The sequence below is a fragment of the Pseudorhodoferax sp. Leaf265 genome (genome assembly GCF_001422365.1).
Classification (GTDB): domain Bacteria; phylum Pseudomonadota; class Gammaproteobacteria; order Burkholderiales; family Burkholderiaceae_C; genus Pseudorhodoferax.
The window spans coordinates 53,255-107,514 of sequence record NZ_LMMT01000014.1 but is presented as its reverse complement, the minus strand read 5'-3'; the positions used below and the strand labels follow the sequence as shown (position 1 = coordinate 107,514).

Here is a 54,260-nt window from a genome sequence, read left to right as displayed (position 1 = left end):
CCTGGTAGGTCGGCTGCGTCTGCGGCAGCACCACGGCCAGGCTGCGCGCCACCACCACGGCACGGCGCGCCAGTTGGTCGCGCTGCTGCACCAGCGCACGCGCCAGTTGCGCCAGCCGCACGGCCACGGCGTCCGGCACCGGCGTGGGCTGGTCGGCCGCGGCATGGGCCAGCTGCACCAGGGCCTGCCGGAACGCCAACGCGCCGGCCTCATAGGCAGGCGCATCGCCTTGCAGCAACAAATGGGTCAGGGAATCGAGCTGCGCCTCGGCCTCGGCGAGCTGGTGGAGAAAGATGTCAGCCACCATGGCGGTGGCTCCGGTTCAGGCCGCGGCCGGGCCTCAGTGGTTGCCGGTGCCGCGCTTGGGCTGCAGCATTTCCTGCGCGTTGGCGAGCATCTTGTCGGCAATGGCTTCGGGGTTGATCTGGTAGCTGCCGTCCGCAATCGCTGCCTTGATCTCGTCGACCTTGGCCTGGTCGACGTCGCCGGCATCCGCGCGGCGCGTGGCTTCCAGCGTCTTGCCCAATGTGGAGACGCTCACCGAAGCGCCCGGCGTGGCCGCGGGCGTGCGGACAGCGGCCGCCTTCGCCTGGGCGGCGGCTTCCGTTTCTGGCCCGGGCCGCTTGGCCGGGGGGATTCCCGGGTTCGGGTCGGGCGTCTGTCCGATCTTCATTGCACTCTCCATCGCCCCTGTGAAAAGGGCATCGTGCTGATGCTATCGGCAGTTCCAGGAGCGACTTGAGGGCCGGCATGCGAATTCCTTGGCAAAACGGGGTCACATGGACAGTTCGACTGTGCGCGCATCCAGTACCGTGCCGGTCAGGATGCGGCCGTTGTCCATGCGCACACGAGCCGCCTGCCCGACCACGCCGACCGTCAGCGCCTGTCCGTCCGAACTGATCGAGAAGCCCGAGCCCTGGGCCACCACGCGCACCTGGGCGCCGGCCTGGAAGGCCAGCGGCGCGCGCACCATGGACTGGCGGATGGCCTGGCCGGGCATGTAGCTGCGCGTGGCGATCTGGCCGACCCACAGCGCCGGATCGGCCAGCACGGGCGAGCGGTCTTCGGCCCAATCGACCTCGCCCTGCTCGGCATCGTCGGCCGTCAGCACCGCGCCCTGGGCCACCGGCCCGCGCAGCATCCAGGCCGGCCCGAAGGCCTTGACCGTGATCGGCAGGAACACGCTCCAGCGCGTGGCGCCATCGACGCAGCGCAGGCCCAGCCGCGTGCGGCCCCACAGCCGGGTGTGGGGCGGCAGATACGGTTCGACCTGGGCGCAGGCCGCCAGCTTGAGCCGGCTGTCCAGCGCGCCCACGCTGACTTCCATGCGCAGCGGGCCCTTGGCGTCGGCCGGCAGCTGGGCCAGCGCCTGGTCCACCCATTGCTGGCTGATCTGTTCGTATTGCGCCCAGGCAGGGGCACACAGCGCTGCCAGCAGCGGCAGCCCGGCCTGGCACAGCCTTCGAGCAAAGCCCATGGGGATACCTCCTGCAAGCATGAATGGGACAACCGCAACTGTAGGCAGCCCACCGCCGCGCGAAGCCGCGAACTGCCCGCCAAACACGGCCCTCATCCCGGTTTCGCACGGCCGGCGGACTTCCACAATTCCCGGCACCCCCTGCTCCGCCCGCACCCCTGGCGGAGCCAACCATTGCACGAGGTGATGCCCATGTTGGACAAATTGACCGGCACGCTGGATTTCCAGGCCCGCGCCCTGCTGCTGCGCTCGGAACGCCAGCGCACCATCGCCAGCAACATCGCCAACGTGGACACCCCCGGCTTCGTGGCACGCGACTACAAGTTCGGCGACGCGCTCAAGGGCGTGATGCAGGGCGACAAGGGCTACGTGGTCTCCACCGGCCAGGCCCGCACCGCGGCCGGCCACCTGCCGTTCTCTCGCATCGGCGAGCTGTCGCACCAGAACGACCCCGAACTCGGCTACAGCGTGCAGGCCCAGCCCAACCTGGACCAGAACACGGTCGACCTGGACCGCGAGCGCGCCAACTTCGTCGACAACACCGTGCGCTACGAGGCCGCGCTGCGCTTCATCAACGGCCAGGCCAAGACCATGCTCACGGCCATCCAGGGGCAATAAGGAGCTTCGCCATGTCGATGTTCTCGATCTTCGGCGTCTCGGGCAGCGGCATCAGCGCCCAGTCGCAGCGGCTCAACGTGGTGGCCTCCAACCTGGCCAACGTCGACGCCGTGGCCGGCCCCGACGCGCAGCCCTACAAGGCGCGCCAGGTGGTGTTCCAGACCACGCTGATGGGCGCCGACAGCGCCGCCGGCGTGGCCGTGCGCCAGGTGACCGAAAGCGATGCGCCGGCGCGCAAGGTGCTGGACCCGAACCATCCGCTGGCCGACGCGGAGGGCTACGTCACGCACTCCAACGTCAACGCGGTCGAGGAGATGGTCAACATGATCTCGGCCTCGCGCTCCTATCAGAACAACGTGGAAGTCATGAACACGGCCAAGACGCTGCTGCTCAAGACACTGCAGATGGGCCAGTGAGCCCGCCCCACCTGAAAGACACACACCATGGCCATCAGCACCGACGTCCTGAACTCGCTCAACGGCACGAGCAGCACCGGCACCGGCACCACCAGCGGCACGAACAAGAACGACTCGAGCGCCCAGGCGGTGCAGGACCGTTTCCTGAAGCTGCTGGTTGCGCAGCTCAACAACCAGGACCCGATGAATCCGCTGGACAACGCGCAGATGACATCCCAGATCGCGCAGCTCAACACCGTCACAGGCATCGAGAACCTGAACTCCACTGTCAACAACGTGCTGTCGCAGATGGCCTCCATGCAGGCCCTGCAGGGTGCGGCCATGGTCGGCCACGACGTGCTGACCGAGGGCTCGGCGCTGCAGGTGACGGACAAGGTGGGCCGCGGCGGCTTCGACCTGGCCACCAATGCCGACAGCGTGAAGGTGCAGGTGCGCACCGCCGGCGGCACGCTGGTGGACACCATCGACATGGGCGGCCTGGCCGCCGGCCGCCACGCCTTCGAATGGGACGCCACCAAGTACAGCGGCAGCGAGGCCTTGACCTTCACCGTGATGCCCACGGCCAGCAAGACCGCCGTCACCGCCACCGCGCTGCAACGCAGCCGCGTCGAAGGCGTGAGCAACGACAACAACGTGCTGACGCTGCAACTGGCCGGCGGCAAGACGCTGCCCTACAGCAGCGTCAAGGCCATCCTCTGACCCCCCAACGCTTCAGGAGTCTTCCATGGGTTTCCAACAAGGCCTCTCCGGTCTGAGCGCTTCCAGCAAGAACCTGGACGTGATCGGCCACAACATCGCCAACGCCAACACCACCGGCATGAAGGCCTCGCGCGCCGAGTTCGCCGAGCTGTACGCCAACGCCATGGGCTCGGCCGGCGGCATCAACCAGGGCATCGGGGTCGAAGTGGCCACCGTGTCGCAGCAGTTCACGCAGGGCAACCTGTCGGTGACCGGCCGCTCGCTGGACGTGGCCATCAACGGCAACGGCTTCTTCCAGATCGACCAGCCCAACGGCTCGCGCGCCTACACCCGCGACGGTTCGTTCAAGCTGACCAAGGACGGCCAGATCGTCACCAACGACGGCGGCAGCCTGCTGGGCATCACCGCCACGCCGGACGGCGTGATCCCCACCGGCGGCGTGGTCGGCCCGCTGATCCTGCCGGCCGGCGGCGAGATCAAGGCCGACCGCAGCACGCAGCTGGACCTGCGCTTCAACCTGGACGCCTCGGCCACCGTGCCGACCGGCACCGCACCGGCCGCACTGGTCCCGCCGATCGAGACCTACGGCACCTCGGCCGTGGGCTACAACTCGCTGGGCACGGCCGTGCCCATCGGCATCTACTTCACCAAGACCGGCAACAACACCTGGGACGTGTGGACCTCGGTGGACGGCGGCGCCATGACCAACAGCGGCACCATGACCTTCGGCAACGACGGCGAGCTGACCTCCTCGCCCACGCTGACGGCGCTGAACCTGGCCGAGTCCGATGGCACCACCTTCCCGGTCACCTTCAACCTGGAGCGCGCCACGCAGTACGGTTCCTCGCGCTTCTCGGTGACCAAGGCGCTGACCGACGGCCAGGCCTCGGGCAAGCTCACCGCCATCAACATCGACGACAGCGGCGTGGTGCTGGGCGTGTACTCGAACGGCAAGACGCTGGCGGCCGGCCAGATCCAGCTGGCCACCTTCACCAACGAGCAGGGCCTGTCGCCCATCGGCGGCAACCTGTGGATGGCCACGCCGGCCTCGGGCCTGGAGCCCACGGCCACGGGCGTGCCGGGCACCGGCAACATCGGCGTGGTGCGCGCCGGCACGCTGGAGGACTCCAACGTCGACCTGACCAAGGAGCTCGTGAACATGATGACGGCGCAGCGCACCTACCAGGCCAACGCGCAGACCATCAAGACGCAGGACCAGGTGCTCAACACCATCCTCAACATCCGCTGAGGCTGAGCCATGGACCACATCATCTACACCGCGATGACCGGCGCCACCGCCGCTGCGGGCCGGCAGGCGGTGTTGTCCAACAACCTCGCCAACGTCTCGACCAACGGCTTCCGGGCCGAGCTGTCGACCTTCCGCTCGGTGCCGCTGAACGGCCCGGGCTCCAGCAGCCGGGTGTTCGCGCTGGAGACCACGCGCGGCCACGACAGCACGCCGGGACCGGTGCAGCGCACCGGCCGCAACCTCGATGCGATGGCCCGCGACAACGCCTGGTTCGCCGTGCAGGGGCTGGACGGCACCGAGGCCTACACGCGCGGCGGCGCCTTCGAGGTCACGGCCGCCGGCACGCTGGTGACGCCCACCGGCCTGCCGGTGCTCAGCGACGGTGGCGCGCCGATCGACGTGCCGCCCAACGCCGAGGTCACGCTGGGCTCGGACGGCAGCATCAGCGCCAAGGTGGGCAACCTGCCGCCGACCAACCTGGGCCGCCTGAAGCTGGCCACGCCCACGCCCGACGACCCGCTCAAGCGCGGCGACGACGGCCTGTTCCGCACCGGCACAGGCGACCCGCTGCCCAACGACGCCAACGCGCGCATGGCCACGGGCGCGCTGGAGGGTTCCAACGTGAACGCGGTGGAAACCATGGTCGGGATGATCCAGGTCGCCCGCCAGTTCGAAACGCAGATGCGCCTGCTGCAGCTCGCCGAGGCCGGCGACAAGAGCGCCAGCCAACTCCTGGGCGTCCAGGGCTAACAAGGAACCGCCATGATCAATTCGCTCTGGATCTCCAAGACCGGCATGGAAGCCCAGCAGACCCAGCTGGACGTCATCTCGCACAACCTGGCCAACGTCTCGACCACCGGTTTCAAGCGTTCCAACGCGGTGTTCGAAGACCTGATCTACCAGAACCTGCGCCAGGTCGGCGCCAACAACACCGAGGCCGAGCAGCTGCCCACCGGCCTGCAGCTGGGCCTGGGCGTGCGCACCGTGGCCACCAGCCGGCAGTTCTCCCAAGGCTCGCTGCAGCTGACCGACAACCACTTCGACGTGGCCATCAACGGCAACGGTTTCTTCAACATCCAGCTGCCCGACGGCACCGTGGGCTACACGCGCGACGGCAGCTTCGAGGTCGACTCGCAGGGCCGGCTGGTCACCTCCAACGGCCTGCCGGTGGCCAACGGCATCACCATCCCGCCGAACACGCTGTCGGTGAGCATCAGCGAGACCGGCACCGTGACCGTGATGCTGCCGGGCAACACCGCGCCGCAGACCGTGGGCACCATCGCCATGTCCACCTTCATCAACCCGCCGGGCCTGGAGCCGCGCGGCCAGAACATCTTCACCGAGACGGCCGCCTCGGGCCAGCCGCAGGGCGGCACGCCGGGCACCAACGGCCTGGGCATCATGCGCCAGGGCTACCTGGAGACCTCCAACGTCAACGTGGTGCAGGAACTGGTGACCATGATCCAGACGCAGCGCGCCTACGAGATGAACTCCAAGGCCGTGCAGACCTCCGACCAGATGCTGCAGAAGCTCGCACAGCTGTAGGAGCAGGCATGGCCAGAACCCTTTCCCTGCGCCCCTGGCTGCTGGCCCTGGCGGCGCTCGCGCTGGTGGGCTGCGAGACGCTGCAGCAGACGCCCAAGGTCGAGTTTCCCGACCCCGCGACCCAGCGCCCCGTGGCCATCGCGCCGCAACCCGCGCACGTGGCGACGGGCGGCCTGTACTCGCAGGTGCGCTACCGGCCCCTGTTCGAGGACCGGCGCCCGCGCATGGTCGGCGACACGCTCACCGTGCAGATCGTGGAGAACCTGAACGCCAGCCAGACCAGCACCGCCTCGGTCGACAAGTCCGGCAGCGTGAGCAGCGGCATCAGCGCCTTCCCCTTCCTGTCGGCCAACCGCCTGGGCAAGCTCAACGTCGGCGCGGAGTCCGAGAACACCTTCGCCGGCAGCGGCGGCACCAGCGCGGCCAACACCTTCAGCGGCACCATCACCACCACCGTGGTCGACGTGTTGCCCAACGGCCACTTGGCCGTGCTGGGCGAGAAGCAGATCGGCGTGAACCAGAACGTGGACGTGCTGCGCTTTTCGGGCACGGTGGACCCGCGCGCCGTGCTGCCCGGCAGCATCGTGCCCTCCACCGCCGTGGCCAACGTGCGCGTGGAGTCGCGCGGGCGCGGCCAGCAGCAAGATGCGATGGCAATTGGCTGGCTGGCGCGGTTCTTTTTGAGCGTTCTGCCGTTCTGAGGCTTCGCACAATCGCGGCAGCCCTCCTTGTCCCGAGCACTGCCATGACCTTCCTGCCACGCCTCCTGCTTTCGCTGCTCGCCGCCCTGGCGCTGCTGGCCACGCCGGCCCAGGCCATGCGGATCAAGGAGGTGGCCGCGGTGCAGGGCGTGCGCAGCAACCAGTTGACGGGCTACGGCCTGGTGGTGGGCCTGGACGGCACCGGCGACCAGACCACGCAGATGCCCTACACCACGCAGAGCCTGTCCAACTACCTGCAGCAGCAAGGCATCGTGCTGCCGGCCAACCAGGCCTCGCAGCTGCAGCTCAAGAACGTGGCGGCGGTGCTGGTCACGGCCGAGCTGCCGCCGTTCGCGCAGCCGGGCCAATCGATCGACGTCACGGTCTCCTCCATGGGCAACGCCAAGTCGCTCAAGGGCGGCACGCTGATCGTCACGCCGCTGCGCGGCGCCGACGGCGAGGTCTATGCACTGGCCCAGGGCAGTCTGGTGGTGGCCGGCGCCGGCGCCGCCGCAGGGGGCAGCAAGGTGCAGATCAACCACCTGTCGGCCGGCCGCATCCCGGCCGGCGGCCAGGTCGAGCGCAGCGTGCCCACGCCGCTGCAGGACGGCGACCACATCACGCTGGGCCTGGACGCCTCGGACTTCCAGACCGCGCGCCGCGTGGCCAGCGTCATCAACGACAAGCTGGGCCAGGGCCTGGCGCAGGCATTGGACGGCCGCACGGTGCAGGTGCGCGCGCCCACCACGCCGCATGCCCGCGTGAACTTCATCGCCGAACTGGAGGAGCTGCGCTTCGACATGGCCGTGCCATCGGCCAAGGTGGTCATCAACTCGCGCACCGGCTCCATCGTGCTGAACCAGGCCGTGACGCTGGGACCCTGCGCCATCGCGCACGGCAACCTGTCGGTCAGCATCGCCACCACGCCCGTGGTCAGCCAGCCGGCACCGTTCTCGCAGGGCCAGACGGTGGTGACGCAGCAATCGGACATCGCCGTCAAGCAGGAACCCGGCAAGCTGGTGCAGCTGCAGGGCGCGCCGCAGTTGGGCGACGTGGTGCGCGCGCTGAACGCGCTGGGTGCCACGCCGCAGGATCTGCTGGCCATCCTGCAGGCCATCAAGGCTGCCGGTGCCCTGAACGCCGAGCTGGAGGTGATCTGACATGTCCCTGTCGCCGCTGGCCACCAACAACAACGCCCTCGCGGCCGATGCGCGCTCGCTGGACGCGCTGAAGGCGCAAGCCAACAAGGACGGCGCCGGTGCCATCAAGGAGGCCGCCAAGCAGCTCGAATCGCTGTTCATGCGCGAGCTGATCAAGAGCATGCGCGACGCGACCGTCAAGTCCGGCCTGCTCGACAGCGCGCAGAGCGAGATCAGCTCCGACCTGCTGGACCAGCAGCTGTCGGTCTCCATGTCCGGCCTGCCGGGCGGGCTGTCGGCCGCCATCGAGCGCCAGCTCTCGCGCCACACCGTGGCCATGGACAACACGCGCGTGCTGCCGCCGTCCGACGACGCCGGCAAGGTCTCGCGCGCCACACCGGCCAGCGCCGGCAGCGCCAAGCACGGCTTCGTGCAGCGGCACCAGGACGCGGCCGAGCGGATCGAGCAGCAAAGCGGCATCCCGGCCAGCTACATGATCGGCCAGGCCGCGCACGAGACCGGCTGGGGCAAGCGCGAGATCAAGCACAGCGACGGCAGCAGCTCGTTCAACCTGTTCGGCATCAAGGCCGGCCCGGGCTGGACCGGCAAGGTGGCCGAGGTGACGACCACCGAATACGTCAACGGCGAGGCGCGCAAGGTCAAGGCCAAGTTCCGCGCCTACGACTCCTACGAGGACTCCTTCCGCGACTACGCGAACATGATCACCAACAGCCCGCGCTACGAGAAGGTGCTGACCAAGACGGCCTCGCCGCTGGCCTTCGCCACCGAGCTCAAGCGCGCCGGCTACGCCACCGACCCCGACTACGCGGGCAAGCTCAGCCGCGTGATCAACAGCACGCTGCAGGTGCAGCGCGCGCTGAGCGCATGAAGGCCGGCCATGGCCCCCACGCGCATCGCTTCGCGTATCGCTGCCCCCCGCGGGGGCGTTCAATGCCTTCGGGCGGCAGGGCGGCATTGACATGAGCAACATCCTCAACGTCGGGGTCCGCGCGCTGCAGGCCAACCAGGCCGCGCTGTCGACCATCGGCCACAACATCGCCAACAACGCCACCGTGGGCTACTCGCGCCAGGTGGTCAACCTGGCCACGGTGGAGGGCCAGTACACCGGTGGCGGCTACATCGGCAAGGGCGTGGAGGTCGCGTCGATCCAGCGCGTCTACGACGCCTACCTGACGCGCCAGGCGGCGCTGTCCAAGTCCGTCTCGGCCCAGGACGTGTCGCGCGCCGAGAAGCTGCTGCAGCTGGAGGATCTGTTCGGCACCGGCAAGACCGGTCTGGGGGCCTCGGTCAGCGAGATGATGAACGCGTTCTCGGACGTGGCCAGCGCTCCGACCGACCTGACGGCCCGCACCGTGGTGCTGACGCGCGCGTCGGAAACCGCCTCGCGCTTCAACGACGCCGCCACGCAGCTGGCCAACCTGCAGCGCGGACTGACCGAGGAGCTGGAGAACAGCGTGTCCACGTTGAACACGTTGATCACCGGCATCGCCGAGGTGAACCGCCAGATCCAGTCCGTCGTCGGCCTGGACCAGCCGCCCAACGACCTGCTGGACCGGCGCGACCAGCTCATCAGCGAGATGAACAAGTACGTCCAGACAACGACGCTGGAGAACAACGACGGCACCATCAGCGTGTTCGTGGCGCAGAGCCAGCCCGTGGTGCTGGGCACGCGCGCGATGGAGCTCAAGGTGGCCAACGATCCGCTGGACCCCACGCGCAGCGAACTGCGCCTGGTCAACGGCAGCACCGAGGTGAAGCTGCAGGACAGCATGCTGGGCGGCGGCTCGCTGTCGGGCCTGATGCGCTTTCAGAACGAGGACCTGACGGAAGCGCAGAACCTGCTGGGCCGCATGGCGGTGTCCATCACCACGGTCATCAACGCCCAGCACAAGCTCGGGCTGGACCTGGACGGCGAGCCCGGCGGCGATCTGTTCACGCCGATTGCCATGTCCGATGGCACCGCCTTCGCCAACAACGCGGGCAGCGCCGGCATCGGCCTCAGCGTGGCCGACCCGAGCCAGCTGCGCGCCTCGGACTACCGCGTGACGTTCACCTCGCCGACCACCTACACGGTGACGCGGCTGTCCGACGGCGTCTCGCCCGCGGTGGACCCCGGCCCGCCGCCCACCGTGGACGGCCTGGCGCTGGACATCACGGGCGCGGCCGCCACCGGCGACAGCTTCCTGCTGCGGCCCTATGCCCAGTCGGCCGGCAACATGCACACGCTGTTCGCCTCGCCGCGCGACCTGGCCGTGGCCAGCCCGGTGCAGGCCAACATGGGCACCACCAACACCGGCGGTCTGGCGGTGGGCAAGCTGGCGGCGGGATCGGTGCCGGCTCCGGCCGACGTGACCATCACCTTCACGAGCGGCACCCAGTACACGCGCTCGGACGTTCCGGGCACCTTCACCTACAGCCCAGGCACGCCCATCAGCTACGACGGCGCCAACCCCTCGGCCTGGACGCTGACGCTGACCGGCGCACCGCAGCCCGGCGATACGCTGACCGTGGGCGCCATCAACCCGGCCTACGCACCGCTGGACGCCGGCAACGCCAAGGCGCTGATGGACCTGCGCGACATGAAGCTGTTCGACGGCGCGCCGCTGACCGACGGCTATGCCGCGCTGATCGCCAACGTCGGCGTGCGCGCCCAGAGCGCGCAGTACGCGGCCGACGTGTCCAAGTCCATCGCCGACGGGCTGGAGGCCCAGCGCACCGGCGTCTCCGGCGTGAACCTGGACGAGGAGGCGGCCAAGCTGATCCAGTTCCAGCAGGCCTACCAGGCATCTGCGAAGATGCTGCAGGTCGCGCAGAGCATCTTCGACAGCCTGATCCAGACCGTGACGCGCTGAAACCATGGCCAACACCTTCACCCGCCTGGGCACCGCCAACACCTTCGACGCCGCACGCCAGACGCTGCAGACGCGCCAGTCCACGCTGGCCGACCTGCAGGCCAAGCTGACCGAAGGCAAGCGCGTGGTGCGCCCGAGCGACGACCCGACCTCGGCCGCGCAGGCCGAACGCGCGCAGACGCGCATCGCGCGCATCACGGTGGAGCAGCGCGCGCTGGAGACGCAGAAGAGCGCCATCCAGCTCGGCGAATCCACGTTGGGCGATGCCACTGCGCTGCTGCAGCAGTTTCGCGACCTGCTGGTGCAGTCCGGCGGCGGCGTCAACAGCCCGACGGAGCGCGAGACCATCGCCAAGCAGCTGGTGGGCCTGCGCGACGAACTGGTCACGCTGGCCAACCGCAAGGACGCCAATGGCCTGCCACTGTTCCACGGCCTGGGCAGCACCGCTGCGCCGTTCGAGGTCGGTGCCGACGGCACCGTGCCCGATCCCGACTACAGCTTCAACGGCCTGGCCGGCCAGGCCGGCGCCGGCGACGTGGCCATCCCGGGCACGCTGGACGGCCGCGCCACCTGGATGGACGTGCCCGAAAGCAACGGCGTGTTCAAGGTCAGCCTGGGCGCAGGCAACACCGGGCAGATGTACACCGATGTCGGCCTCGTCAAGGACGCTGCGCTGATGGGCAGCGAGGGCACGGACTTCTCGCTGAGCTTCCATGTCGACGCGGTGACCGGCGCGATGAGCTACGACGTCACCAACAACACCACCGGCGTCACCACGACGGGCCTGCCGTACAAGGAGAACCAGACCATCACGCTGGGCGGCATCTCCATGGTGGTCAAGGGCGTGCCGGCCGACGGCGACCAGCTGCAGGTCGATGCCACGGTGCCGAGCGAGCGGCCCAGCATCTTCGGTGTGCTGGACCGCGCCATCGCCGGCATGTACGAGCCTGGCAGCTCGACCAAGGGCGCGACCAGCGCCAACGCCAACTTCAACCACGAGCTGGCGATCTCGCTGGCCCAGGTGGACACCAGCCTGGAGCGCATCGGCGCCATTCGCGGCCGCGCGGGCGACCTGCTCAACCGCGCCGACCGCATCCACGACACGCAGGAAGACCGCAATGTGCAGGCCGAAGGCGACCGCTCGCGCGCCGAGGACATGGATATGATCCAGGGCCTGTCGGACTTCCAGAACCAGCAGACGAGCTACCAGGTTGCGTTGCAGACCTACGCCTCGATCCAGAAGCTCTCGCTGTTCGACTTCATCCGCTGATCGTTGGATCGGCAGCGAGGAGACATGACGCAATCCGTCGTCGGCAGCATTACCCTGGGCTACCGCCCGCTCTGGAACCAGGCCCGCGAGCTCGAGGCCGTGCAGTTGTTCGTCGAAGCTGCCCAGGGCGGCGCGATCGACGCCGTGCACCTGGTCGCCGCGCTGCAGGAACTCTCGTCCATGGCCACGCCGCAGCTGCTGCTGTCCATGCACAACAAGCGCCTGCTGTCCGACATGCTGGCGCACGCGCCGGCCGGCGACTACTGGGTCGAGGTGCGCAACGAGTGGCTGGCCGAGCCCGACATCTACGAGCGCACCAAGGCCGCCCATGCGCGTGGCGTCAAGCTGGTCTGGCGCGGCGCGATGGAGGACTGGCCGACGTGCCCGCTGCAGCCCTGCTTCTTCCTGCGCATGCTGCGCCTGGCGCCAGTGACGGCGGCCACGGCGCTGCAAGCCGATGCGGCCGGCAAACCCGGCAACAGCGTGCTCGCACCCGGCCAGATCTACGAGGACGTGCAGAGCCGCGCACTGGCCAACCTGTGCCTGGACCGGGCCGGTGCGCTGGCCATCGCGGGCTGGCCGTACGAGGACGTGCTGCATGCGCACCGCCACCAGCCCGTGGCGCCGGACGGCGAGGTGATCCGCCGCGCCGGCAAGGCGGTGGACCAGGACCAGTCGATGGAGCAGATCGAGGCCGTGGTGCGCGAGGAACCGGTGCTGGCCTACCGTTTCCTCTCCTTCACCAACTCGGCCGCCATGGCCGGGCGCGGCGGCATCGACTCCGTGCGCCATGGGCTCATGATGCTGGGCTACGGCGCACTGGGCCGCTGGCTGGCCGAGCAGGGCGCGCACGCCGCCACCGACATCGACCTGCGCCCGGTGAAGGCCCAGATGGTGCTGCGTGCGCGGCTGACCGAACACCTGCTGAACGCCGGTGCCGAAGACAGCCTGCGCCGCGAGGTCTACCTGTGCGGCCTGTTCGCCGAGCTCGACCTGCTGCTGCACGAACCGCTGGGCCAGGTGCTGAACCGGCTGCCGCTGTCCGAACGCATCTATGCCGCGGCCGTCAAGCGCACAGGCCCCTATGCCCCGGCGCTGCAGGCCGCGCGCGCCATGGAGGGCGACGACACGCCGGCGCTGCGCGCGGTCTGCCGCGCGCACGGCATCGGCGTGGAAGAGGCCAACCGGCAGTTGCTGCGGGCCCTGGTGGGCGCGCGGCGCTAGACGCCTCGGTAGGCCAGTTCGCGGGCCCGGGTGCGGCTCGCGCCTTCGAGCCGGTTGCCCTGCAGCTCCACCTGCCGCTCGCCAGGCGCCACGCGCAGGTAGATGCCGCCGGCGGGCCGGTCGTCGATGAGCAGGTTGTCGTGCAGCACGAGCCGGTTCTCGGGCCAGGGGTAGCCCTCGGCGCCGTAGGACACCATGGCCGAATTGGTGGTGGCCGGCCCCTGGCGCAGCCGGTTGTGGGTGACGTTGGCCAGGCCGCCGTTCGGCAATTCCAGCTCGTAGCTGGACTGGCCGGCATCGCTGTCGGTCAACTGGTTGCGGTGGATCTCGCTGCGCGCGGCACGGCTCTTGAGCAGGTGGCCGCCGCGGGCGTCGTGGAAGGCGCTGTCGGTCACCGTGAGTGCGGCGATGCGGCCCACATACAGGTTGTGGCTTTGCCCGTCGCCGGACCCATTGCCCTGGAACAGGCTGCGTTCGACGACCAGCTCGGCCGCACGGTCGCTTGCCGTCAGGATGCCGTTCTCGTTGTCCCTGAACCGGCAGTCCACCACGGCGAGCCGACCCTTCTCGAAGCGGATGCCGGCGCCATTGCGCGCCGCCGCGCGGGCGCCTTCGAAGTCGAAGCCCTCGACGCGGATGTCGCCGCCACGCACCACCCAGATGCCCTTGCCCTCGGCGCTGGCGCCATCGGCCAGCAGCCGCACCCGGCCCCCGACCGCGCGCAGCAGGAGCTGGCGCTGGGCCCAGATGGCGACATCGGCGCGGTACTCGCCGGCCTGCACCTCCACGGTATCGCCATCGCGCGCCACCCGCGCGGCCTCGGCGATGGTGGCGAACCGCCGGCCCGGGCCGACCTCGTGCACCACGCCCGGCCCGGCCGCCCGCGCGCCGACCGCCGCACCGCACGCCAGCGCCGCGCAGAACCGGCGCCGCGCCAGGCCCTTCATGCCAGGGCCCCGCGCGCATCGACGCGCAGCAATTCCTCCACCCGGCCCTGCAGCAGCCCGCCGCGCACGCCCACGAGCATGTCGTGCAGGTTCACGGTCGGGTCGCAATGGCCCGGGACGAGCCAGACCGTCTGCCCCAGCTCCGGCAGGGGCTGGCCTTCGTCGGCATGCAGCAGTCCGTGCTCGTCGCCGCCGTTGCCATAGCGCCAGACCAGCCCGCCCTCGGGCCGGTGCACCACCGGCAGGCCCGAATCGATGGCATGGCTCTTGTGCCCGGCATCGCACACCGCGTGCCGCGGGCCGCGGCTCATGACCTGTGACTTCACGAACAGCGCATGCTCGAACACCGGCTGGTCCGCCTCGGCGTCGTTGCCGGCGTAGTCCGCGTCCATGAACAGAAACGAGCCGGATTGCAGCTCGCCGTAGATGCCGCTCGCGGCCTCGTGCAGCATGCTGCCCGTGCCGGCACCCGTCACCAGCGGCACGGCCAGCCCGACCTGGGCGAAGGCATCGAGCGTGTCGCGCACGAGCAGCAGCACCGCGGCGATGGCGGCCCGACGGTCGTCGGCGCTGCGCAGGTGCTGGGCCTTGCCGTGGTAGGCCTGCAGGCCGGCGAAGCGCAGCGCCGGCACGGCCGCGATGCGCTTGCCCAGTTGCGCCGCAGCGGGGCCGGGCGGCTGGCCGCAGCGGCCCTGGCCCACATCGATCTCGACGAACACGTCGATCGCAGACTGCGCACCGGCCAGCGCGGCGGCGAGCCGGTCCACGCCCTCGTCGCTGTCCACGGCGATCGCCAGCCGGCCGCCGCGCTGCTGCAGCGTGCGCGCCAGCTGCGCCACGCGCGCGAGCTTGGCCGGCGCGAGCACCTCGTTGCTGATGTACAGGTCCTGCACACCGGCGGCGGCCAGCGCCTCGGCTTCGGCCGTCTTCTGCACGCAGGCCCCCGCGGCCCCGGCCGCCACCAGGCGCTGCGCCAGCGCGGCGCACTTGTGCATCTTGGCGTGCGGCCGCCAGCGCACGCCATGCACGCGCGCAAACGCGGCCATGCGCGCGATGTTGCGCTCCATGGCGTCCAGGTCCAGCACCAGTGCAGGCGTGTCGATGGCGTCCACTGCGTCGCCGATCCATGCGATCGGGGTCATGCGCTGATCTCGTCCAGCGCAGCGCCGTCGTCCAGGTGCGCGGTGTCGGCCCAGCCGACCAGCGTCAGGGCTTCGGGTGTCCACAGCAGGCGGTTGATGGCGGCATTGCCCAGCGCCCAGGTGCGCGGCGCCTGCAGTTCCTGGCCGGTGGCGGCGCGGTACAGCACGTCCATCACACCGCCGTGGCCGACCAGCACGATCTGGCCGCCCGCATGGCGCGCCGCCAGCCGGTTCAGCGTGCCGACGATGCGTTCGCGAAAGCGCAGCAGCGACTCGCCGCCCGCAGGTTCGAAAGCCGGGTCGCGCTTGCGCCAGAGCAGGGCCTGGTCCGGCCAGTCGGCTTCGATCTCGGCGAAGGTCCGGCCTTCGAACGTGCCGAACGCGCGCTCGCGCAGGCCCACGTCGGCCATCACCGGCAGGCCGACCCGGTCGGCCACAGCCTGCGCGGTCTGGTGCGCGCGGCCCAGGTCGCTGGCATAGATGGCCGACAGTTCCTCGCCGGCCAATGCCGCACCAACGCGGCGCGCCTGCCAGCGCCCGGTGTCGTTGAGCGGAATGTCCAGATGGCCCTGGATGCGGGTGTCCACGTTCCAGGCGGTTTCGCCGTGGCGGATGGCAATGATGCGGGTGGCGTCCATGCGGAATTCTAGGAGCCCGCCCGTGCGGCCTTCAACCGGCCGGGGCAGCGGCCAGCGCAGGCAGCAGCAACTGCAGCAGCGCGGCCGTTTCCTGCTGCATGGTGGCGATGGCCTTGCGGTCGCCGGCCAGGTGGCGCAGCAGGGCCTGCTGGAACACACCGTCCAGCGCGGCATAGGCCAGCGCCGGGCTGGGCAGCGGCCCTTGCGTGCCGGCGAGTGCAGCCAGCCGCGCCACCACGTTCCAAACCATCTTCTCCAGGCTCTTGTCGATCTTGGCCACATCGGCACGGAATGCCGCTTCGAACATGGCCTGCGCACGCAGGTCATACCACAGGCGGTGCAGCATGGCCTCGTCGCGCAGCGTGTCGCCCAGCGTGGCGAGGAACGCCTGTTGCAGCGCAGCGGCGTTCTGCGCGTCTTTGACGATGGCGTCGTAGCGCGTGACGCAGCGCGCCTTGTACTGGCGCACGCTGCACAGGATCAGGTCGGTCTTGTCCTGGAAGTAGTAGTGCAGCACGCCATGCGAGAAGGCAGAGTTCTGGGCGATCTCGCGCAGGCTGGTGCGCGCGTAGCCGAGCGCGGCCAGCGTCTGCAATGTGGCCTCGCCGAGCTCGGCGCGGCGCAGCTCGAACTTCTCCAGCGGAACCTTGGATGTGCGCATGGCGCGGAAAGATAGCACAGCGCTGCGGGTGAAAACCCCATGTTCTTGACACTTGTCCAGTTTTATTCTGACAACTGTCAAGACAACAGAAGGAGACATGCAATGACGAGCGACATCCTGCAGGGCCGCCGCGCCCTGGTCACCGGAGGCGCCCAGGGCCTGGGCGCTGGCATGGCGCAGGCCCTGGCCCGCGCCGGCGCGGCCGTGATGGTGGGCGACCTGCGCGAGGCGCAAGGCCGCGACATGGCGGGCAGCCTGCGCGCGGCCGGTGGCCAGGCCAGCTTCGTGCGCATGGACGTGACGCAGGAGGCCGACTGGGCACGCGCCACCGAAGCCACCATCGCCGAACTGGGCGGCTTCGACATCCTCGTCAACAACGCCGGCATCGAGATCACGGCGCTGGTCAGCGAGGTCGAGGCCGACAGCCTGCGTCGCATGTTCGACGTCAACGTGGTCGGCACGCTGCTGGGCATGAAGCACGCGTTCCGCGCCATGCGGCCCGGCGGCGCGGCAGGCAAAGGTGGCGCCATCGTCAACATCTCCTCCGTCGCCGCAACCATCGCGTTTCCGGCGATCGCAGGCTACTCGGCGACCAAGTCGGCCGTGGACCGCGCCACGCGCGTAGCGGCCATGGAGTCGGGCAAGCTCGGCTACGGCGTGCGCGTGAACTGCGTCTACCCAGGCCTGGTGCCGACCGAGATGGGCCTGCAGCTGGCCGCCGACGTGGTCGCCGCAGGCCTGTTCGCCTCGCCCGAGGAAGCCGTGGGCAGCATCGTCGGCCAGACACCGCTGGGCCGCCTGGGCGAGGTGGCCCACATGGCCGATGCCGTGGTGTTCCTGTGCTCGGACGCGGCCCGTTTCATCACCGGTGCCGGCCTGCCCGTCGACGGCGGCATGGGCATGTGAGCCCCTGGAGAGCAGAACATGAGCAACAAGAAACCCGTCGTTGTCTACGGTGCCTCCGGCTACACCGGCCGCCTGGTCTGCGAGTACCTGCGCGAGTACGGCATCCCCTTCATCGCCGCCGGCCGCAGCCAGGAGAAGCTCGAAGAGGCCATGCGCGCCCACGTGCCCGGCATCGAGACCGCCGACCACGAGGTGGTGCAGGTCGAGCACAGCACCGACGCTCTGACCGCGCTGTTCAAGGGTGCCTCGGTGGTGCTGAACACCGTCGGCCCATTCGCCAAGTTCGGCCACGAAGTCGTGCAGGCCTGCCTGGCCGCCGGCTGCCACTACACCGACACCACCGGCGAGCAGGACTGGCTCATCACCCTCGACCAGGAATACGGCGCGCGCTTCGCCAAGGCCGGCCTGCTGCTCTCGCCGGGCCTGGCGCAGATGTACACCACGGGCGAGATCGCGGCCCAGCTGTGCCTGGAGACGCCAGGCCTGGACACGCTGGACATCGCCGTGTTCTGGGGCGGCAGCCCGACCATCGCGTCCACGCAGACCATCCTGGTCAACGCGGCCACGAGCAAGGCCTTCCACCTGCAGGGCAAGCAGTACGTGGAGTGGCAGCCCGATGCCGGCCTGTACCAGTTGGCGATCCCGGGCCAGCACGAGATGGCGCTGGCCCTGCCCTGGGGCGGCACCTCGCACCCCGTGTGGTTCAAGCGCGACCCGCGCGTGGCCAACGTCAAGGTGCTGGGCGGCGTGTTCAACAAGCCGCTGATGCTGGGCGTGCCCAAGATCGTCGAGGCCGCGCTCAAGGCCACCGAGGGCATGAACGAAGCGGACCGCTACGCGGCCTTGTCGCAGACCGCCGCCAGCGTCATGAACACCATGCCGCCGCGCGAGAACCCGCGCATCAACAAGTCGGTCGACTCGGTGCACGCCTCCGGCCCGCTGGGCCGCGCGCACTGCGTGATCTACGGCAACTGCAACTACAAGCAAACCGGACTGCTACAGGCCTTCGCGGCCAACTGGCTGCTGCAGCAGCCGCCGCTGCGCGCGGGCTTTGCTTCGGGCTGCCAGGCCTTCGGCCACCACGCGCTGCTGGGCGCGCTGCGGCACTTCGGCCTGGTGCAGGCACCGGTGCTCACGGTCCACGTCTGAGCCATGCGGCTGATCGACTACCTCGACAAGGGCGCACAGCTGGGCGCCGACGCACCCTGCTTCACCATGGGCGAGCGGGACCTGTCCTACGCCCAGGTGCAGGCGCTGAGCCACCGCGTGGGCCACGGCCTGGTGCGCGCCGGCGTGGCGCCCGGCGAGAAGGTGGCCGTGCTGTCGTCGAACGATGCCACGGCCTTCGGCTGCGTGTTCGGCATCTCGCGCGCGGCGGCCGTCTGGTGCCCCGTCAACCCGCGCAACGAGATCGCCGAGACCCGCTTCGTGCTGCAGGCCTTCGACTGCGTGGCCCTGCTGTTCCACAGTGCCTACGCAGCCATGGTGCAGGCCATGCGCGCGGAGCTGCCCGGGCTCAAGGCGCTGGTCTGCATCGACCGGCGGCTGGACTTCGCGCCGGCACTGGCCGACTGGCTGGACGGCGTGCCGGACGGGCCGCTGCAGGTGACGCCGGTGGACGACCTGGTGATGCTGCCCGGCACCGGCGGCACCACGGGCCAACCCAAAGGGGTGATGCTCTCGGGCCGCAACCTGGAGGCCATGACGGCGCTCACGCTGATGGGCTACCCCTTCGAGGGCCGGCCGACCTACCTGGCGCTGGCACCGCTCACGCACGCGGCCGGTGTGCTGTGCCTGCCCATGCTGGCGTTGGGCGGGCGCATCGTGATCATGGGCAAGCCGGACCTGGACGACTTCCTGGCGCTGATCGAGCGCCACGGCGTGACCCACACCTTCCTGCCGCCCACGCTGATCTACATGCTGCTGCTGCACCCGCGGCTGGCCCAGGCGCGGCTGGATTCGCTGCAGTGCTTCTGGTATGGCGCCGCGCCCATGGCCACGGCCCGGCTGGAAGAGGCGTTGCGGCGCATCGGCCCCGTGATGGCCCAGCTGTTCGGCCAGACCGAGGCGCCGATGATGGTCTCGATGATGGCGCCGCGCGAACACTTCCACGCCGACGGCTCCATCGCCACCGAGCGCCTGGCTTCGGCCGGCCGGCCAGGGCCGCTGGTGCAGGTGGCCATCATGGACGAGGCCGGCCAGTTGCTCTCCACGGGCGAGACCGGCGAGATCGTGGTGCGCGGCTCGCTGGTCATGCTGGGCTACTACAAGAACCCCGAGGCCACGCTGGACGCCGGCCGCCACGGCTGGCACCACACGGGCGACATCGGCCGGCTCTCCGAAGACGGGTACCTCTACATCGTCGACCGCGCCAAGGACATGATCATCAGCGGCGGCTTCAACGTCTACTCGGCCGAGGTCGAGCAGGCGCTGCTGCAGCACCCGGCCATCCAGGACAGCGCCGTCGTCGGCCTGCCCGACGACAAATGGGGCGAGCGCGTGGTCGCCGTGCTGCAGCTGGCGCCCGGCCAGACGCTGGCACCCGAGGAGGCCCAGGCCTTCGTCAAGGCCCGGCTGGGCAGCGTGAAAGCGCCCAAGCAGGTCGAGGTCTGGCCGGAACTGCCGCGCTCCAAGGTCGGCAAGGTGCTCAAGAAAGAAGTCCGGGCAACGCTGCTGGCGCACCGGGCCGGTTAGCGCGGCGGGCTATGCTGCCCGCATGGACAGCATCCCCCTCATCGACATCGGCCCGCTGACGCACCGCGACGCTGCCGTGCGCCTGGCCGCCGCCCAGGCCATCGGCCTCGCCTGCCGCGAGACGGGCTTCTTCGCCGTCACGGGCCATGGCGTACCCGCCGCCTGTACCACGGGAGTGTTCGCCGCAGCGCACGCCGTCTTCGCGCTGCCGGCGCAGGACAAGCGCGCCCTGGCCATCGCCCGCCATGGCCACAACCGTGGCTATGTGGGCCTGGGTGTGGAAGCGCTGGACGAGGCCACCGCGCCCGACCTCAAGGAGGCCTACAACCTGGTCTGGACCGACGAGGCCACGCGCCCGCCCAACATCTGGCCGCCCATCGACGGCTGGCGGGCGCAGGCGCAGGCCTACTTCGATGCCGCACTGGCGGTGGGCCGGCGGCTGCATCGCGCGTTCGCGCTGGACCTGGGCCTGGCCGAGGACTTCTTCGACGACAAGCTGGACCGCCCGCAGGCCACGCTGCGCCTGCTGCACTACCCGGCCCACTTTGCAGCCGACGCGCCGGCCGGCCGGGCCGGGGCCGGCGCCCACACCGACTACGGCAACGTGACGCTGCTGGCCACCGATGGCGTGGCCGGGCTGCAGGTGCAACGGCGTGGCGGTGGCTGGACCGACGTGCCGGCGTTGCCGGGCGCCTTCGTCTGCAACATCGGCGATTGCCTGATGCGCTGGTCCAACGACGTCTATGTGTCCACCCCGCACCGCGTGCTGCCGCCGGCGCGCGCGCGTTACTCGGTGGCCTTCTTCCTGGACCCGAACCCGGACGCGCTGGTCAGCGCGATCCCCGGCTGTGTGCCGGCCGGCGAGGCGCCGCGCCACGCACCCGTGACGGCCGGCGAATACCTGCGCCAGCGCCTGGCCGCCACCTACGGCTGAATCACTTCTTGACTGGGATCTCGATGTTGACCTGCCGCACGCCGGCCGGCGGCTGCGGGAAGCTGCTCAGCGCGGCGTCGAACATGGGCGCGAGCAGGTCCGGGTCGTTCGGCCAGCGCGATTCGTGCACGGCCCGCGTTTCGTAGACCACCTGCTGGTTGGACAGGTCGCGGATCACCACGCTGACCTGGCGCTGGACATAGCTGCGGTCCCACATGTCGTTGCGGTAGCTCCAGTACGGCCCCCAGCCATAGAAGCCGGCGCCACCGGCCCAGCGCCGGCCGTAGTACGGACCCCAGGGTCCGAAACGGCTGTAGACCCAGGGATCGACCAGCTGGGTGGTGCTCACCACGTCGCTGCCGATCAGCACGCTGTAGCGCGCCGCGGCGTCGTTGCGCACCCAGCCGGCCTTGGCCAGCGCGGGCTCAGCCGCGGCCTCCAGCTGGGCCTGCGCGCCCGAGGCCGACTGCTGCGAGGGCAGGCGCTCGAAGCGGTAGGTGGCCGGCTGGGGCACCGTGCGCAGTTCGGAAAAGGTCTGCACCTGGTTGTCGACCACGTAGCTTGTGGCGCAGCCGGACAGCAGCACCGTGGCCGCCACGGCCACCGCCAGGGTCATTCGCGTCTGGATTCGCACAGGGACTCGCATGTCAATGCCTCCTCGACGCACCGTCCCCGCTCAGAGCCGGACGACCTGCAGCAGCGGTGCGACGGGCGGCGCGATGTCTTCCGCGTCGAACGCCTTGTCGCCGGAGGGGTCGGGCACGCCCGTGGTCTTCAGACCCTTGAAGTCGTAGCGGGTTCCGTCCATCAGGTGCGAGGGCACGACGTTCTGTAACGCCGTGAACATGTTCTCCACCCGGCCCGGGTACTTCTTTTCCCACTCCTGCAGCATGGCGGCCACCTGCTTGCGCTGGGCGTTCTCCTGGCTGCCGCACAGCGTGCACGGGATGATGGGGAATTGCCGGTGCGCGGCCCAGCGCACGAGGTCGCGCTCGGGCACGTAGGCCAGCGGACGGATCACGATGTGGCGGCCGTCGTCGCTGACCAGCTTGGCCGGCATGCCCTTCAACTTGGCGCCGAAGAACATGTTGAGGAACAGCGTCTGCAGGATGTCGTCGCGGTGGTGGCCCAGCGCGATCTTGGTCGCGCCCAGTTCGTCGGCCACGCGGTACAGGATGCCGCGGCGCAGCCGGCTGCACAGGCCGCAGGTGGTCTTGCCCTCGGGGATCACGCGCTTGACGATGCTGTAGGTGTCCTGCTCCTCGATGTGGAAGGGCACGCCCTGGCTCTTCAGGTACTCGGGCAGCACGTGCTCGGGGAAGCCGGGTTGCTTCTGGTCGAGGTTCACGGCCACGATGTCGAACGAGATCGGGGCCCGCGCGCGCAGCTTGAGCAGGATGTCCAGCATGGCGTAGCTGTCCTTGCCGCCGGACATGCAGACCATGACCTTGTCGCCCTCCTCGACCATGTTGTAGTCGACGATGGCCTGGCCCATCAGGCGGCACAGGCGCTTCTCCAGCTTGTGGGTTTCGCGCTCGATCTTGGGCTGCGCGGCGGGCGCGGCTTCGGTGGCGGGTTCTTCGGCGGTCCAGACGGCGTTCATAGGGCTTCCTGCGGGCAAGGGCGGGATTTTCCGTCAAGCCGGCCCTGGCCCGCCGCGCAGGGCCTTTTCGCTCACCACTGCCCGGCTTCGACCCGGATCGCCACTTCGCAGTCGTCGAAGATCTCCAGCTTGGCGATCTTCACGCGCACGCCCAGCACGCCGGGCAGCAGCATGAGGCGCTGGGCCAGCTTGCCGATCAGGCTTTCCAGCAGGTTCACATGCTCGGCCGTGCACTCGTCGATGACGATCTGGCGCACCTTGCGGTAGTCCAGCACATGGGTGATGTCGTCGTCGCGCGGGCGCAGCGGCTGGGTGCCCAGGTTGAGCTCGGCGTCCACCAGGATGGGCTGGGGCGCGGTCTTCTCGGAGTCGAGGATGCCCAGGTTGGCGTCGAAGCGCAGCCCGCTCAGGTGCAGGGTCTGGGTGCCGGCGGCGTTGATCGTCATGTTGGTGTTCCCATCATCGAGAAGTCGCGGTCGAACTTCATGAGGTGCTGGCCGCCATCGACGAGCAGCGTGGTACCGGTCAGAGACTGGTTCTCGAGCGCGAAGCGCACGGCGCCGGCCACATCCTCGGGCGTGGACGAGCGGCCCAGCGGCGACAGTCGGTGCGCGGCGGCGAAAGCCTCGTCGCTGAGCAGGTGGCTGGTCAGCGTGAGCCCGGGCGCCACGCCGACCACGCGCAGCAGCGGCGCCAGCGCCTGGGCCAGCAAGGTGTTGGCGGCCTCCAGCGCGGCCTTGGACAGCGTGTAGCTCAGGAAATCGGGGTTGGGGTTCCAGAGCTTCTGGTCCAGCAGGTTGACCACCGCACCGCTGCGCGGGCCGGCGCCGCGCGCCGTCAGCAGCCGGTGCAGCACCTGGGCCAGCACGATGGGTGCGCCGGTGTTGCTGCGCCAGTGCCGCTCCATGGCGGCGTAGCCGAAGTCCTCAGCGCCGTCGTGCTCGAACAGCGAGGCGTTGTTGACCACGGCCGTGACAGGCCCCAGCGCGGCCTCCACCGCGGGCAGCAGCGCGCGCGTGGCGGCCTCGTCGGCCAGGTCGCAGGCGAAGGCGGCATGGCGGGCAGGGCCCGCGGCGGCGCAGTCCGCCACGGTCTGCAGCGCCTCGGCCTCGGACGCGCGGTAGTGCACCGCCACCTGCCAGCCGGCAGCGGCCAGGTCGAGCGCGATGGCACGGCCCAGCCGCCGGCCGGCACCGGTGACCAGCACGGTGCGTCCGGCGGCGACGGGGGTCTGGGTCATTGGGGGAGAATCCACGGGTGCACGACAACGAGACCGCGCATCCTAATGGAAGCCCCTCCGCGCGGGAGGGAAGCCCCGCATTGCGGGCCCACATCGCCCAAGCCATCGACCAGGCGGGTGGCTGGCTGCCCTTCGACCGCTTCATGGCGCTGGCGCTCTATGCGCCCGGCTTGGGCTACTACGCCAATGCCGGCCGCAAGTTCGGCGCCATGCCCGAGGGCGGCAGCGACTTTGTGACCGCGCCTGAACTCTCGCCGCTGTTCGGCCAGGCCCTGGCCCAGCAGGTGGCCGACATGCTGGAGCGCACCGGCACCGACGAGGTGTGGGAATTCGGCGCCGGCACCGGCGCGCTGGCCGCGCAGCTACTGGAACACCTGGGCCCGCGCGTGCGCCGCTACACCATCGTCGACCTCTCGGCCGAGCTGCGCGCGCGCCAGCAGGCGCGCCTGGCCGCGCATGCCGACCAGCTGCACTGGGCCGACGCGCTGCCCGCGCAGATCGACGGCGTGCTGGTCGGCAACGAGGTGCTGGACGCCATGCCGGTGCAGCTGCTGCACCGGGTGGCCGGCCAGTGGCACGAGCGCGGCGTGGTGCTGCAAGGCGCCGCGCTGGCCTGGCAGGACCGCCCCACGGCCCTGCGCCCGCCCGTCGAGATCCCCGGCCCGCACGACTACCTGACCGAGGTCCACCCGCAGGGCCAGGCCTTCGTGCGCACGCTGGCCGGCCATGTGCGCCGCGGCGCGGCGCTGCTGATCGACTACGGCTTTCCCGAGGCCGAGTACTACCACCCGCAGCGCAGCGCCGGCACGCTGATGTGCCACCAGGGCCACCGCGCCGACGCCGACCCGCTCGCGCACCTGGGCGCCAAGGACATCACGGCCCATGTGGACTTCACGGGCATCGCCGTGGCCGCGCAGGACGCCGGCTGGGACGTGCTGGGCTACACCAGCCAGGCCCGTTTCCTGATCAACTGCGGCCTGCCCGCGCTGATGGAGGCGGCACCGATCCCGCAGCGCGCGATGGCGCACCGGCTCATCGCCGAGCACGAGATGGGCGAGTTGTTCAAGGTGCTGGCCCTGTCCAGGGGCGTCGAACCCTGGGACGCGCCCGGCTTCGCGCGGGGCGACCGCAGCCACACGCTCTGAAGCCATGCTGCGCTGGCTGCTCGTCGTCTTCCTCGCCCTGCTGCTGATCAACTGGCTGCAACCCTTCCTGGCCAAGCTGGGTTTCGGGAAACTTCCGGGCGATCTGCGCTTCCGACTGTTCGGGCGCGAATGGTTCGTGCCGCTGACCAGCACCATCCTGCTGAGCACCGTCGTCAGCCTGATTTCCAAGATCCTCTGAGACAAGACCTGCCCATGAAAGCCTGCATCGACATCGGCGGCACCAAGGTGGCCGTGGGCCTGGCGCCCGCCGGCGCCAAGCCGGAGATCCTCGCGCGCCAGAGCGAACCCACTGCCAAGACCGGCACGCCGCTGGCGCTGTCCGAGCAGATCCTGCGCCTCGTCGACGCGGCCTGCACCCAGGCCGGTGTCGATCCGGACCAGGTGCAGTCGGCCGGCGTGTCCTCGGCCGGCCCCTTCGTCAAGCAGGGTGGCCGCATCGAACTGGCCACGCCCAACATCTGCGGCGGCCTAGCCGGCCCCGCGCGCGGCCTGCCCAACGACTGGATGAGCGTGCCCGTGGAGGCTCCGCTGGCCGCGCGCTTCGCCCGATTGCGCGTGGAGAACGACTGCGTCGCCGCGCTGGAGGCCGAGCGCCGCTGGGGCGCGCTGCAAGGCGTGAACGACTGCGCCTACGTGACCTGGAGCACCGGCATCGGCGTGGGCCTGTGCGTGGACGGCCGCGTGCTGCGCGGCAAGAACGGCAATGCCGGCCATGCCGGCCACAGCTTCGTCATCGAAGACCAAGAGGCCCTGTGCGGCTGCGGCAACCGCGGCGACGTGGAGTCGCTGGTGGCCGGCAATGCCATTGCCCGCCGCTTCGGCCACGACGCTGCCCATTGGCTGGGCCGCGCCAGTGCCGGCGAAGCCGCAGCGCAGGAAACGGTGGACGGCCTGTGCCGCATATTGGGCCGCATGCTCTACAACCTCGTCGCCACACTGGACCTGCAGTGCATCAGCCTGGGTGGCAGCGTGTTCTGGCACCACCGCGCGTATTTGCTGCCCCGATTGCAGGCCGAAGTCCAGGCGCATTTTCCAGCTCTCACGCAAGGGGTAATCCTGGCACCGGCTGGATTGCAGGACCGTGTGGGAGATTATGCGGCGCTGGCCCTGGCGCCTGACTGAGGAAGGGTGACGTACGCATAATCCCCAACACCGGGCCGAGAAATTCAGTTTCTGCAGCGAATGGATTTATCCCTATAATCCGCCCGCCTGCCAATAGTTCGGCAGGATTTATGGACGGAAAACGATGACCACCTACAAGGAACTGCTGCAGCAGCGCGAAAGCCTCGAAAAGCAGATCGAGGAAGCCAGGCAGCGTGAAAATCAGGCCGCGATCGACAAGGTGCGCGCCCTGGTCGCCGAATTCGCATTGACGCCCGACGACGTCTTTGGCCGCAAGAGCGGCAAAAGCAGCACCGCCGGCCAGAAGGTCGCGCCCAAGTACCGCGACAAGAGCACCGGCGCCACCTGGACCGGCCGCGGCAAGCCGCCGAAGTGGATCGAAGGCAAGAACCGCGAAGAGTACCTGATCAACTGACCACCATCGGGCCGCGGCGCAGGCCTTTGCGCCCGGCCGCGATAATGGCTCGGCGGGCCGCCTCAGGCCCGCGCCAGATATTCTTCCAGAGCCGCCAGGCGCGCCTTCTGGATTCGGGCACCGATTTCCGGCCCCTTGCGCCCCTCGGCCAAGGCCTCGCGGGAGATTCTGTCGGTCGCCACCGCCAGAACCGATTGCATGCATTGCCGCAGGCGCTCCCGCTGCGGATAGGGACGGTTCTCCAGGCCAGCCCGGCCACGCGCGTCGCATTCACAGGCCAGCAGGGCTTGCTCGAATCGCGCGGGCTTGCGAATCGCGTCGCAACGCTCCAGTAGCCGCATCACGGCAACCGCGCCCAATTCAGCGCTGCGGTGGATATTGCCGTGCTCGCGCGCGACCACATCGGCCAGATCGCGGCATTCGGTCGGAACGCGCAGCCTTTCGGCCAGGCGCCGCAGCAACTGGGCGCTGCGCTGCTCATGGCCGTGGTGGCGCGGCAACAGATCGGCCGGCGTGGTGGCCTTGCCCAGGTCATGGCACAGGCAGGCGAAACGCACGGGCAGGGGTGCGGCCAGCGCGGCCGCCATGTCCAGCACGAGCATCAGGTGCACGCCGGTGTCGACCTCGGGGTGGTGCTCGGCGCGCTGCGGCACGCCCCAGAGCGCGTCGACCTCGGGCAGCAGGCGGGCCAGCGCACCACAGCCGCGCAGCACCTCGAACATGCGCGAGGGCCGGCGCTCCATGAGGCCGCGCGCGAGTTCCTGCCAGACCCGCTCGGACACCAGCGCATCGACCTCACCGTCCACCACCATCTCGCGCATCAGCGCCTGGGTGGCCGGCGCCACCGTGAAATCGGCGAAGCGGGCCGCGAAGCGCGCCAGCCGCAGGATGCGCACCGGGTCTTCGCGAAAAGCGTCCGAGACATGGCGCAGCACCTGGCCCTGCAGGTCGGCCGCGCCGCCGAAGGGGTCGACCAGGCCGTCCAGCCCCTGCGCGTCGGCCGGCTGGGCCATGGCATTGATGGTGAGGTCGCGGCGTGCGAGATCCTGCTCCAGCGTGACGTCGGGCGCGGCGTGGAAGGCGAAGCCGTGGTAGCCGCGCGCGGTCTTGCGCTCGGTGCGGGCCAGCGCGTACTCCTCGCGCGTCTGCGGATGCAGGAACACCGGGAAGTCCTTGCCAACGGGCAGGTAGCCGGCGTCCAGCATCTGCTGCGGCGAGGCGCCCACCACCACCCAGTCGTGGTCGTGCACGGGCCAGCCCATCAGCGCGTCGCGCACGGCACCGCCCACCTTGTAGATCTGCATCGAACGAGTGTAGGGGGCCGCAGGACGTACAGTAGCGGCCGCTTCGCAGACCGCTTTCCATGACCGCCCCCCTCCTGATCCTCAAGGCCGGCGCCACCTTCCCCGCCCTGGCCCAGACGCTGGGCGATTTCGACGACTGGATCCGTGCCGGCCTCGATGCGCCCGGGCTCGGCATCCGCGTGGTCGACGCACGCCACGGTGAACTACCGGTACCGCAGGGCCTGGCCGGCGTGGTCATCACCGGCTCGCACGCCATGGTGAGCGAGCGCGAACCCTGGAGCGAGGCGGCCGCCTCCTGGCTGCGCGGCGCCGTGCAAGCCGGCCTGCCGGTGCTGGGCATCTGCTACGGCCACCAGCTGCTGGCGCACAGCCTGGGCGGCGAGGTCGGCTACCACCCGGGCGGTATCGAGGTCGGCACGGTGTCCGTGCAGTTGCAACCGGCTGCCGGCAGCGATCCCGTGCTGGGCGACCTGCCGCCGGTGTTCGCGGCCCAGGTCGTGCACCGCCAATCGGTGCAGCAGCTGCCGGACGGGGCCGTGCGGCTGGCGGCCAATGCCTTCGAGCCGAACCAGGCTTTCCGCGTCGGGCCAGCGGCCTGGGGCGTGCAGTTCCATCCCGAATTCAGCGCCCAGGCCATGCGCGCCTATGTCGAGCGGCTCGGCCCCGAGCTGCGCGAGGAAGGGCATGACCCGGCCGCACTGGTGGCCGGCGTCGCGGACACACCGGCCGCCGCGCGCGTGCTGCGCAACTTCGCGCGCCACGTGCAAGCGGCCTAAGCCAGCGCCTCCAGGAAGCCCAGTAGCCGGCATTCGGCCGCGGTGAGGCCGGCCTTGCGCCGCGGCGGTGCCTCCAGGCAGGGCGGTACCGCTGCGTCCTGCAGCAGCAGCGCCAGCACGGCTGGGTGCACATAGGCCTTGCGGCACACGGCCACGGTGTTGCCCAGCCGCGCCGCCACTTCGGCCAGCACCGCCTTGGCGGCCATGCGCCGGGCGGCCACCGAGCTGTCCGGCGCGCAGGGCCGGGCGCGCGCGAGGGCCAGCGCATGCACGCTGGCATGCCAGGTGCGAAAGTCCTTGGCCGTGAAGTCGCCGCCGCTGGCCCGGCGCAGGTAGGCATTGACGCCGTCGGAGTCGATGACGTGGCGCTCGCCCGCATCGTCCAGGTACTGGAACAGCTCCTGGCCCGGCAATTCCTGGCAGCGCCGCACCACGCGGGCGACGCGCGCGTCGTCCAGCGCCACGGCGTGCTCCACGCCGCTCTTGCCCTTGAAGCGCAGCCGCACGGCGCTGCCGCGCACCTGGGCATGGCGCGCGCGCAGCGTGGTCAGGCCGTAGGAGCCGTTCTCGCGCGCATAGACATCGTTGCCCACGCGGGCGAGCGTGGTGTCCAGCAGCCGCACCACGGTGGCCAGCACGCAGTCGCGCTGCAGCGGCCCGGGCAGCGCGAGGTCGCGCCGCACGGCGGCGCGGATGCGTGGCAGCACGCTGGCGAATTCCTGCAGCCGCGCGTACTTGCCGGCGTCCTGCGCGAGATGCCAGTCGACGTGGTAGCGGTACTGCTTGCGGCCGCGCGCGTCGCGGCCGGTGGCCTGCAGGTGGCCGTTGGCACGCGTGCAGATCCAGACCTGGGTGTACGCCGGCGGAATGGCGAGCGCGCGGATGCGCTGCAGCGCCGCGGGGTCGGCCAGCGGCGTGCCATCGGGCCGCCGGTAGCTGAAGCCCTTGCCGCTGCGCCGACGCGTGATGCCGGGCAGGCCGTCATGCACATAGACGAGGCCTGGGGGCACGTCGACAGCAGCAGGGGTAGGGGTGGCGGTGCGCATCGGTGGGGATGCTGCGCAACACGCGGGCGCCTGCGTGTCGGAAAGCCCGGTCTTCGCGCGTCGGCCGCCGACGGCACGGAACGTGCTCATCCCCGCAATGTGCACAATTTTTTATGAAAAGTGCACAAAGCCGGTGCGCCAGCGTGGTGCGCCTTGTTCCCCGTCTTCGCTGGAGTTCCGTATGGACCTGCTGCCCCACGTTCCCCGCCGGCACCTGCTGGCCGCCCTGGCCCTGTGCACCGCATTGGCGCCGATGGCACCTGCCGCGGCGCAGGACGCCGCCGCCTACCCCGACCGACCGGTCAAGATCGTCGTGCCGTTTCCGCCCGGCGGCGCGGCCGATGTGTATGCCCGCCTGGTCGGGCAGAAGCTCGGCGAAGCCTGGGGCGGCAAGCAGGCCGTGGTGATCGACAACCGCGCCGGCGCCGGCGGGGTGATCGGCACCGACGTGGCGGCCAAGGCGCCGGCCGACGGCAGCACCCTGCTGATGGTGACCATCGGCCATGCGGTCAATCCGTTCATGTACAGCAAGCTGCCCTACGACACGCGCGCCGATCTGGTGCCGGTGGGCGTGGTGGCCAAGGTACCGAGCGTGGTCGTGACCGGCCCGGCCCTCAAGGGCAAGAGCCTGCAGGACCTCCTCGCGCTGGCCAAGGCCCAGCCCGACGCCATGCAGTACGCCTCCTCGGGCGTGGGCACCACCAGCCACGTGGGCGCGGCACTGCTCGAATCCATGTCGGGCGCCCACATGCTGCACGTGCCGTACAAGGGCGCTGCGCCGGCACTGCAGGACGTGATGGCCGACCGCGTGGCGCTGTCGGTGGACATCATCACCTCCTCGCTGCCACTCGTGAAAAGCGGCAAGCTCAACGGCGTGGCGATCACGAGCGCCAAGCGCTCGCCGCAGTTGCCCGACGTGCCCACGGTGGCCGAGGCCGGCGTGCCGGGTTTCGAGTTCGTGTCCTGGTACATGCTGCTGGCGCCAGCGAAGACGCCCGCGCCCATCCTGGAGAAGCTCAACGCCGCGCTGCGCGCCATGGCCCAGGCGCCCGACTTCCGCGCCCGCATCGAAGGCACGGGCGGCGAGGTGGCCAGCATGACGCTCAAGGAGTCCAACGACTATCTCAACGCCGAGTTCACGCGCTGGGCCAAGGTGGTGAAGGAACGCAACATCAAGGCCGAGCCATGACCCCAATGCTTGCGCGCGACCTGCGTGGTTACGCCAACCAGCCACCGGCGATCGCCTGGCCCCAGCAGGCCCGCGTCGCGGTGTCCTTCGTGCTGAACTTCGAGGAGGGCGCGGAGTTCTCGGTCGCCGATGGCGATGCGCGCAACGAATCGGTCTACGAGGTGATCGACCCGCGCACGGGCTGGGACCCCTGCATCGACAGCCACTTCGAGTACGGCACGCGCGCGGCCTGGTGGCGCATCGCCGACACCTTCGCACGCTGGGACGCGCCCATGACGGTCAGCGCCTGCGGCCGCGCCGTGGAGCGCAGCCCCTGGCTCGCGCAGGACGCGGTGGCGCGCGGCCACGAACTCTCGGCCCACGGCTGGCGCTGGGAAAGCCACGCCGGCATGGCGCCCGAGCGCGAGGCGGCCGACATGGACGCCTGCATCCGCGCCTTCGAGGCCGCCTGCGGCCAACGCCCGCTGGGCTGGCACACGCGCTCGGCCTGCACGCCGGCCACGCGCGCACTGCTGGCCGAGCGCGGCTTCCTCTACGACAGCGACGCCTACAACGACGACCTGCCCTACTTCGTGCCCGTGGGCGGCCGGCGCCACCTGGTGCTGCCCTATGCCTTCGACACGAACGACATGCAGTTCCAGCACACCCAGCGCTTCGCCACGGCCGGCCAGTTCGCCGAGTACTGCTGCGACGCCTTCGACTGGCTGGCATGCGAAGGCGCGCACGCGCCGCGCATGCTGTCCATCGGCCTGCACCTGCGCATGATCGGCCGGCCCGCACGCATGAAGGCGCTGGAGATGATCCTGGCGCACCTGCGCGAGCGCGGCGGCGCCTGGATCGCCACGCGCGCGCAGATCGCGCGGCACTGGATCGCGCACGCGCCGGCGGCTTGAGGGGCTGCGCTACATTCGCTGGATGCACCCCCAGGAACAGGCCATCCACGCGACCTTGGCGCAGACCCTGCTGGCCGGCCGCCTGGCGCCGGGCACGCAGCTCATCGAGACCCGCCTCGCGCAGATCTTCGGCGTCTCGCGCGAGCGCGTGCGCAAGGTGTTGCACCGGCTCGGCCACGAGCGGCTGCTGGAACTGATCCCCAACCGCGGCTGCTTCGTCTCCAACCCCACGCTGGCGCAGGCGCGCGAGATCTACGAGGCGCGCCGCATCGTCGAGGGCGGTCTGGTCGGCCGGCTCGCAGGCCGGCTGTCGGCCGCGCAACTGGCCGCGCTGCAGGCCCATGGCGAGCGCGAACACGCCGCCCTGCACGCGCAGGACCGCGCACGCTCGATCCAGCTCAGCGGCGAATTCCACCTGTTGCTGGCCAGCTTTGCCGACAGCCCCTTCGTGCTGCGCGCGCTGCAGGAACTGGTCAGCCGCACGGCCATGCTGGTGGCCTTCTTCGAGCCGGCCGCCTCGTCCACCTGTGCCTGCGAGGAGCACGAGGACATCGTGCGCGCCCTCGCACAAGGCGATGGCGCACGCGCCATGAAGGCCATGCACGTGCACCTTTCGCTGATCGAGACACGGCTGCAGCCGCGCGCGCAGGCAGCCGTCGGTGCCGATGCGGACACCGAGATCGCGCGGGCCTGGGAAGCCGCGCAGCAGGTGGCGGCGTGAGCCTCCAGACGCTGCACCTGTCGATCAGCGGCCGTGTCCAGGGCGTGTCCTACCGCGCCAGCATGGCGGAGCAGGCCCGTCGCCTCGGCGTGCGCGGCTGGGTGCGCAACCGGCACGACGGCCGCGTCGAAGCCCTGGTGCAGGCTGCACCCGGCGCCTTGGAAGCGCTGCTGGCCTGGTGCCGGCGCGGCCCGCCGGCCGCGCGCGTGGACGCGGTGCAGGCCACGCCCGCCAGCGACGACGCCAGCCTGCCGCCCGGCTTCGAGACGCGCCCCAGCGCCTGACCTCAGGGCCGCAGCACACCCAGGAAGTGGTCCAGCATCTGGAAATGGTCGTCATGGAACTGCGGCTCCAGCTCCGCCAGCTGGGCGATCGGCACCCACTGCGCGTCGCGCGCATCGTCGCCGGCCTGCACGGCCGGTAGCGCGCGCTCGCCCAGGTCGAAGTAGTGCGCATGCGTGACCACGCGGCCGCGCTGGCTGCGGTCGGGCCGGTCGAACACCGCGACGGCCTTCAGGCACTGGCGCAGCGCGGGCTCCAGCATGGCCAGCCCGGTCTCCTCTTCCAGTTCGCGCACGGCCGACTGGTAGACCGTGTCGCGCTGCTCCAGGAAGCCGCCGGGCACGGCCAGCAGGCCCAGGCCCGGCGCCTGGCCGCGCCGGATCAGCAGCACGCGGCCCTGGCAGCGGATCACGGCATCCACCGTCACGAACACCGGCGGGTAGGGTGAGCCGGCCCATTCGGCACGGCCGCGCGCCAGCGCCTGCCATTCGGCCGTGAGCGCCGGCAGGTGCCCCAGGTCCAGCCAGTCGCGCAGGAATTCCTGCGTGTTGGCGTGCAGCAGCGGCGCCATGCGCAGCAGCGCGGCCTGGGCACCGCCGGGGCCGGCGCCGAGCAGGGCATCGCGCACGGTGCGTGCGTCGTAGGCGCCGAAGCCGGGCACGGCCCACAGCTTCCACTGAGGAAAGTCGCGCACCCAGGCGCTGCTGGCGTCCTTGAAATGCCCGGCCAGCAGCACGCGGCCACCTTCGGGCAGGCTTGCTGCCACCAGCGCGCGCACGCTGTCGGCCCAGCGCTGCTCGTCGTGGTGGTCGCGCAAGGGCTGCACGTCCACGCGCTCGCGCAACTCCTCGGGCAGGGCCTGGCGCAGCATCTCGGCGCGCTCCTGCCAGGTCCAGGGCTGGGCCGGCGTGCGCGCCTGGTGCGCCGAGCCCAGCAGCACCAGGCAGCGGCGTGCCTGGGCCAGGGCCTGCTGCAGCACGCTGCGGTGGCCCAGGTGGAAGGGCTGGAAGCGGCCGATGCAGACGGCAAGGTCGTGAACGGGAACGGGCATGGACGGACTCCGATGGGGCGGGCCAGCTGAAACGGGCCAGACGGGGACGGACCATTGTGCGCAATGCCCAGCGGGCGTCCAACACCCTCAGCGCTGGCGCGGAAGTCCTACAGGCGTGCCGGCAGGCCGACGGCGCGCGCGCGACGGCCCGCAGGCCGCGCCGTCCTACGCGGGGCGTCGCGCAGGGCCGACGCAGCGCACCTGGCGCCTGCCTAAGCTGGACTCAGCCGACGCTTCGCCGGCCTTTGCCTTCCATCCACCATCCAGGAGAGTACGCCATGAAAGCATCCACCACCCTGACTTCCCTCGTCGCCGCCGCTTCGCTGGTTGGCGCCATCGGCCTGGCCTATGCCCAGACCACTGGCGGCACCACCCAGACGCCGCAGCAGGCACAAATGGGCGCGGTCGACGGCACGCCGAACAACAACAGCAACATGAACAACGCAACGACGCAGACGCCGCAGACCATGCCGGCCCAGACCCAGGCCAGCCCCGACATGAACACGCAGCAGCCGCTGCCGCCGCAAGCCGACCGCAACTGAACGGCCAGGCCATGTCCACCGAGCGCCCCCCGCAACGTGACGACACGCTCGCCGGCTTGAAGTACGGCCTGCTGCTGGGGGGCGCGGTGCTGGCGCTGGCGCTGCCGCCGGCCGGCGTCCAGCAAGCCGCCGTTGCGGCGAGCGTGCCGACGACAGCCTCACCCGCCGTCGGCACCGCCAGCCCCGCGCCGCGCGCGATCCGCCGGGCGGACCTGGCTGGCCAGGAAGCCTCAGACGGGGTCCGCCGCGTGGCCGATTGGGTGCTCGATTCGGGCGACCACGAGGGCCTGTACTTTGTGGTTCTGGACAAGCGCAACGCCAAGGTCTTTCTGTTCCGCCCCGACGGCAGCCTGCTCGCGTCCACACCTGTGTTGCTGGGCTCCGCGCCCGGCGACCACACCGTGGCGGGCGTGGGCGACAAGCCCATCCACGCCGTGTTGCCCGAGGAACGCACCACGCCGGCCGGCCGCTTCGTCGCCCAGGCCGGCCGCAACACCACGCCCGAGGACGTGGTGTGGGTCGACTACGCGGCCGCGGTCTCCATGCACCGCGTGCGCGCCACCGACCCGCGCGAGCGCCGGCTCGAACGCCTGGCCTCGCCCAGCGTGGAGGACAACCGCATTTCCTATGGCTGCATCAACCTGCCCGTGGCCTTCTTCGAGAACGCGCTGTGGCCGGTGTTCCAGAACAGCCGCGGCATCGTCTATGTGCTGCCCGAGGAACTGCCTCTGCAGCAGGTCTTCGCCGGCTTGTACGATCCGGGCGAGCGCCAGGTCGCCTTCCGCTGATCGCCCCGCAGCGGCCACCGATCACCACGTCGCTGTAGGACAGCGGCTGCCCCGCTTGTGGGCCTGCTCCTACGCCGCTAGCATGCGGCGCGATGCGACATTTCCTGCTGCGCTGCAGCATTCTTTTCATCCTCGCCTGCACAGCGCATGCCGGGCCGGCCCGCTTCTCGACCGACGCACAGCAGCTGGCCGACCGGGTCCTGCACTCGGGCGACAACGCCGGGTTGCCCTACGCGCTGGTCGACAAGAAGGCCGCCATGCTTTATCTGTTCGGCGCCGACGGGCAGTTGCGCGCGGCCTCGCCGGCCCTGCTGGGCGCTGCACCCGGCGACCACGGCGCGCCCGACCTGAACCAGCGCGACCTGTCCACGCTGGCCTTGCACGAGCGCACGACGCCGGCCGGCCGCTATCTGGCCCAGCCCGGCCGCAACCTGCAGGGCGAGCCTGTGGTCTGGGTCGACTACGGTGCCGCGCTGGCCATCCACCGGCTGCGCCCCGGCCCGTCGGCCGAGCGCCGCGCCGAGCGTTTGCGCTCGGCGACGCCGGCCGACAACAAGATCTCGCTGGGCTGCGTGGTCGTGCCTGTGGCTTTCTACACCCAGCAAGTGGAGCCGCTGCTGGGCCAGGGGCGCAGTGTGGTTTACATCCTGCCGGAGACCATGGAGGCCAGCGCGGTCTTCGGCTGGCACGACTGACGCGGGGAAAAGGGCCTGCGCCATCCCGCCTACGCGCGATGGCGGCGCCACGGGCCGCTGGCAGAATGGCCCCGCCCCAGGGAGGAAGCATGGCCATTGAGGTGCTGATCGTCGAGGACGAGCCCGAGTTCATGCGGCGTTTCGCCGATGCCGTGCTCGGCGATGCCGGCCTGACCCTGCTCGGCGCCGTGTCCAACGGCCAGGCCGCCAAGGCCCTGCTGGACCGGCAGCGGCCCGACGTGCTGCTGGTGGACCTGGGCCTTCCGGACATCAGCGGCATCGAGGTCATCCAGCATGCCCAGCAGCGCCACCCCGACTGCGACGTGCTGGTCGTCACCATGTTCGGCGACGACGCCCATGTGGTGGGCGCCATCGAGGCCGGCGCGGCCGGCTACCTGCTCAAGGACGCCGCGCCCGAACGCATCGCGGCCGCGGTGCACGAGCTGCGCGGCGGCGGCGCGCCCATCAGTCCCAGCATCGCGCGGCGCATCCTGTCGCGGCTGCGCGGCGGGGCATCGGCAGGCACGCCCTCGCGGCCGGCGCCACTGGAGCAGGCCTCGCCGCTGACCGCGCGCGAGACCGAGTTGCTGCGCATGGTGGCCAAGGGCCTGTCCTTCGAAACCATTGGCGAGCTGCTGGAGATTTCGCCGCACACGGTGGTTGCCCACGTGAAGAAGATCTACCGCAAGCTCGCCGTGCACTCGCGCGGCGAAGCGGTCTATGAAGCTTCGCAGCTGGGCCTGCTGTAGCGCGCTGCTGCTGGCGGCCTGGCTGCTGACCGGCCTGGCGCAGGCGCAGACGCTGGAGCCGCTGCAGGCCGAGCTGCTGCGCAGCGACGCACCGCAGCCACCGGACCCGCGCGACGCGCGCTGGCAGACCGTGGCGCTGCCCGATGCGCAGCAGGCGCCGGCCGTCTGGTACCAGCTGGTCTTCACGCTGCCGGCCGCTGCCGCGGAGCAGTTGCAGCACGATGGCTGGATGCTGTACCTGCCCTATTTCTACGGCGGCGGCAGCGTGTGGCTCAACGGCCAGCTGGTCGGCGCCGTGCCCGAGACCACGGACCAGGTGCGCGTGCGCTGGCAACGCCCGCAGCTGCTGGCGCTGCCGCCAAGCCTGCTGCTGCCAGGCGCCAACCGGCTGCAGCTGCGCGTGGCGACCTCGCAGGCGCCAGCGGCCGCCATGCTGCCGCGGCTGGTGCTGGGCCCGCAGAGCCAGTTGCTGCCGCAATTCGACCTGCGGCTTTTCTTCGTGCGCACGGTGCCGGTCATCACGGTGGTCGTGTCCTCGATGGCCGGCGTGTTCGCGCTGTACATCTGGCTGCGCCGGCCACGGGAGACGCTCTACGCCATCGCCGGCCTGGTCGGCGTGGCCTGGGCGCTGCGCACCACCACCTTCGTGTTCGACGTGCTGCCGGCCTGGGCCTGGCCACTGTGGCGGCTGATGTACCACGCCAGCAATGGCGGCTTCATCGTGCTGCTCGTTCTGTTCGCGCTGCACCTGGCGCGCTGGCAACCCCGTTGGCTCGTGCGCGGGCTGGTCAGCTGGTGGGCGCTGGGTCCGCTGGTGTACCTGCTGGGCGGCGCCAGCACCGGGGCCGAGCAGTGGGTGGCGCGCTGGTGGGTGGCCGGGTTCATCCCGATCGGGGTGATGGGCGTGCTGGTGGCCGTGGTCGCGGCCTGGCGCCGGCCATCGGCAGAGCGCGCACTGATCGCGCTGGTCTTCGTGCTCACGCTGCTGTCCGGCGTGCACGACCACTTCATGGCCCAGCAATCGCCCTGGTTCAGCGCCCTGCTGCCGCGCTGGAGCGCGCACCGCTTCTTCCTGCTGCACTACGGCGCCAACCTGCTGCTGCTGACCATGGGCGGGCTCATCACGCTGCGCTACGTGCGCAACCTGCGGGCGCTGGAGGAATCGCACCGCACGTTGGAGGCCCGAGTGGCCGCACGCGAGAAGGAGATTGGCGCGAGCTATGCGCGCATCGCCGCATTGCAGCGCGAGCAGGCCGCCACCGACGAGCGCCAGCGCATCATGCAGGACCTGCACGACGGCCTGGGTGCGCAGCTGTTCACCTCGCTGCTGCGCGCCGAACGCGGCGCACTCGCGCCGCCGCAGGTGAGCGGCGTGCTGCGCGCGGCCATCGACGAGATGCGCGTGGCGTTGGACGCACTCGGTTCGGACGAGGGCGACTTCGCCGCCGCCTGGGCCGACTTCCGCTTCCGCTGGGATGCACGGCTGCGCGAGGCAGGCCTCGCGACCCACTGGCGTCAGGAGCTGCCCGAGCAGGCCCTGGCGCTCCCGCCGCACAGCACCTTGCAGGTGCTGCGCATCGCCCAGGAGGCGCTGACCAATGTGCTCAAGCATGCCCGCGCGCGCACCGTCGAGGTCACGCTGGCCTGGCGCGACGGACTGCTGCAGGTGGACCTGGCCGACGATGGCGTGGGCGTGCCGGCCAGCCCCGGCACCGGCCACGGCCTGCCCAACATGCAGGCCCGCGCGGCGCGGCTGGGGGGACGGCTGCTGCGCATGGAACGCGCGCAGGGCTGCTGCTGGCGGCTGGAGCTGCCCCTCGCGCAAACACGCGATGGCCTGCCGCACTGACGGCATTCCCGCCGCCGCCCCGCCTGCCTAGAGTCACGGCGTGTGCTGCCCGGTGGCGGCCGGAGACATGCCCATGCAGCCCTGTTCCCTGGCCCTGCCGCCAGCTCCCCATCCATGACCACGTGGTCCCTGGCCATGCCGGAAGGCCCGCTCGCCGCCGTTGGCTGGGCCTACCTGTTGTCCAACGCGCTGCGGGTGTTCACCTATGTCCCGCAGATCGTGACCGTGTGGCGCTGCGAGGACGGCGCGCGTTCGCTCTCGCTGCTGACCTGGTGGTCCTGGGTGGTCTCGAACGTCGCGACCACGGCCTACGGCCTGCTGGTGCTGCGCGACCTTCCCTTCCTGCTGATCGCGCTGCTCAACCTGAGCGGCTGCGGCACGGTGGCCATGATCGCCATGCACCGGCGCGCGCAATGGCGGCGCCGGGCCTGCGTCTGATCAGAGCTTGGAGAAGTCGGGCTTGCGCCGCTCCATGAACGCGCCGAAGGCCTCGCGCGCGGCCGGCTCGCCCAGCATGCGGCGGAACAGCGCACCCTCTTCGTCCATGCGCGCCAGCACGGCGTCGGCGCTCGTTTTCTTGAGCAGGCGCTTGGTCGCGATCAGGGAACTCAGCGGCTTGGCCGCCAGCTTGCGCGCCTGGGCCTGCGCCAACGCGTTCGCCTCCGATGGCGGCACGACGCGGTTGACCAGACCGACCTCGAGTGCCGCCTCGGCCATGAAGGGCTCGCCCAGCAGCAGGGCTTCGGCCGCACGGTGGTAGCCCATCATCTGCGGCACCAGCAAGCTGGAGGCCGCCTCGGGCACCAGGCCGAGGTTCACGAAGGGCATGGAGAAGGCTGCGTTGTCGCCGGCATAGACCAGGTCGCAGTGGAACAACATGGTCGTGCCCACGCCCACGGCCGGACCGCAGACCGCCGCCAGCAGCGGCTTGGAAAAACCCGCGATGCCGCGCAGGAAGCGGAACACGGGCGAAGCCTCGCCGCTCGGCGGTGCGTTCAGGAAGTCGCCGATGTCGTTGCCCGCGCTGAAGATGGTCTCGTGGCCTTGCAGCACCGCCACGCGCTGCGCGGGGTCGGCGTCGGCCGCGGCCAGGGCATCGGCCAGCGTCGCGTACATCGCGGCGGTGATGGAATTCTTCTTGTCGACGCGGTTGAAGGTGATGGTGGTGACGCCGGCTTCGGCGTGGACCAGGATGTCTTCGCTCATGGCTTATTCCTTGTAGTAGACGATCTGGTGGGAGGTGGCCAGCAATTCTCCGCCCTCGTTCCAGAGCTGCGCGGTCTGGTCGAAGAAGCCATTGCGAAAGGCCTGGGCCTGGGCCTGGCCGAAGAGGTAGCCCGTGCCCGTGCGCGCCAGCAGGGCAGCGTCGGCGTGGAAGTAGGTCGTGATCGACACGGTGCCGGCCGGCACGCGCGTGGCACGGCGCAGCCAGACACGCGGATAGAACACGTCGGCCAGCGAGGCCAGCGAGAGAAAGTCCAGCGGGCGGCCCGGCTCGTCGCGCACCCACAGCTGCGTGAGGCTGTGGTCGCCGCGGCCATCCCAGGTGCTGGGCACGATGCCGTGCACGGGCCGCATGTCATAGCGCTCGAGCCACTCCACGCCGAAGGGGGTGAGCCGCTCGGCCTCCTGCGGCGGCGGTGCGGCCGGCATGGGCTGGTCGTTCTGGCTCCAGGTGTCGCGCCGCACGGCGGTCACGGCCGTGGCCGTCAGCACGGTCTCCTCGGCGCCATCGGCACCGGGCTGGGTCATCGCCAGGGTCCAGTGCTGGGTCGAGCGGTTGGTGCGCACCGGCACGGCCGCGAGCCGGTACGGCCCCGCGCCGAGCGCGGCCGCGTAGTTGACCGTCAGCGCGATGGGTACGCCCAGCAGCTTCGGGTGCGACAGCACGCCGTTCAGCGCGCTGGCCGCCGTGATGCCGCCGAAAGGCCCGACCATGTTGGCCCAGGCCGGGTGCGCGGCGCCGCGGAAGGCGTTGTCGCCGTCGGGCTGCAGGGCCACGGCCTGGTCGAAGAAATGCTCGCTCATCGGTGTCAGACTCTTTCGAAGATGCCGGCAGCGCCTTGCCCCATGCCCACACACATGGTGACCATGCCGTACTTCAGATTCTTGCGCCGCAGCGCATGCACGACTGTCGCGGAGCGGATAGCGCCCGTGGCCCCCAGCGGATGGCCCAGCGCGATGGCCCCGCCCATGGGGTTGACCTTGGCCGGGTCCAGGCCCAGGGTGTTGATGACGGCCAGGGACTGCGCGGCGAAGGCTTCGTTGAGTTCGATCCAGTCGATGTCGCCGAGTTGCAGGCCGGCGTTGCGCAGCGCCGCCGGGATCGCCTCGATGGGGCCGATGCCCATCAGGTGCGGCGGCACGCCGCGGCTGGCGTAGCCGACGAAGCGCGCCAGCGGCGTGAGGCCGTACTGCTTCAAGGCGCGCTCGCTGACCAGGACCAGCGCGCCGGCACCGTCGGAGGTCTGCGAGCTGTTGCCGGCCGTGACCGAGCCGCGCGCGGCAAACACGGGGCGCAGCTTGGCCAGGCCCTCGAAGCTGGTGTCCGGGCGCGGGCCTTCGTCGAGCGACAGGGTCTTGCGCTTTTCGATGCTCGTGCCGTTCGCCAGATCGGCCGTGCGGTCCACCGCCTCGATCGGCGTGATCTCGTCCGCGAACTCGCCGGCCTGCTGGGCCTTCAGTGCGCGCTGATGCGACTCGACCGCGAAGGCGTCCTGCGCGGCGCGCGAGACCTTCCACTGCTGCGCGACCTTCTCGGCCGTGAGGCCCATGCCGTAGGCGATGCCGTAGTCGTCGAGCCTGTCGGTGTCGGCGAAGATGACGGGCGACAGCGAGGGCGAGTTGCCCATCATGGGCACCATGCTCATGCTCTCGGTGCCGGCCGCGACCATCACGTCGGCCTCGCCCACGCGGATGCGGTCGGCCGCCATTTGTACGGCCGACAGGCCGGAGGCGCAGAAGCGGTTGACGGTGATGCCGCCCACGCTGTGCGGCAGCCCGGCCAGCACCGCGCCGATGCGCGCGACATTGAGGCCTTGCTGCGCCTCGGGGATCGCACAACCGCAGATCACGTCTTCCACGGCCTTGGGATCGAGGCCGGGCACCTGGGCCATGGCGGCGCGCAGCACGGCGGCCAGCATCTCGTCGGGGCGCAGGTTGCGCAGCGTGCCGCGGTGCGAGCGGCCGATCGGGGTGCGCGTGGCGGCGACGATGTAGGCGTCTTGAACCTGTTTGCTCATGTTCTTCTCTCCTCAGTTGCGCAGCGGCTTGCCGGTGTTCAGCAGACCCAGGATGCGTTCCTGCGTCTTGGGGTGCACGATCAGCGCGCAGAAGGCCTGGCGCTCCAGCGCCATCAGGTAGTCCTCGTCGACCAGCGTGCCGGCATCGACATCGCCGCCCGTCACCACGCCGGCGATCAGTCCGGCGATGTGGAAGTCGTGCTGGCTGATGAAGCCGCCGTCACGCATGTTCACGAGCTGGCCCAGGATGGTGGCCCTGCCGTTGCGGCCAGCCACCGGGAACTGGCGCTTGAGCGGCGGGCGCCAGCCGGCGTTGGCCATGGCCCTGGCCTCGGCCAGCGCCACGTAGAGCAGCTCGTCCTTGTGCGGCACGACGATGTCGGACTCCAGCAGGTAGCCCAGCTTGCGGCTCTCCAGCGCGCTGGTGCCGACCTTGGCCATGGCCGCCGCCGTGAAGCCCTCGGTGACGAACTTGAGCAGGTCCTTGTCGGTGGACGTGGCCGCGTTCTCGGCTGCGCGGCGGGCGATGTAGGTCAGGCCGCCGGCGCCCGGCACCAGGCCCACACCGACCTCGACGAGACCGATGTAGCTCTCCATGGCCACCACGCGGCGCGCGCTGTGGATGGCCAGCTCGCAGCCCCCGCCGAGTGCCAGGCCGCGGATGGCCGAAACCACGGGCACGCTGGCGTAACGCAGGCGCAGCATGGTCTGCTGCAGGAAGCCTTCGGCGTCCTCGATCGCGGCCACGCCCACGGCCATGAAGGCCGGCAGCATGGACTGCAGGTCGGCACCGGCCGAGAACGGCTCGTCGCCGGACCAGACCACCAGGCCCTGGTAATCCTGCTCGGCCAGCTCGACGGCGCGCGTGAGGCCCTCGGCCACCTCGGGGCTGATGGCGTGCATCTTGGTCTTGATGCTCGCGATCAGCACCTCGTGGTCCAGCGTCCACAGGCGGACCGAAGCATCCTCGTGCACGGTCGTTCCGGCTTGGGCGAAGCCCGGTTTACCGTCACCGAGCACGCCCTCGGGGAACAGCTGGCGCGCGTGCACGGGCAGGCGGCGCGGCGGCTCGAAGCGGCCCGTCGTCGGGTTGAACGAGCCTTCGGGCGTGTGCACGCCACCGGCCTGCGCGACCGGGCCTTCGAACACCCACTGGGGCAGCGGCGCCTTGGACAGCGCCTTGCCGGCGTCGATGTCTTCCTGCACCCAGCGCGCCACCTGCAGCCAGCCGGCTTCCTGCCAGAGTTCGAACGGGCCCTGGCGCATGCCGAAGCCCCAGCGCATCGCGAAGTCCACATCGCGCGCGGTCTCGGCGATAGAGGCCAGGTGCACGGCCGCGTAGTGGAAGCTGTTGCGCAGGATGGCCCACAGGAAGCGGCCCTCGGCGCCCTCGGCTTCGCGCAGCAGCTTCAGGCGCTGCGCGGCAGGCTTCTTCAACATGCGTTCGTAGACCGCATCGGCCTTCTGGCCAGCCGGCACGTAGTCGCGGCTTTCCAGCTCGAAGCGCAGCACGTCGCGGCCGACCTTCTTGTAGAAGCCCGCCTTGGTCTTCTGGCCCAGGTTGCCCAGTTCCAGCAAGGCCTTGAGCGCGGGCGGCGTGGCGAAGCTCGTGTAGAAGGGGTCGGTCTCGGCCGTGAGCGTGTCCTGCAGCGTCTTGATCACATGGGCCATGGTGTCCAGGCCCACGACATCGGCCGTGCGGAAGGTGCCCGAGGAGGCGCGGCCCAGCTTCTTGCCCGTGAGGTCGTCCACCACGTCGTAGGTCAGGCCGTGGTTCTCGACTTCCTTGATCGTGCCCAGCATGCCGGCCACGCCGATGCGGTTGGCGATGAAGTTGGGCGTGTCCTTGGCCCGCACCACGCCCTTGCCCAGCGCGCTCGTGACGAAGGTCTCCAGGTCGTCGAGCACCTGCGCGTCGGTGGCCGGCGTGGGGATCAGCTCCACCAGATGCATGTAGCGCGGCGGGTTGAAGAAGTGGATGCCGCAAAAGCGCGGCGCCACGGCGGCCGGCAGGGCTTCGCCCATCTTCGTGATCGACAGGCCCGAGGTGTTGGACGCGACGATGCTGTGCGCGGCCAGGTGCGGCGCGATCCTGGCGTACAGGTCCAGCTTCCAGTCCATGCGCTCGGCAATGGCCTCGATCACGAGGTCGCAGCCGGCCAGCAGGCCGAGGTGCTCCTCGTAGTTGGCCGGCTGGATCAGCGTGGCCTCGTCGGCCACGCCGAGCGGCGACGGCTTGAGCTTCTTGAGGCCCTCGATGGCCTTGAGCGCGATGCCGTTCTTCGGGCCTTCCTTGGCGGGCAGGTCGAACAGCACGACGGGAACGCGCACGTTGACGAGGTGCGCCGCGATCTGCGCGCCCATGACGCCGGCGCCGAGCACGGCGACCTTCTTGATTCTGAATTTCGACATGTTCTTTTCCTTGTTCAGGGCTGGCGGATCCAGGTCTGGGTGCGCCAGAACGGGCCGATCGAGCCGCGCACCTCCAGCTTGGCGCCGCCTTCGATGGGCGTCAGGCGCAGCGCGTAGACCTTGCCGGATTCGGGGTCGAGGATCTTGCCGCCCTCCCACACCTCCTTGCCTTCGGCCTTCTTCGCGCCGCGGATGATCTCCAGGCCCACCATGGGCTGGTCCTTGCGGTCGTCGCTGCATTCGGTGCAGCGCGCCTGCGGATCGGCCTCCTTGCGCAGCAGCTTCTCGATGCGGCCGCTGAGCTGCCCGCCCTGCTCGCCGATCTGCATCTGCGCCTTGGCTTCGCCGGTCTTGTCGTCCACGCTGTGCCAGCGGCCCACGGGCGTCATCTGCGCCTGTGCGGTCAGGCCGCACAGCAGCAGGGTCAGCGGCAGCAGCTTCATGCCAGCGCGGCGTCGGTGTCCATGAGCACGCGGCTGCCGGCGCGCGCGGTGCGCATCAGCGTGGCGGTCTCGGGGAACAGCTTGGCGAAGTAGAAACGCGCGGTCTGCAGCTTGGCCGTGTAGAACGGGTCGGTGCTGCCGGCCGCGATGGCACGCAGCGATGCCTGCGCCATGCGCGCGAAGAAGTAGCCGAACACCAGGTGGCCGGCCACGCGCAGGTAGTCCACCGCGGCGGCGCCGACCTCGTCGGGGTTCTGCAGACCCTTGAAGCCGATCTCGGTCGTGAACTTGGTCAGTTGCTCGCCCAGCACCGCGATGGGGTTGATGAACTCGGCCATCTTCTCGTTGACGCCCTCCTCCTCCACCAGCGCGCCGACCAGCTTGCCGAACTTGCGCAGCGCCGCGCCCTGGTCGCCCAGCACCTTGCGGCCCAGCAGGTCCAGCGACTGCACGGTGTTCGTGCCCTCGTAGATCATGTTGATGCGGTTGTCCCGCACGAACTGCTCCATGCCCCATTCCTTGATGAAGCCGTGGCCGCCGAAGACCTGCATGCAGGCGTTGGTCGCGGTGTGACCGTTGTCGGTGATGAAGGCCTTGACGATGGGGGTCAGCAGCGCGACGAGTTCGTCGGCGTTCCTGCGCGTCTTCTCGTCGGGGTGGTGGTGGGCCTTGTCGAGCAGCAGCGTGCAGTAGATCTGCAGCGCGCGGCCGCCTTCGGCATAGGCCTTGGCCGTCAGCAGCATCTTGCGCACGTCGGGATGCACGATGATGGGATCGGCCTCCTTGTCCTTGGCCTTGGGGCCGGACAGCGAGCGCATCTGGATGCGGTCCTTGGCATAGGCCAGCGCGTTCTGGTAGGCCACCTCGGTCAGGCCCAGCGACTGGTTGCCCACGCCCAGGCGGGCCGCGTTCATCATCACGAACATGGCCGCCAGGCCCTTGTTGGGCGCGCCGACCAGGGTGCCGATGGCGCCCTCGATGGCGATCTGCGCCGTGGCGTTGCCGTGGATGCCCATCTTGTGCTCCAGGCCCGTGCAGAAGATGGCGTTGCGCTCGCCCAGCGAACCATCCCCCTTCACATGGAACTTGGGCACCACGAACAGGCTGATGCCCTTGCTGCCCTTGGGCGCGTCGGGCAGGCGGGCCAGCACCAGGTGGACGATGTTCTCTGCCATGCCGTGCTCGCCGGCCGAGATGAAGATCTTGTTGCCGGTGATCTTGTACGTGCCGTCGGGCAGCGGCTCGGCCTTGGTGCGCAAGAGGCCGAGGTCGGTGCCGCAATGCGGCTCGGTCAGGCACATGGTGCCGGTCCATTCGCCGCTCGTGAGCTTGGGCAGGTAGGTCTTCTTCTGCTCTTCCGTGCCGTGCGCGGCCAGCGCCTCGTAGGCGCCGTGCGAGAGGCCGGGATACATGGTCCAGGCCTGGTTGGCGCTGTTGAGCATCTCGTACAGGCACTGGTTCACCACGTAGGGCAGGCCCTGGCCGCCGTAGGCCGGGTCGCAGGACAGCGCCGGCCAGCCGCCTTCGACGAACTGCGCATAGGCCTCCTTGAAGCCCTTGGGCGTGGCGACCTCGTGCGTGGCCTGGTCCAGCGTGCAACCCTCGGTGTCGCCACCGATGTTGAGCGGGAAGGTCACCTCGGCGGCGAACTTGCCGGCTTCTTCCAGCACGGCGTTGATGGTGTCGGCATCGACCTCGGCATGGCGCGGCATGGCCTTGAATTCGTCGCTGACGCGCAGCACCTCGTGCAGCAGGAACTGCATGTCGCGCAGGGGGGGCGTGTAGCTGGGCATCTTGTTTTACTCCTTGGTGCGGGAAGGGCGGTTGGTCTTGGGTGCGCGCTTGCGTGCGGCTGTGGGGGAAAGGGGAACGACGGTGGCCGGGCTGCCGTAGCGCGCCAGGATGTGCTCGAAGCCGGCCTCGGCGCGGCGGATGGCACCGGGGTTCTGCAGGAAGCGTTCTTCGTAATGCAGCGCGAGGATCAGGCCGTGGATCTCGAAGGCCATCTGGCGCGCGTCCGTGTCGGCGCGCAGCTCGCCCATGTCCTTGGCCAGGGCCACGGCCTTGTCGAGCGCGCCTAGCCAGGACTTGACGGAGTCGACCAGCGCATCGCGCACCGGACCGGGCCGGTCGTCGAACTCGGCCGCGCCGCTGATGAAGATGCAGCCGGACTGGATCTCCACGGCCACGCGCTGCATCCAATTGCCGAACAGTGCGCGCAGCCTGGGCAGGCCGCGCTCGACCCGCAATGCCGGGAAGAACACCTCCTGTTCGAAGCGCTGGTAGTACTCGCGCACGACGGATATCTGGAGTTCTTCGCGCGAACCGAAGTGCGCGAACACACCGGACTTGCTCATCTGCGTGAGTTCGGCCACGGCGCCGATGGACAGGCCTTCCAGGCCCATCTGCGAGGCCAGGCTCAGCGCGGCATCGACGATGGCGGCCTTGGTCTGGCGGCCCTTGGGCAGCACGCGCACCTTGTCCGAAGCGGGCACGGCCTTCAAAGCAGCGGAAGTTGGACGGGTCATTGTGCAGACAATAAAACGAACGGTCGTGCGATTTTGCCGGCAAAACCACGCAATACAAGCCCCCGGGGCCTGCTTTTTTTTAGGGGTGTTGCGCGCCTACCGCTCGGCCAGGGCCGTGCCGGCGATGGCGCGGCCCACGGCCTCGAACAGCCGGCCGGCAGCGCGCTGCTCGTCGAGTTCGGCGGCGCAGACCGCGACCACGGTCGCGTCGTGCCCGCCGTCCTGCGGCTGCACCACGCCCATGTGGCAGGCACGCTGGTGCTGGGTCCCGGTCTTGTGGATCAGGCGCAGGTTCTTGGGCAGGCCGGCTTCGAGCCGGTAGTTGCCACGCGTCCCGAACTTCATGGCCTGGACCAGTCGCTCGGTGCTGGTCCGAGACAGCAGCTCGCCGCGCACCAGGCGCTCCAGCATGGCACCGTAGCCGACCAGCGTGGCGCTGTTGTGGCCTTCGGCGTAGTAGCCGGCGTAGGCCGCGTCGATGTCGGTGCGCAAGGCATCAGGGGGCAGTTCGAGCGCCCGGCGCACGGCTTCGGCGCGCTGCGGCATGGGCGCGGCCGCCACCTCGACCAGCTGCCTATGGCTGAGCTGGCCAGCCTCGGGGTGCAGCCGCGCATAGACCGCGCGGCGCACCGCCGTGAAGTCGGTCAGCGGGCCGATCTGGCGCGCGCCGAAGGCCTCGGCTGCACTGCGGTTCAGCGTGTCCACGCCCACCACGCGCACCAGCATGTTGGCCGCCGTGTTGTCGCTGTCGCCCAGCATGCGCGCGAGCAGCGTGTCGATGGGGTAGGACTGGCCGACCTTGCTCCAGACCAGTGGGCCGGAGCCGTCGACCTTGTCGGTTTCGCGCAGGGCCACCGCGGTGTCCAGTTGCAGGCGGCCGGCGTCGACCTGCTGCAGCACGGCCACCGCGATCGGCACCTTGGCCGTGGAGCCCAGGTACCAGGATCGGTCGGCACCATGGTCGAAATGGCTGCCGTCGCGCAGCCGCTTCACGTACACACCCAGGCGACCGGGGCTGCCCTGGTCCAGGCGTTCGATCTCGCTGCGCAGGCGCGCCGGCCAGTCGTCGGCGCGTGCCGCATCAAGGGGGGTCAGCGTCGCCAGCAGCAGGCAGAGCAGGCGGACGGACGGCGCAACTCGGCGCATCGGGCACTCCTTGTGTCAACACGCCGGAGCGGCACAGCGCCGCGCCGACCTCGCGCAACGCGCGTTCGGCACGTGCCAGCGACAGCGCGCCGCGCGTGCAGGCCACCACGACCACACGCGTGCCTGCGGCCGGCTGCACGATGCCGGCATCGCAGAAGCGGCCACGTTGGGTGCCGGTCTTGTGGGCGAAGCGCGCCCCCGCAGGCAGGCCTGCGCGGATGCGCTGCGACCCCGTCACCACGCGCTCCATGAGGCCCAGCAGGTAGCGCGTATGCGCGGGTGGCAGCAACCGGCCATCGGCCAGCTGCACCAGCAGTTCACCATAGGCGTCGAGCCGGCCGGCATTGAGGCCGGTGGCGTAGTAGGCGTCGTAGGCCTCGCCCAGCGTGGCCAGGCGGAAATCGGCGACCGGCACCTGCACGAGGCGTGCGAGGTACTGGAGTCGCGCGCTGTCATCGCGCTGTTGGCGCAGCACCAGCAGCTCGCTTCCGGCCAGCCGGTGCGCCGCCGGCACCAGCTGGCCGTAGGTGGCGCGCCGCACCTCGGCCAGCCGCGTGATGGGGCCGAAGCCAGCGGGGGCCACCTCGGCCGTGACGGCATTGACCTGCTCCAGGCCGACCAGCCCGATCAGCATGTCACTGGCCGTGTTGTCGCTGTGGATGACCATCTGCTCGAGCAGGAAGCGGATCGGCAGCGCCGCGCCCACCGCATGGCGGTTGGTGGCACCCGCGCCATCCACATAGTCGTCGGCGCGCAGTGTGACGGGCGTGTCGAGTTGGTAGTCTCCACGCGCGATACCGCGCAGCACGGCGATGGCCACCGGCACCTTCACGGCGGAGGCCAGGTACCAGGACTGCCCGGCCCGGAAGGACGCGCTCTCGCCGCTGGCCAGCGCGCGCACGTAGACGCCGATGCGCGGCCCCTCTGGCATGGCGTCGATGCGCTCCAGCGCGTTGGTCAGCCGTTCCTGCCAAGGCGGCGCGGCTGCGGCCGATACAGCTGATACGCAAAGACACAATGCCAGCAAGCACCTGCGGCCCCAGTGGACGGCGCAGGGGCGGCACTGCATGGCCTCAGGGCTGCTCGTGCTGCTGGCGCGTCGACTGCCACTCACGGTGCTGCTGCCACAGGCGCGCCTCCTCGGCACGCCGCTCCCGGCGCCACCGCACATACCAGACCAGCACCGCGGTCGCGATCCCCGACAGGCCAAGCACCAACACCAGCAAAGACATCGATTCCGAATCTTTCTCGAACAAGGAGCCAGCCACGCGCCGGCAAGATGGCCGCATGATGACACCGGCACATGACGGGTCCAAACCGGCGCGCGTTCTCCCGTGACACGAAAGCCTTTGTCCCGGCAAGGGAACACCGCCGCGGTGGCGGCTCAGGCGGGGTAGATCGCCCCGAGCACGCGCGCGCCGCGCGCACCGGTCACGCTGGCCAGGCTGCCGGTCCGGCCGCGCAGCGTGCGGCTGGCCAGCCAGGCGAAGGCCGCGGCCTCGACCTGCTGCGGTGGCAGGCCCAGGGCCTGGGAAGACACCACCTGCAGCCACGGCAGGCCCGCCTGCAGCCGGCGCATGAGGTCGCCGTTGAAGGCGCCGCCACCGCAGACCGCCAGCCGCGTGGCCTGTGGCGCATGGGCGCGCACCGCATCCACGCAGGTGCCTGCCGTCAGTTCGGCCAGCGTGGCCTGCACGTCGGCCGGCGTCAGGCCCGGGAAGGGCGCGAGCCGCGCCGCAAGCCAGTCCGCATGGAACAGGTCGCGCCCCGTGCTCTTGGGCGGCGGCAGTGCGAAGAAGGGTTCGGCCCGCAGCGCGGCGAGCAGGCCGGCATGCAGCTGGCCGCTTGCGGCCCAGGCACCGTCCGCGTCGTAGGGCTGGCCGCGGTGGCGCTGGCACCAGAGGTCGAGCAGCGCATTGCCGGGGCCGCAGTCGAAGCCCAGCACGGCCGCGTCCTGGCCCAGCGGCGGCAGCACGCTCAGGTTGGAAATGCCACCCAGGTTCAGCACCGCCAGAGCCGCATCCGGCTGGCCGAACTGTGCTTGGTGGAAGGCTGGCACCAGCGGCGCGCCCTGGCCGCCCGCCGCGAGGTCGCGGCTGCGCAGGTCGGCCACCACGGCGATGCCGCAGCGCTCGGCCAGCAGCGAGGGGTTGAGCAACTGCAGCGTGTAGCCCACGCCGTCGACAGCCTGGGGCTGGTGGCGCACGGTCTGGCCGTGGGCACCGATGGCACGCACCTGGGCCGGCGCCAGGCCGGTCTGCTGCAGCAGCCGCTGGACGACCTCGGCATAGGCCAGGGCCACGCCATTGGCCGCCAGCGCCGCGCGGTGCAGTTCGTTGTCGCCGGGGGTGTTCAAGGCCAGCAGCTCGGCGCGCAACGCTGCGTCGAACGGGGCCGCCACATGGGCCAGCACGCGCAGGCCCTGGCCAGCGTCTTCGGCCAGCACGCCGTCCACGCCGTCCAGCGAGGTGCCGGACATCAGGCCGATGAAGCGCTCGGCCATCGGGCTGTGCTTACTGCGCGCTGGCCTGCTGCACCGCGCCGGCCGTCGACAGCTGCTGGCGCATCACGGAAGCCTGGCGTTCGAACGCGGCCTTGGCCGCGGCCGACACGGTGCCGGCCTCGGCCTGCTTGGCCATGACCATCGGATCCTGGTGCTCGCCGTTCACGCGGAACTCGAAGTGCAAGTGCGGGCCGGTGGTCCAACCGGTCATGCCGACCGCGCCGATCTGCGCGCCCTGCTCCACGCGCTCGCCCTTCTTGACGAGGATGCGCGAGAGATGGGCGTAAACGGTCACCATGTCGTTGCGGTGCTTGACATAAATGACGTTGCCGAAGCCGTTCTGCACGCCCGCGAACTCGACCACGCCGTCGCCCACGGTGCGCACCGAGGTGCCTATTGGCGCCGCGTAGTCCACGCCGAGGTGGGCACGCCACTTCTGCAGGATGGGGTGGAAGCGGTTGGCGAAGCCACTGGTCACGCGCGAGAACTCCATCGGCGAGGCCAGGAAGGCGCGGCGCAGGCTCTGGCCGTCCAGGCCGTAGTAGCCGCCCTTCTGGCCGGGCTCCTGGAACCACATGGACTGGTAGACCTTGCCGTTGTTGGCGAACTCGGCGCTCAGCACGCGGCCGGCGCGCAGCACCTCGCCATCGGCCTCCAGCGTCTCGTAGACCACGGAGAAGCGGTCGCCCTTGCGCAGCGCGCTGCGGAAATCGATGTCGCCCGAGAACATCTCGGCGATCTGCGAGGCCACCGATTCCGGCAGGCCGGCGTCGTCGGTCGCGGCGAACAGCGAGGAGGTGATCACGCCGCTGGCCAGTTGGCTGCCGGCCGTGAGCGGTGCCCGTTCGATGCGCGAACTGAAGCCCTGCGGCGTGCGCTCGACCACCAGGCGCTGAAATTCGGTGGCGTCCGCGCTGGCGATCCAGCGCATGGTCAGGCGCTGCAGGCTGTGGTCGTCGGCGGCTTCGGCCGTGACCAGCCGCCCGGCGCGGCCCAGCAGGGTCTGGCGCACGCGCGCATCGCGGCCCAGGTAGGCCACGGCGGCCGTATCGGCGATGCCCAGGCGGTCCAACAGCGAACGCGCGCTGTCGCTCGAGCGCGTGGTCTCGGTGCGGTAGAGGTTGAAGCGGTGCAGGTCCAGCGCCTCGATCTGCGTGTCCAGCGCGAGCGGCGTGACGCTCTGCGTGAGCTGGCGCACGGGCATGTCGGCCATGTCCGGGGCCAGCGAGGCCACGGCAAAGGCGCCGCCGCCGCCGCACAGGAGCACGGCAGCCAGCAAGGCAGTGAGGCGTTTCGGGTGGCGCTGCAGCAAAGGCACAACGGAGTCGAGAACGGTGGCCAGCCCGTTTTTCAAAAGCTTGTCCCCTGAACGAAGGAAGAAACGGAAGCGAACCCGCCGTGGCGGATTGCAGGAGATCGGGTTTTCGTCTTACAGCGCAACCTAAAATTGCACCAAAAAACCGGGCGCAGTATATCGACGTCACCGGCCCGCAACAAATGGATAACCCTAATGGACACGTCTGTAGACAAAACTAACGAAGGCATGCAAGTGTTGAGCGATCGTGTACAGGAAGCCCTTGCGGTGACGCTGCGCGGCTGCGACGAACTCATCCCCCAGGCGGACTGGATCAAGAAGCTGCAGAAGGCGGAGACCAGCGGCCAACCACTGCGCATCAAGCTGGGCCTGGACCCGACCGCGCCGGACATCCACATCGGCCACACCGTGGTGCTGAACAAGATGCGCCAGCTGCAAGATCTGGGCCACACGGTGATCTTCCTGATCGGCGACTTCACGACCACCATCGGCGACCCCTCCGGCCGCAACAGCACGCGCCCGCCGCTCACGCGCGAACAGATCGAGGCCAACGCCCAGACCTACTACAAGCAGGCCAGCCTGGTGCTGGACCCGGCCAAAACCGAGATCCGCTACAACAGCGAGTGGAGCGACCCACTGGGCACGCGCGGCCTGATCCAGCTGGCTGCCAAGTACACAGTGGCGCGCATGATGGAGCGCAACGACTTCCACGACCGCTTCCACGCCGGCACGCCGATCAGCGTGCACGAGTTTTTGTACCCGCTGATGCAGGGCTACGACTCGGTGGCGCTCAAGAGCGACCTGGAGCTCGGGGGCACCGACCAGAAGTTCAACCTGCTCATGGGCCGGCACCTGCAGGCCGAGTACGGCCAGGAGCCGCAGTGCATCCTGACCATGCCGTTGCTCGAAGGGCTGGACGGCGTGGAGAAGATGTCCAAGAGCAAGAACAACTACATCGGCATCTCCGAAGAGCCCAACACCATGTTAGCCAAGGTGCTCTCGATCAGCGACACGCTGATGTGGCGCTGGTACACGCTGCTGTCGTTCAAGAGCGAGGCCGAGATCGCCGCGCTCAAGGCCGAGGTCGCCGGCGGGCGCAACCCCAAGGACGCCAAGGTCGCGCTGGCCAAGGAGATCACGGCACGCTTCCACAGCGCCCAGGCGGCCGATGCGGCCGAGCAGGACTTCATCAACCGCAGCAAGGGCGGCGTGCCCGACGAGATCCCCGAGGTGCAGCTGAGTGGCGCACCCATGGGCATCGGCGCCTTGCTCAAGGCCGCCGGCCTGGCCGCATCGAGCGGCGAGGGCAACCGCCTGATCGACGGCGGCGGCGTGCGCGTGGACTCCAGTGTGGTCAGCGACAAGGGCCTCAAGCTCGCGGCCGGCACTTACGTGGTGCAGGTGGGCAAGCGCAAGTTCGCGCGCGTGACGCTGGGCTGAACGCCCCGCCACCGCGCTCGCCGAGGCCTGCCGTGCTGGACGCCGCGATCGACCCCCAACGCTGGCGCGCACTGGAGCAAGCCTACGTGGACGAGGCCGCGCAGGCCGTGCCCGGAGCCGTGCGGCGCTCCAGCCGGGGTCGCCCCTGGCACGGACTGGTGGTCTGGGAGCAGGCCAGCCCGGTGCAGGACCTGTATGTGCCACCCACGGGCCAGCACTGCATCGTGATCCGGCGGGGCCCTCCGACACGCCTGCTGCAGCAGCATGGCGCGGCAGCGGCCGACTCGGTGTGGCACACGGGGCAGGCCGTGCTGGTGCCCGCGGGCACGCCGACCTTCTGGCGCAGCGAGTTGCCGCGCGACAACCTGCACATCGACCTGTCGCCGGTGTGGCTGGAGCGCGCAGCCGGCGACGCGGGCGCCACGGCACGGCGCCTGCACAGCAGTTTCGGCACCGCCGACCTGCTGCTGCATTCGCTCTCCGAGGTGCTGCACACCTCGCTGGACAGCAACACCTCACTGCAGGCCGGCTTCGGCGACGCCATGGCGATGGGCCTGGCGGTGCATCTGCTCGAGCATTACAGCCATGCCGATGCCGGCCGCCGCCCGGCGGCGCCGCTCAGCGCACGCCAGCTGCGCCAGGTCACCGACCTGGTCGAATCGCGGTT

Annotated in this window: 59 protein-coding genes (2 of these 59 running past the window's edge); 33 read left to right on the top strand and 26 right to left on the bottom strand. The window is 70.2% G+C overall.

What is annotated here, in order from left to right:
* The 3 genes from ASF45_RS15400 to flgA all read right to left on the bottom strand — a co-directional run.
* Positions 1-307, bottom strand: partial view of a hypothetical protein gene (locus ASF45_RS15400; RefSeq protein WP_056664036.1) — the 5' portion only. It extends 65 nt beyond the left edge of the window; only the first 307 of its 372 coding nucleotides appear in the window; its start codon is at positions 305-307; the stop codon falls past the left edge of the window.
* A 33-nt stretch (positions 308-340) separates the two neighbouring features.
* Positions 341-673 (bottom strand): flagellar biosynthesis anti-sigma factor FlgM, encoded by a 333-nt coding sequence (flgM, locus tag ASF45_RS15395; RefSeq protein ID WP_056664033.1) that lies wholly within the window; start codon positions 671-673, stop codon positions 341-343.
* Between the two features lie 102 nt (positions 674-775).
* Positions 776-1,477: a flagellar basal body P-ring formation chaperone FlgA gene (flgA, locus tag ASF45_RS15390; RefSeq protein ID WP_235580927.1), complete on the bottom strand. Its 702-nt coding sequence runs from the start codon at positions 1,475-1,477 to the stop codon at positions 776-778.
* A gap of 192 nt (positions 1,478-1,669) precedes the next feature.
* Between flgA and flgB the strand changes: the two genes are divergently transcribed.
* The 12 genes from flgB to ASF45_RS15330 all read left to right on the top strand — a co-directional run bounded on the left by flgB (position 1,670) and on the right by ASF45_RS15330 (position 13,211).
* Positions 1,670-2,095: a flagellar basal body rod protein FlgB gene (gene flgB, locus ASF45_RS15385; RefSeq protein WP_056664085.1), complete on the top strand. Its 426-nt coding sequence runs from the start codon at positions 1,670-1,672 to the stop codon at positions 2,093-2,095.
* 11 nt (positions 2,096-2,106) lie between these two features.
* Positions 2,107-2,511 carry a flagellar basal body rod protein FlgC gene (gene flgC / locus ASF45_RS15380; RefSeq protein ID WP_056664028.1) on the top strand — a complete coding sequence of 135 codons (405 nt, stop codon included), beginning with the start codon at positions 2,107-2,109 and terminating at the stop codon, positions 2,509-2,511.
* Positions 2,512-2,538: 27 nt separating this feature from the next.
* A complete protein-coding gene (locus ASF45_RS15375; protein ID WP_056664025.1) occupies positions 2,539-3,210 on the top strand; it encodes a flagellar hook assembly protein FlgD in 672 nt (223 codons plus the stop codon).
* A gap of 25 nt (positions 3,211-3,235) precedes the next feature.
* Positions 3,236-4,459 carry a flagellar hook protein FlgE gene (flgE, locus tag ASF45_RS15370; protein ID WP_056664022.1) on the top strand — a complete coding sequence of 408 codons (1,224 nt, stop codon included), beginning with the start codon at positions 3,236-3,238 and terminating at the stop codon, positions 4,457-4,459.
* 9 nt (positions 4,460-4,468) lie between these two features.
* Entirely contained in the window at positions 4,469-5,209 is a 741-nt protein-coding gene (locus ASF45_RS15365) for a flagellar basal body rod protein FlgF (protein WP_056664018.1), read from the top strand.
* A gap of 12 nt (positions 5,210-5,221) precedes the next feature.
* A complete protein-coding gene (gene flgG / locus ASF45_RS15360) occupies positions 5,222-6,004 on the top strand; it encodes a flagellar basal-body rod protein FlgG (RefSeq protein WP_056664016.1) in 783 nt (260 codons plus the stop codon).
* A gap of 8 nt (positions 6,005-6,012) precedes the next feature.
* Positions 6,013-6,705 (top strand): flagellar basal body L-ring protein FlgH, encoded by a 693-nt coding sequence (locus ASF45_RS15355; RefSeq protein ID WP_056664012.1) that lies wholly within the window; start codon positions 6,013-6,015, stop codon positions 6,703-6,705.
* 44 nt (positions 6,706-6,749) lie between these two features.
* The gene (locus ASF45_RS15350) at positions 6,750-7,865 is read left to right on the top strand and encodes a flagellar basal body P-ring protein FlgI (protein ID WP_056664009.1); all 1,116 of its coding nucleotides are present in this window, start codon (positions 6,750-6,752) and stop codon (positions 7,863-7,865) included.
* A gap of 1 nt (position 7,866) precedes the next feature.
* Entirely contained in the window at positions 7,867-8,733 is an 867-nt protein-coding gene (gene flgJ, locus ASF45_RS15345; RefSeq protein WP_056664005.1) for a flagellar assembly peptidoglycan hydrolase FlgJ, read from the top strand.
* A 91-nt stretch (positions 8,734-8,824) separates the two neighbouring features.
* Positions 8,825-10,717, top strand: coding sequence for a flagellar hook-associated protein FlgK (gene flgK / locus ASF45_RS15340; protein WP_056664001.1), 1,893 nt, complete (start codon positions 8,825-8,827; stop codon positions 10,715-10,717).
* Positions 10,718-10,721: 4 nt separating this feature from the next.
* On the top strand, positions 10,722-11,987 hold the full coding sequence (gene flgL, locus ASF45_RS15335) for a flagellar hook-associated protein FlgL (protein WP_056663998.1): 1,266 nt from the start codon (positions 10,722-10,724) through the stop codon (positions 11,985-11,987).
* Positions 11,988-12,011: 24 nt separating this feature from the next.
* The gene (locus ASF45_RS15330; RefSeq protein ID WP_056663996.1) at positions 12,012-13,211 is read left to right on the top strand and encodes an HDOD domain-containing protein; all 1,200 of its coding nucleotides are present in this window, start codon (positions 12,012-12,014) and stop codon (positions 13,209-13,211) included.
* On the opposite strand, the gene ASF45_RS15325 is transcribed toward ASF45_RS15330, so the two are convergent.
* From ASF45_RS15325 to ASF45_RS15310, 4 genes are read right to left on the bottom strand one after another with little or no spacing between them, the layout of a single operon-like run.
* Positions 13,208-14,158, bottom strand: a complete 951-nt coding sequence (locus ASF45_RS15325; RefSeq protein WP_056663993.1) for a hypothetical protein — start codon at positions 14,156-14,158, stop codon at positions 13,208-13,210. The two genes, ASF45_RS15330 and ASF45_RS15325, sit on opposite strands and share 4 nt — an antisense overlap.
* A complete protein-coding gene (locus tag ASF45_RS15320; protein ID WP_056663992.1) occupies positions 14,155-15,300 on the bottom strand; it encodes a DSD1 family PLP-dependent enzyme in 1,146 nt (381 codons plus the stop codon). The genes ASF45_RS15325 and ASF45_RS15320 overlap by 4 nt, the downstream gene beginning before the upstream one ends.
* On the bottom strand, positions 15,297-15,938 hold the full coding sequence (locus ASF45_RS15315) for a histidine phosphatase family protein (protein WP_056663989.1): 642 nt from the start codon (positions 15,936-15,938) through the stop codon (positions 15,297-15,299). The genes ASF45_RS15320 and ASF45_RS15315 overlap by 4 nt, the downstream gene beginning before the upstream one ends.
* Positions 15,939-15,969: 31 nt before the next feature.
* Positions 15,970-16,599, bottom strand: a complete 630-nt coding sequence (locus ASF45_RS15310; protein WP_056663985.1) for a TetR/AcrR family transcriptional regulator — start codon at positions 16,597-16,599, stop codon at positions 15,970-15,972.
* 102 nt (positions 16,600-16,701) lie between these two features.
* Here ASF45_RS15310 and ASF45_RS15305 point away from each other — a divergent pair, with 102 nt between their 5' ends.
* Genes ASF45_RS15305 through ASF45_RS15290 form a run of 4 tightly spaced genes read left to right on the top strand, consistent with a single transcriptional unit; the run spans position 16,702 to position 21,133 of the window.
* Entirely contained in the window at positions 16,702-17,505 is an 804-nt protein-coding gene (locus ASF45_RS15305; protein WP_056663983.1) for an SDR family NAD(P)-dependent oxidoreductase, read from the top strand.
* Positions 17,506-17,523: 18 nt separating this feature from the next.
* Entirely contained in the window at positions 17,524-18,654 is a 1,131-nt protein-coding gene (locus ASF45_RS15300; RefSeq protein WP_056663980.1) for a DUF5938 domain-containing protein, read from the top strand.
* Positions 18,655-18,657: 3 nt separating this feature from the next.
* Complete coding sequence (locus ASF45_RS15295) at positions 18,658-20,199, top strand: AMP-binding protein (RefSeq protein WP_056663978.1); 1,542 nt, start codon at positions 18,658-18,660, stop codon at positions 20,197-20,199.
* 22 nt (positions 20,200-20,221) lie between these two features.
* Positions 20,222-21,133, top strand: a complete 912-nt coding sequence (locus tag ASF45_RS15290) for an isopenicillin N synthase family oxygenase (RefSeq protein WP_056663975.1) — start codon at positions 20,222-20,224, stop codon at positions 21,131-21,133.
* 1 nt (position 21,134) lies between these two features.
* On the opposite strand, the gene ASF45_RS15285 is transcribed toward ASF45_RS15290, so the two are convergent.
* The 4 genes from ASF45_RS15285 to ASF45_RS15270 all read right to left on the bottom strand — a co-directional run bounded on the left by ASF45_RS15285 (position 21,135) and on the right by ASF45_RS15270 (position 23,976).
* Complete coding sequence (locus ASF45_RS15285; RefSeq protein WP_156473019.1) at positions 21,135-21,779, bottom strand: DUF4136 domain-containing protein; 645 nt, start codon at positions 21,777-21,779, stop codon at positions 21,135-21,137.
* Positions 21,780-21,809: 30 nt separating this feature from the next.
* Positions 21,810-22,736: a tRNA 2-thiocytidine(32) synthetase TtcA gene (ttcA, locus tag ASF45_RS15280; protein WP_056663970.1), complete on the bottom strand. Its 927-nt coding sequence runs from the start codon at positions 22,734-22,736 to the stop codon at positions 21,810-21,812.
* A gap of 71 nt (positions 22,737-22,807) precedes the next feature.
* Entirely contained in the window at positions 22,808-23,182 is a 375-nt protein-coding gene (locus ASF45_RS15275; RefSeq protein WP_056663965.1) for a dihydroneopterin aldolase, read from the bottom strand.
* Positions 23,179-23,976, bottom strand: coding sequence for an SDR family oxidoreductase (locus tag ASF45_RS15270; RefSeq protein WP_056663962.1), 798 nt, complete (start codon positions 23,974-23,976; stop codon positions 23,179-23,181). The genes ASF45_RS15275 and ASF45_RS15270 overlap by 4 nt, the downstream gene beginning before the upstream one ends.
* A gap of 17 nt (positions 23,977-23,993) precedes the next feature.
* Here ASF45_RS15270 and ASF45_RS15265 point away from each other — a divergent pair, with 17 nt between their 5' ends.
* From ASF45_RS15265 to ASF45_RS15250, 4 genes are all read left to right on the top strand, one after another.
* Entirely contained in the window at positions 23,994-25,121 is a 1,128-nt protein-coding gene (locus ASF45_RS15265) for a class I SAM-dependent methyltransferase (RefSeq protein ID WP_056663959.1), read from the top strand.
* Positions 25,122-25,125: 4 nt separating this feature from the next.
* Positions 25,126-25,320 (top strand): DUF2905 domain-containing protein, encoded by a 195-nt coding sequence (locus ASF45_RS15260; RefSeq protein ID WP_056663956.1) that lies wholly within the window; start codon positions 25,126-25,128, stop codon positions 25,318-25,320.
* Positions 25,321-25,334: 14 nt separating this feature from the next.
* Positions 25,335-26,264, top strand: coding sequence for an ROK family protein (locus tag ASF45_RS15255; RefSeq protein ID WP_056663952.1), 930 nt, complete (start codon positions 25,335-25,337; stop codon positions 26,262-26,264).
* Positions 26,265-26,388: 124 nt separating this feature from the next.
* Positions 26,389-26,679, top strand: a complete 291-nt coding sequence (locus ASF45_RS15250; RefSeq protein ID WP_056663951.1) for an H-NS family nucleoid-associated regulatory protein — start codon at positions 26,389-26,391, stop codon at positions 26,677-26,679.
* Positions 26,680-26,741: 62 nt separating this feature from the next.
* Here ASF45_RS15250 and ASF45_RS15245 read toward each other — a convergent pair whose 3' ends face one another.
* Positions 26,742-27,983, bottom strand: a complete 1,242-nt coding sequence (locus ASF45_RS15245; protein ID WP_056663948.1) for a multifunctional CCA addition/repair protein — start codon at positions 27,981-27,983, stop codon at positions 26,742-26,744.
* A gap of 59 nt (positions 27,984-28,042) precedes the next feature.
* On the opposite strand from ASF45_RS15245, the gene ASF45_RS15240 reads away from it, so the two are divergent.
* Positions 28,043-28,759 (top strand): glutamine amidotransferase, encoded by a 717-nt coding sequence (locus ASF45_RS15240; protein WP_056663941.1) that lies wholly within the window; start codon positions 28,043-28,045, stop codon positions 28,757-28,759.
* Here ASF45_RS15240 and ASF45_RS15235 read toward each other — a convergent pair.
* Positions 28,756-29,805 carry a DNA topoisomerase IB gene (locus ASF45_RS15235; protein ID WP_056663938.1) on the bottom strand — a complete coding sequence of 350 codons (1,050 nt, stop codon included), beginning with the start codon at positions 29,803-29,805 and terminating at the stop codon, positions 28,756-28,758. The genes ASF45_RS15240 and ASF45_RS15235 overlap by 4 nt on opposite strands.
* Positions 29,806-29,986: 181 nt before the next feature.
* Between ASF45_RS15235 and ASF45_RS15230 the strand changes: the two genes are divergently transcribed.
* From ASF45_RS15230 to ASF45_RS15215, 4 genes are read left to right on the top strand one after another with little or no spacing between them, the layout of a single operon-like run.
* The gene (locus ASF45_RS15230; RefSeq protein ID WP_056663936.1) at positions 29,987-30,994 is read left to right on the top strand and encodes a tripartite tricarboxylate transporter substrate binding protein; all 1,008 of its coding nucleotides are present in this window, start codon (positions 29,987-29,989) and stop codon (positions 30,992-30,994) included.
* On the top strand, positions 30,991-31,887 hold the full coding sequence (locus ASF45_RS15225; RefSeq protein ID WP_056663933.1) for a polysaccharide deacetylase family protein: 897 nt from the start codon (positions 30,991-30,993) through the stop codon (positions 31,885-31,887). Before ASF45_RS15230 ends, ASF45_RS15225 begins: the two co-directional genes overlap by 4 nt.
* Before the next feature lie 22 nt (positions 31,888-31,909).
* Positions 31,910-32,608: a GntR family transcriptional regulator gene (locus ASF45_RS15220; protein ID WP_056663930.1), complete on the top strand. Its 699-nt coding sequence runs from the start codon at positions 31,910-31,912 to the stop codon at positions 32,606-32,608.
* Complete coding sequence (locus ASF45_RS15215) at positions 32,605-32,892, top strand: acylphosphatase (protein WP_056663927.1); 288 nt, start codon at positions 32,605-32,607, stop codon at positions 32,890-32,892. The genes ASF45_RS15220 and ASF45_RS15215 overlap by 4 nt, the downstream gene beginning before the upstream one ends.
* Before the next feature lie 2 nt (positions 32,893-32,894).
* On the opposite strand, the gene ASF45_RS15210 is transcribed toward ASF45_RS15215, so the two are convergent.
* Positions 32,895-33,941, bottom strand: coding sequence for an NUDIX domain-containing protein (locus ASF45_RS15210; RefSeq protein ID WP_056663924.1), 1,047 nt, complete (start codon positions 33,939-33,941; stop codon positions 32,895-32,897).
* 278 nt (positions 33,942-34,219) lie between these two features.
* Here ASF45_RS15210 and ASF45_RS15205 point away from each other — a divergent pair, with 278 nt between their 5' ends.
* The 6 genes from ASF45_RS15205 (at position 34,220) to ASF45_RS15180 (ending at position 39,002) form a co-directional block, all read left to right on the top strand.
* Complete coding sequence (locus ASF45_RS15205; RefSeq protein WP_056663921.1) at positions 34,220-34,483, top strand: hypothetical protein; 264 nt, start codon at positions 34,220-34,222, stop codon at positions 34,481-34,483.
* Positions 34,484-34,494: 11 nt separating this feature from the next.
* Positions 34,495-35,271, top strand: coding sequence for a hypothetical protein (locus ASF45_RS15200; protein WP_200932164.1), 777 nt, complete (start codon positions 34,495-34,497; stop codon positions 35,269-35,271).
* Between the two features lie 92 nt (positions 35,272-35,363).
* Positions 35,364-35,966: a hypothetical protein gene (locus ASF45_RS15195; RefSeq protein WP_056663918.1), complete on the top strand. Its 603-nt coding sequence runs from the start codon at positions 35,364-35,366 to the stop codon at positions 35,964-35,966.
* Positions 35,967-36,055: 89 nt separating this feature from the next.
* Entirely contained in the window at positions 36,056-36,715 is a 660-nt protein-coding gene (locus ASF45_RS15190) for a response regulator transcription factor (protein WP_056663915.1), read from the top strand.
* Positions 36,687-38,564, top strand: a complete 1,878-nt coding sequence (locus ASF45_RS15185) for an ATP-binding protein (RefSeq protein ID WP_056663914.1) — start codon at positions 36,687-36,689, stop codon at positions 38,562-38,564. The genes ASF45_RS15190 and ASF45_RS15185 overlap by 29 nt, the downstream gene beginning before the upstream one ends.
* 114 nt (positions 38,565-38,678) lie before the next feature.
* Complete coding sequence (locus tag ASF45_RS15180; protein WP_056663911.1) at positions 38,679-39,002, top strand: hypothetical protein; 324 nt, start codon at positions 38,679-38,681, stop codon at positions 39,000-39,002.
* On the opposite strand, the gene ASF45_RS15175 is transcribed toward ASF45_RS15180, so the two are convergent.
* The 12 genes from ASF45_RS15175 to ASF45_RS15125 all read right to left on the bottom strand — a co-directional run bounded on the left by ASF45_RS15175 (position 39,003) and on the right by ASF45_RS15125 (position 52,192).
* A complete protein-coding gene (locus tag ASF45_RS15175; RefSeq protein ID WP_056663908.1) occupies positions 39,003-39,770 on the bottom strand; it encodes an enoyl-CoA hydratase in 768 nt (255 codons plus the stop codon).
* Positions 39,771-39,773: 3 nt separating this feature from the next.
* Positions 39,774-40,592, bottom strand: a complete 819-nt coding sequence (locus ASF45_RS15170; protein WP_063887690.1) for an acyl-CoA thioesterase II — start codon at positions 40,590-40,592, stop codon at positions 39,774-39,776.
* Between the two features lie 5 nt (positions 40,593-40,597).
* The gene (locus ASF45_RS15165; protein ID WP_056663906.1) at positions 40,598-41,806 is read right to left on the bottom strand and encodes an acetyl-CoA C-acyltransferase; all 1,209 of its coding nucleotides are present in this window, start codon (positions 41,804-41,806) and stop codon (positions 40,598-40,600) included.
* 12 nt (positions 41,807-41,818) lie between these two features.
* Entirely contained in the window at positions 41,819-44,218 is a 2,400-nt protein-coding gene (locus tag ASF45_RS15160; protein ID WP_056663902.1) for a 3-hydroxyacyl-CoA dehydrogenase/enoyl-CoA hydratase family protein, read from the bottom strand.
* A 14-nt stretch (positions 44,219-44,232) separates the two neighbouring features.
* Entirely contained in the window at positions 44,233-44,661 is a 429-nt protein-coding gene (locus ASF45_RS15155; RefSeq protein WP_056663899.1) for a DUF2147 domain-containing protein, read from the bottom strand.
* Positions 44,658-46,454: an acyl-CoA dehydrogenase C-terminal domain-containing protein gene (locus tag ASF45_RS15150; protein ID WP_056663895.1), complete on the bottom strand. Its 1,797-nt coding sequence runs from the start codon at positions 46,452-46,454 to the stop codon at positions 44,658-44,660. The genes ASF45_RS15155 and ASF45_RS15150 overlap by 4 nt, the downstream gene beginning before the upstream one ends.
* A 6-nt stretch (positions 46,455-46,460) precedes the next feature.
* Positions 46,461-47,189, bottom strand: coding sequence for a TetR/AcrR family transcriptional regulator (locus ASF45_RS15145; RefSeq protein ID WP_056663892.1), 729 nt, complete (start codon positions 47,187-47,189; stop codon positions 46,461-46,463).
* Positions 47,190-47,285: 96 nt separating this feature from the next.
* Entirely contained in the window at positions 47,286-48,335 is a 1,050-nt protein-coding gene (locus ASF45_RS15140; protein WP_056663889.1) for a serine hydrolase, read from the bottom strand.
* Positions 48,271-49,266, bottom strand: coding sequence for a serine hydrolase (locus ASF45_RS34565; protein WP_235580925.1), 996 nt, complete (start codon positions 49,264-49,266; stop codon positions 48,271-48,273). The genes ASF45_RS15140 and ASF45_RS34565 overlap by 65 nt, the downstream gene beginning before the upstream one ends.
* Before the next feature lie 142 nt (positions 49,267-49,408).
* Complete coding sequence (locus tag ASF45_RS35320) at positions 49,409-49,591, bottom strand: hypothetical protein (RefSeq protein WP_156473017.1); 183 nt, start codon at positions 49,589-49,591, stop codon at positions 49,409-49,411.
* 128 nt (positions 49,592-49,719) lie between these two features.
* Positions 49,720-50,838, bottom strand: coding sequence for an anhydro-N-acetylmuramic acid kinase (locus ASF45_RS15130; RefSeq protein WP_056663886.1), 1,119 nt, complete (start codon positions 50,836-50,838; stop codon positions 49,720-49,722).
* A gap of 10 nt (positions 50,839-50,848) precedes the next feature.
* Complete coding sequence (locus ASF45_RS15125; protein WP_056663883.1) at positions 50,849-52,192, bottom strand: M23 family metallopeptidase; 1,344 nt, start codon at positions 52,190-52,192, stop codon at positions 50,849-50,851.
* A 198-nt stretch (positions 52,193-52,390) separates the two neighbouring features.
* Between ASF45_RS15125 and tyrS the strand changes: the two genes are divergently transcribed.
* Together tyrS and ASF45_RS15115 are read left to right on the top strand one after the other, a co-directional pair.
* A complete protein-coding gene (gene tyrS, locus ASF45_RS15120; protein ID WP_369802139.1) occupies positions 52,391-53,593 on the top strand; it encodes a tyrosine--tRNA ligase in 1,203 nt (400 codons plus the stop codon).
* Positions 53,594-53,625: 32 nt separating this feature from the next.
* Positions 53,626-54,260, top strand: partial view of a helix-turn-helix domain-containing protein gene (locus ASF45_RS15115; protein ID WP_056663878.1) — the 5' portion only. It continues 271 nt past the right edge of the window; the window shows 635 of its 906 coding nt (coding positions 1-635); its start codon is at positions 53,626-53,628; its stop codon lies off the right edge, out of view.

Excerpts from the sequence above, each read along its gene's own strand:
- ASF45_RS15180 (WP_056663911.1), top strand. The coding sequence starts at position 38,679 with ATGACCACGTGGTCCCTGGCCATGCCGGAAGGCCCGCTCGCCGCCGTT.
- ASF45_RS15260 (WP_056663956.1), top strand. The coding sequence starts at position 25,126 with ATGCTGCGCTGGCTGCTCGTCGTCTTCCTCGCCCTGCTGCTGATCAAC.
- ASF45_RS15140 (WP_056663889.1), bottom strand. The coding sequence starts at position 48,335 with ATGCGCCGAGTTGCGCCGTCCGTCCGCCTGCTCTGCCTGCTGCTGGCG.
- flgB (WP_056664085.1), top strand. The coding sequence starts at position 1,670 with ATGTTGGACAAATTGACCGGCACGCTGGATTTCCAGGCCCGCGCCCTG.
- ASF45_RS15375 (WP_056664025.1), top strand. The coding sequence starts at position 2,539 with ATGGCCATCAGCACCGACGTCCTGAACTCGCTCAACGGCACGAGCAGC.
- flgM (WP_056664033.1), bottom strand. The coding sequence starts at position 673 with ATGAAGATCGGACAGACGCCCGACCCGAACCCGGGAATCCCCCCGGCC.
- ASF45_RS15190 (WP_056663915.1), top strand. The coding sequence starts at position 36,056 with ATGGCCATTGAGGTGCTGATCGTCGAGGACGAGCCCGAGTTCATGCGG.
- ASF45_RS15245 (WP_056663948.1), bottom strand. The coding sequence starts at position 27,983 with ATGCAGATCTACAAGGTGGGCGGTGCCGTGCGCGACGCGCTGATGGGC.
- ASF45_RS15270 (WP_056663962.1), bottom strand. The coding sequence starts at position 23,976 with ATGACCCAGACCCCCGTCGCCGCCGGACGCACCGTGCTGGTCACCGGT.
- flgL (WP_056663998.1), top strand. The coding sequence starts at position 10,722 with ATGGCCAACACCTTCACCCGCCTGGGCACCGCCAACACCTTCGACGCC.
- ASF45_RS15230 (WP_056663936.1), top strand. The coding sequence starts at position 29,987 with ATGGACCTGCTGCCCCACGTTCCCCGCCGGCACCTGCTGGCCGCCCTG.
- ASF45_RS34565 (WP_235580925.1), bottom strand. The coding sequence starts at position 49,266 with ATGCCAGAGGGGCCGCGCATCGGCGTCTACGTGCGCGCGCTGGCCAGC.
- ASF45_RS15160 (WP_056663902.1), bottom strand. The coding sequence starts at position 44,218 with ATGTCGAAATTCAGAATCAAGAAGGTCGCCGTGCTCGGCGCCGGCGTC.
- ASF45_RS15310 (WP_056663985.1), bottom strand. The coding sequence starts at position 16,599 with ATGCGCACATCCAAGGTTCCGCTGGAGAAGTTCGAGCTGCGCCGCGCC.
- ASF45_RS15290 (WP_056663975.1), top strand. The coding sequence starts at position 20,222 with ATGGACAGCATCCCCCTCATCGACATCGGCCCGCTGACGCACCGCGAC.
- ASF45_RS15220 (WP_056663930.1), top strand. The coding sequence starts at position 31,910 with ATGCACCCCCAGGAACAGGCCATCCACGCGACCTTGGCGCAGACCCTG.
- ASF45_RS15320 (WP_056663992.1), bottom strand. The coding sequence starts at position 15,300 with ATGACCCCGATCGCATGGATCGGCGACGCAGTGGACGCCATCGACACG.
- ASF45_RS15315 (WP_056663989.1), bottom strand. The coding sequence starts at position 15,938 with ATGGACGCCACCCGCATCATTGCCATCCGCCACGGCGAAACCGCCTGG.
- ASF45_RS15365 (WP_056664018.1), top strand. The coding sequence starts at position 4,469 with ATGGACCACATCATCTACACCGCGATGACCGGCGCCACCGCCGCTGCG.
- ASF45_RS15195 (WP_056663918.1), top strand. The coding sequence starts at position 35,364 with ATGCGACATTTCCTGCTGCGCTGCAGCATTCTTTTCATCCTCGCCTGC.
- ASF45_RS15210 (WP_056663924.1), bottom strand. The coding sequence starts at position 33,941 with ATGCCCGTTCCCGTTCACGACCTTGCCGTCTGCATCGGCCGCTTCCAG.
- ASF45_RS15150 (WP_056663895.1), bottom strand. The coding sequence starts at position 46,454 with ATGCCCAGCTACACGCCCCCCCTGCGCGACATGCAGTTCCTGCTGCAC.
- ASF45_RS15305 (WP_056663983.1), top strand. The coding sequence starts at position 16,702 with ATGACGAGCGACATCCTGCAGGGCCGCCGCGCCCTGGTCACCGGAGGC.
- ASF45_RS15170 (WP_063887690.1), bottom strand. The coding sequence starts at position 40,592 with ATGAGCGAGCATTTCTTCGACCAGGCCGTGGCCCTGCAGCCCGACGGC.
- flgC (WP_056664028.1), top strand. The coding sequence starts at position 2,107 with ATGTCGATGTTCTCGATCTTCGGCGTCTCGGGCAGCGGCATCAGCGCC.
- ttcA (WP_056663970.1), bottom strand. The coding sequence starts at position 22,736 with ATGAACGCCGTCTGGACCGCCGAAGAACCCGCCACCGAAGCCGCGCCC.
- ASF45_RS15200 (WP_200932164.1), top strand. The coding sequence starts at position 34,495 with ATGTCCACCGAGCGCCCCCCGCAACGTGACGACACGCTCGCCGGCTTG.
- ASF45_RS15240 (WP_056663941.1), top strand. The coding sequence starts at position 28,043 with ATGACCGCCCCCCTCCTGATCCTCAAGGCCGGCGCCACCTTCCCCGCC.
- ASF45_RS15225 (WP_056663933.1), top strand. The coding sequence starts at position 30,991 with ATGACCCCAATGCTTGCGCGCGACCTGCGTGGTTACGCCAACCAGCCA.
- ASF45_RS15205 (WP_056663921.1), top strand. The coding sequence starts at position 34,220 with ATGAAAGCATCCACCACCCTGACTTCCCTCGTCGCCGCCGCTTCGCTG.
- ASF45_RS15300 (WP_056663980.1), top strand. The coding sequence starts at position 17,524 with ATGAGCAACAAGAAACCCGTCGTTGTCTACGGTGCCTCCGGCTACACC.
- flgE (WP_056664022.1), top strand. The coding sequence starts at position 3,236 with ATGGGTTTCCAACAAGGCCTCTCCGGTCTGAGCGCTTCCAGCAAGAAC.
- ASF45_RS15285 (WP_156473019.1), bottom strand. The coding sequence starts at position 21,779 with ATGCGAGTCCCTGTGCGAATCCAGACGCGAATGACCCTGGCGGTGGCC.
- ASF45_RS15355 (WP_056664012.1), top strand. The coding sequence starts at position 6,013 with ATGGCCAGAACCCTTTCCCTGCGCCCCTGGCTGCTGGCCCTGGCGGCG.
- ASF45_RS15350 (WP_056664009.1), top strand. The coding sequence starts at position 6,750 with ATGACCTTCCTGCCACGCCTCCTGCTTTCGCTGCTCGCCGCCCTGGCG.
- ASF45_RS15295 (WP_056663978.1), top strand. The coding sequence starts at position 18,658 with ATGCGGCTGATCGACTACCTCGACAAGGGCGCACAGCTGGGCGCCGAC.
- ASF45_RS15255 (WP_056663952.1), top strand. The coding sequence starts at position 25,335 with ATGAAAGCCTGCATCGACATCGGCGGCACCAAGGTGGCCGTGGGCCTG.
- ASF45_RS15325 (WP_056663993.1), bottom strand. The coding sequence starts at position 14,158 with ATGAAGGGCCTGGCGCGGCGCCGGTTCTGCGCGGCGCTGGCGTGCGGT.
- ASF45_RS15235 (WP_056663938.1), bottom strand. The coding sequence starts at position 29,805 with ATGCGCACCGCCACCCCTACCCCTGCTGCTGTCGACGTGCCCCCAGGC.
- ASF45_RS15175 (WP_056663908.1), bottom strand. The coding sequence starts at position 39,770 with ATGAGCGAAGACATCCTGGTCCACGCCGAAGCCGGCGTCACCACCATC.
- ASF45_RS15165 (WP_056663906.1), bottom strand. The coding sequence starts at position 41,806 with ATGAGCAAACAGGTTCAAGACGCCTACATCGTCGCCGCCACGCGCACC.
- ASF45_RS15330 (WP_056663996.1), top strand. The coding sequence starts at position 12,012 with ATGACGCAATCCGTCGTCGGCAGCATTACCCTGGGCTACCGCCCGCTC.
- flgK (WP_056664001.1), top strand. The coding sequence starts at position 8,825 with ATGAGCAACATCCTCAACGTCGGGGTCCGCGCGCTGCAGGCCAACCAG.
- flgJ (WP_056664005.1), top strand. The coding sequence starts at position 7,867 with ATGTCCCTGTCGCCGCTGGCCACCAACAACAACGCCCTCGCGGCCGAT.
- ASF45_RS15250 (WP_056663951.1), top strand. The coding sequence starts at position 26,389 with ATGACCACCTACAAGGAACTGCTGCAGCAGCGCGAAAGCCTCGAAAAG.
- flgA (WP_235580927.1), bottom strand. The coding sequence starts at position 1,477 with ATGGGCTTTGCTCGAAGGCTGTGCCAGGCCGGGCTGCCGCTGCTGGCA.
- ASF45_RS15155 (WP_056663899.1), bottom strand. The coding sequence starts at position 44,661 with ATGAAGCTGCTGCCGCTGACCCTGCTGCTGTGCGGCCTGACCGCACAG.
- ASF45_RS15130 (WP_056663886.1), bottom strand. The coding sequence starts at position 50,838 with ATGGCCGAGCGCTTCATCGGCCTGATGTCCGGCACCTCGCTGGACGGC.
- ASF45_RS15185 (WP_056663914.1), top strand. The coding sequence starts at position 36,687 with ATGAAGCTTCGCAGCTGGGCCTGCTGTAGCGCGCTGCTGCTGGCGGCC.
- ASF45_RS15275 (WP_056663965.1), bottom strand. The coding sequence starts at position 23,182 with ATGACGATCAACGCCGCCGGCACCCAGACCCTGCACCTGAGCGGGCTG.
- flgG (WP_056664016.1), top strand. The coding sequence starts at position 5,222 with ATGATCAATTCGCTCTGGATCTCCAAGACCGGCATGGAAGCCCAGCAG.
- ASF45_RS15145 (WP_056663892.1), bottom strand. The coding sequence starts at position 47,189 with ATGACCCGTCCAACTTCCGCTGCTTTGAAGGCCGTGCCCGCTTCGGAC.